This window comes from Clostridium chrysemydis, assembly GCF_015234215.1.
GTDB lineage: Bacteria > Bacillota > Clostridia > Clostridiales > Clostridiaceae > Clostridium > Clostridium chrysemydis.
In genome coordinates, this window is record NZ_JADEKP010000003.1 from 57672 (window position 1) to 115342 (window position 57671).

The 57671-nt window shown below is 27.8% G+C and carries 60 protein-coding genes and 1 riboswitch (1 of these 61 only partly in view); of the genes, 44 read left to right on the forward strand and 16 right to left on the reverse strand.

Annotated features, from left to right (window positions below):
• Window positions 1-52: 52 nt before the first annotated feature.
• The 6 genes from INR60_RS10360 (at window position 53) to INR60_RS10385 (ending at window position 5514) form a co-directional block, all read left to right on the forward strand.
• Window positions 53-1852, forward strand: a complete 1800-nt coding sequence (locus INR60_RS10360; RefSeq protein WP_194191457.1) for a heme NO-binding domain-containing protein — start codon at window positions 53-55, stop codon at window positions 1850-1852.
• Window positions 1853-2122: 270 nt separating this feature from the next.
• Window positions 2123-2803 (forward strand): hypothetical protein, encoded by a 681-nt coding sequence (locus tag INR60_RS10365; RefSeq protein WP_194191458.1) that lies wholly within the window; start codon window positions 2123-2125, stop codon window positions 2801-2803.
• 2 nt (window positions 2804-2805) lie between these two features.
• Complete coding sequence (locus INR60_RS10370; protein ID WP_194191459.1) at window positions 2806-3420, forward strand: hypothetical protein; 615 nt, start codon at window positions 2806-2808, stop codon at window positions 3418-3420.
• An 88-nt stretch (window positions 3421-3508) separates the two neighbouring features.
• Window positions 3509-4165 carry an SdpI family protein gene (locus INR60_RS10375; protein WP_194191460.1) on the forward strand — a complete coding sequence of 219 codons (657 nt, stop codon included), beginning with the start codon at window positions 3509-3511 and terminating at the stop codon, window positions 4163-4165.
• 165 nt (window positions 4166-4330) lie between these two features.
• Window positions 4331-4885, forward strand: coding sequence for a sigma-70 family RNA polymerase sigma factor (locus INR60_RS10380; RefSeq protein ID WP_194191461.1), 555 nt, complete (start codon window positions 4331-4333; stop codon window positions 4883-4885).
• Window positions 4882-5514, forward strand: a complete 633-nt coding sequence (locus INR60_RS10385) for a hypothetical protein (protein ID WP_194191462.1) — start codon at window positions 4882-4884, stop codon at window positions 5512-5514. The genes INR60_RS10380 and INR60_RS10385 overlap by 4 nt, the downstream gene beginning before the upstream one ends.
• Window positions 5515-5586: 72 nt before the next feature.
• On the opposite strand, the gene xdhC is transcribed toward INR60_RS10385, so the two are convergent.
• The 6 genes from xdhC to INR60_RS10410 all read right to left on the reverse strand — a co-directional run bounded on the left by xdhC (window position 5587) and on the right by INR60_RS10410 (window position 10875).
• The gene (gene xdhC, locus INR60_RS10390; RefSeq protein WP_194191463.1) at window positions 5587-6057 is read right to left on the reverse strand and encodes a xanthine dehydrogenase subunit XdhC; all 471 of its coding nucleotides are present in this window, start codon (window positions 6055-6057) and stop codon (window positions 5587-5589) included.
• Complete coding sequence (gene xdhB, locus INR60_RS10395; RefSeq protein ID WP_194191464.1) at window positions 6047-6931, reverse strand: xanthine dehydrogenase FAD-binding subunit XdhB; 885 nt, start codon at window positions 6929-6931, stop codon at window positions 6047-6049. Before xdhB ends, xdhC begins: the two co-directional genes overlap by 11 nt.
• The gene (gene xdhA / locus INR60_RS10400; protein ID WP_194191465.1) at window positions 6924-9245 is read right to left on the reverse strand and encodes a xanthine dehydrogenase molybdenum-binding subunit XdhA; all 2322 of its coding nucleotides are present in this window, start codon (window positions 9243-9245) and stop codon (window positions 6924-6926) included. Before xdhA ends, xdhB begins: the two co-directional genes overlap by 8 nt.
• 51 nt (window positions 9246-9296) lie before the next feature.
• On the reverse strand, window positions 9297-9581 hold the full coding sequence (locus INR60_RS10405) for a PQ-loop domain-containing transporter (RefSeq protein ID WP_194191466.1): 285 nt from the start codon (window positions 9579-9581) through the stop codon (window positions 9297-9299).
• A gap of 611 nt (window positions 9582-10192) precedes the next feature.
• Window positions 10193-10552, reverse strand: coding sequence for a DUF5658 family protein (locus INR60_RS17705; protein WP_420797487.1), 360 nt, complete (start codon window positions 10550-10552; stop codon window positions 10193-10195).
• A gap of 77 nt (window positions 10553-10629) precedes the next feature.
• Window positions 10630-10875 carry a CPF_0552 family protein gene (locus INR60_RS10410; RefSeq protein ID WP_194191467.1) on the reverse strand — a complete coding sequence of 82 codons (246 nt, stop codon included), beginning with the start codon at window positions 10873-10875 and terminating at the stop codon, window positions 10630-10632.
• 121 nt (window positions 10876-10996) lie between these two features.
• Between INR60_RS10410 and INR60_RS10415 the strand changes: the two genes are divergently transcribed.
• Window positions 10997-11620 carry an HAD family hydrolase gene (locus INR60_RS10415; RefSeq protein ID WP_194191468.1) on the forward strand — a complete coding sequence of 208 codons (624 nt, stop codon included), beginning with the start codon at window positions 10997-10999 and terminating at the stop codon, window positions 11618-11620.
• A 332-nt stretch (window positions 11621-11952) separates the two neighbouring features.
• On the opposite strand, the gene INR60_RS10420 is transcribed toward INR60_RS10415, so the two are convergent.
• Complete coding sequence (locus tag INR60_RS10420; RefSeq protein ID WP_194191469.1) at window positions 11953-12528, reverse strand: PH domain-containing protein; 576 nt, start codon at window positions 12526-12528, stop codon at window positions 11953-11955.
• 134 nt (window positions 12529-12662) lie between these two features.
• Between INR60_RS10420 and INR60_RS10425 the strand changes: the two genes are divergently transcribed.
• The 3 genes from INR60_RS10425 (at window position 12663) to INR60_RS10435 (ending at window position 15360) form a co-directional block, all read left to right on the forward strand.
• Window positions 12663-12962, forward strand: coding sequence for a rhodanese-like domain-containing protein (locus tag INR60_RS10425; protein WP_194191470.1), 300 nt, complete (start codon window positions 12663-12665; stop codon window positions 12960-12962).
• A gap of 104 nt (window positions 12963-13066) precedes the next feature.
• The gene (locus INR60_RS10430) at window positions 13067-13573 is read left to right on the forward strand and encodes a hypothetical protein (protein ID WP_194191471.1); all 507 of its coding nucleotides are present in this window, start codon (window positions 13067-13069) and stop codon (window positions 13571-13573) included.
• 254 nt (window positions 13574-13827) lie between these two features.
• Window positions 13828-15360 carry an AbgT family transporter gene (locus INR60_RS10435; RefSeq protein ID WP_194191472.1) on the forward strand — a complete coding sequence of 511 codons (1533 nt, stop codon included), beginning with the start codon at window positions 13828-13830 and terminating at the stop codon, window positions 15358-15360.
• Between the two features lie 52 nt (window positions 15361-15412).
• Here INR60_RS10435 and INR60_RS10440 read toward each other — a convergent pair whose 3' ends face one another.
• Window positions 15413-15958, reverse strand: coding sequence for a manganese efflux pump MntP (locus INR60_RS10440; RefSeq protein WP_194191473.1), 546 nt, complete (start codon window positions 15956-15958; stop codon window positions 15413-15415).
• Between the two features lie 166 nt (window positions 15959-16124).
• Window positions 16125-16210: riboswitch (cyclic di-GMP riboswitch) on the forward strand.
• Between the two features lie 70 nt (window positions 16211-16280).
• Between INR60_RS10440 and INR60_RS10445 the strand changes: the two genes are divergently transcribed.
• The 13 genes from INR60_RS10445 to INR60_RS17635 all read left to right on the forward strand — a co-directional run bounded on the left by INR60_RS10445 (window position 16281) and on the right by INR60_RS17635 (window position 27470).
• Window positions 16281-18008: a tetratricopeptide repeat-containing diguanylate cyclase gene (locus INR60_RS10445; RefSeq protein WP_194191474.1), complete on the forward strand. Its 1728-nt coding sequence runs from the start codon at window positions 16281-16283 to the stop codon at window positions 18006-18008.
• Between the two features lie 16 nt (window positions 18009-18024).
• Window positions 18025-18378, forward strand: a complete 354-nt coding sequence (locus INR60_RS10450) for a DUF1905 domain-containing protein (RefSeq protein WP_238480433.1) — start codon at window positions 18025-18027, stop codon at window positions 18376-18378.
• Complete coding sequence (locus tag INR60_RS17375; RefSeq protein ID WP_238480434.1) at window positions 18375-18482, forward strand: YdeI/OmpD-associated family protein; 108 nt, start codon at window positions 18375-18377, stop codon at window positions 18480-18482. The genes INR60_RS10450 and INR60_RS17375 overlap by 4 nt, the downstream gene beginning before the upstream one ends.
• 220 nt (window positions 18483-18702) lie before the next feature.
• On the forward strand, window positions 18703-18897 hold the full coding sequence (locus INR60_RS10455; protein WP_194191475.1) for a hypothetical protein: 195 nt from the start codon (window positions 18703-18705) through the stop codon (window positions 18895-18897).
• Between the two features lie 56 nt (window positions 18898-18953).
• The gene (locus INR60_RS10460) at window positions 18954-20372 is read left to right on the forward strand and encodes a radical SAM protein (RefSeq protein ID WP_194191476.1); all 1419 of its coding nucleotides are present in this window, start codon (window positions 18954-18956) and stop codon (window positions 20370-20372) included.
• Complete coding sequence (locus INR60_RS10465) at window positions 20356-21420, forward strand: SPASM domain-containing protein (protein ID WP_194191477.1); 1065 nt, start codon at window positions 20356-20358, stop codon at window positions 21418-21420. The genes INR60_RS10460 and INR60_RS10465 overlap by 17 nt, the downstream gene beginning before the upstream one ends.
• Before the next feature lie 9 nt (window positions 21421-21429).
• Window positions 21430-22338 (forward strand): ABC transporter ATP-binding protein, encoded by a 909-nt coding sequence (locus INR60_RS10470; RefSeq protein WP_194191478.1) that lies wholly within the window; start codon window positions 21430-21432, stop codon window positions 22336-22338.
• Between the two features lie 627 nt (window positions 22339-22965).
• Window positions 22966-23637 (forward strand): hypothetical protein, encoded by a 672-nt coding sequence (locus tag INR60_RS10475; RefSeq protein WP_194191479.1) that lies wholly within the window; start codon window positions 22966-22968, stop codon window positions 23635-23637.
• A 1-nt stretch (window position 23638) separates the two neighbouring features.
• Entirely contained in the window at window positions 23639-24445 is an 807-nt protein-coding gene (locus INR60_RS10480; protein ID WP_194191480.1) for a S41 family peptidase, read from the forward strand.
• A 210-nt stretch (window positions 24446-24655) separates the two neighbouring features.
• Window positions 24656-25378: a LytR/AlgR family response regulator transcription factor gene (locus INR60_RS10485; RefSeq protein ID WP_194191481.1), complete on the forward strand. Its 723-nt coding sequence runs from the start codon at window positions 24656-24658 to the stop codon at window positions 25376-25378.
• A gap of 21 nt (window positions 25379-25399) precedes the next feature.
• Window positions 25400-25987, forward strand: a complete 588-nt coding sequence (locus INR60_RS10490; protein WP_194191482.1) for an accessory gene regulator ArgB-like protein — start codon at window positions 25400-25402, stop codon at window positions 25985-25987.
• A gap of 54 nt (window positions 25988-26041) precedes the next feature.
• A complete protein-coding gene (locus INR60_RS10495) occupies window positions 26042-26179 on the forward strand; it encodes a hypothetical protein (RefSeq protein WP_194191483.1) in 138 nt (45 codons plus the stop codon).
• A gap of 202 nt (window positions 26180-26381) precedes the next feature.
• Window positions 26382-27470, forward strand: a complete 1089-nt coding sequence (locus INR60_RS17635; RefSeq protein WP_194191484.1) for a GHKL domain-containing protein — start codon at window positions 26382-26384, stop codon at window positions 27468-27470.
• 28 nt (window positions 27471-27498) lie between these two features.
• On the opposite strand, the gene INR60_RS10505 is transcribed toward INR60_RS17635, so the two are convergent.
• A complete protein-coding gene (locus tag INR60_RS10505) occupies window positions 27499-28038 on the reverse strand; it encodes a hypothetical protein (protein WP_194191485.1) in 540 nt (179 codons plus the stop codon).
• A gap of 71 nt (window positions 28039-28109) precedes the next feature.
• Window positions 28110-28541, reverse strand: a complete 432-nt coding sequence (locus INR60_RS10510; protein WP_194191486.1) for a hypothetical protein — start codon at window positions 28539-28541, stop codon at window positions 28110-28112.
• A gap of 345 nt (window positions 28542-28886) precedes the next feature.
• Between INR60_RS10510 and INR60_RS10515 the strand changes: the two genes are divergently transcribed.
• The 9 genes from INR60_RS10515 to INR60_RS10555 all read left to right on the forward strand — a co-directional run bounded on the left by INR60_RS10515 (window position 28887) and on the right by INR60_RS10555 (window position 39045).
• Window positions 28887-29930 (forward strand): ABC transporter ATP-binding protein, encoded by a 1044-nt coding sequence (locus tag INR60_RS10515; RefSeq protein WP_194191487.1) that lies wholly within the window; start codon window positions 28887-28889, stop codon window positions 29928-29930.
• Complete coding sequence (locus INR60_RS10520; RefSeq protein WP_194191488.1) at window positions 29924-30796, forward strand: carbohydrate ABC transporter permease; 873 nt, start codon at window positions 29924-29926, stop codon at window positions 30794-30796. Before INR60_RS10515 ends, INR60_RS10520 begins: the two co-directional genes overlap by 7 nt.
• A 16-nt stretch (window positions 30797-30812) precedes the next feature.
• Window positions 30813-31640: a carbohydrate ABC transporter permease gene (locus INR60_RS10525; protein WP_194191489.1), complete on the forward strand. Its 828-nt coding sequence runs from the start codon at window positions 30813-30815 to the stop codon at window positions 31638-31640.
• Window positions 31641-31702: 62 nt separating this feature from the next.
• The gene (locus tag INR60_RS10530; protein WP_194191490.1) at window positions 31703-33037 is read left to right on the forward strand and encodes an ABC transporter substrate-binding protein; all 1335 of its coding nucleotides are present in this window, start codon (window positions 31703-31705) and stop codon (window positions 33035-33037) included.
• A gap of 472 nt (window positions 33038-33509) precedes the next feature.
• A complete protein-coding gene (arcA, locus tag INR60_RS10535; protein ID WP_194191491.1) occupies window positions 33510-34748 on the forward strand; it encodes an arginine deiminase in 1239 nt (412 codons plus the stop codon).
• 112 nt (window positions 34749-34860) lie between these two features.
• Window positions 34861-35856, forward strand: a complete 996-nt coding sequence (gene argF, locus INR60_RS10540; protein ID WP_194191492.1) for an ornithine carbamoyltransferase — start codon at window positions 34861-34863, stop codon at window positions 35854-35856.
• Window positions 35857-36071: 215 nt separating this feature from the next.
• Window positions 36072-37514 (forward strand): arginine-ornithine antiporter, encoded by a 1443-nt coding sequence (gene arcD, locus INR60_RS10545; RefSeq protein WP_194191493.1) that lies wholly within the window; start codon window positions 36072-36074, stop codon window positions 37512-37514.
• A 48-nt stretch (window positions 37515-37562) separates the two neighbouring features.
• Window positions 37563-38507 (forward strand): carbamate kinase, encoded by a 945-nt coding sequence (arcC, locus tag INR60_RS10550; RefSeq protein WP_194191494.1) that lies wholly within the window; start codon window positions 37563-37565, stop codon window positions 38505-38507.
• A gap of 82 nt (window positions 38508-38589) precedes the next feature.
• Complete coding sequence (locus INR60_RS10555; RefSeq protein WP_194191495.1) at window positions 38590-39045, forward strand: arginine repressor; 456 nt, start codon at window positions 38590-38592, stop codon at window positions 39043-39045.
• A 68-nt stretch (window positions 39046-39113) separates the two neighbouring features.
• On the opposite strand, the gene INR60_RS10560 is transcribed toward INR60_RS10555, so the two are convergent.
• On the reverse strand, window positions 39114-40157 hold the full coding sequence (locus INR60_RS10560) for an HD-GYP domain-containing protein (RefSeq protein ID WP_194191496.1): 1044 nt from the start codon (window positions 40155-40157) through the stop codon (window positions 39114-39116).
• A 19-nt stretch (window positions 40158-40176) separates the two neighbouring features.
• Entirely contained in the window at window positions 40177-42726 is a 2550-nt protein-coding gene (locus tag INR60_RS10565; protein ID WP_194191497.1) for an ATP-binding protein, read from the reverse strand.
• Window positions 42727-43117: 391 nt separating this feature from the next.
• On the opposite strand from INR60_RS10565, the gene INR60_RS10570 reads away from it, so the two are divergent.
• From INR60_RS10570 to INR60_RS10590, 5 genes are all read left to right on the forward strand, one after another.
• Entirely contained in the window at window positions 43118-44503 is a 1386-nt protein-coding gene (locus INR60_RS10570) for a L,D-transpeptidase family protein (protein WP_194191498.1), read from the forward strand.
• 32 nt (window positions 44504-44535) lie between these two features.
• Entirely contained in the window at window positions 44536-45009 is a 474-nt protein-coding gene (locus tag INR60_RS10575; protein ID WP_194191499.1) for an LURP-one-related/scramblase family protein, read from the forward strand.
• 150 nt (window positions 45010-45159) lie between these two features.
• Window positions 45160-46287, forward strand: coding sequence for an efflux RND transporter periplasmic adaptor subunit (locus INR60_RS10580; RefSeq protein ID WP_194191500.1), 1128 nt, complete (start codon window positions 45160-45162; stop codon window positions 46285-46287).
• Window positions 46284-46967 carry an ABC transporter ATP-binding protein gene (locus INR60_RS10585; RefSeq protein WP_194191501.1) on the forward strand — a complete coding sequence of 228 codons (684 nt, stop codon included), beginning with the start codon at window positions 46284-46286 and terminating at the stop codon, window positions 46965-46967. The genes INR60_RS10580 and INR60_RS10585 overlap by 4 nt, the downstream gene beginning before the upstream one ends.
• A 1-nt stretch (window position 46968) precedes the next feature.
• Window positions 46969-48162 (forward strand): ABC transporter permease, encoded by a 1194-nt coding sequence (locus tag INR60_RS10590; protein WP_194191502.1) that lies wholly within the window; start codon window positions 46969-46971, stop codon window positions 48160-48162.
• Window positions 48163-48196: 34 nt separating this feature from the next.
• On the opposite strand, the gene INR60_RS10595 is transcribed toward INR60_RS10590, so the two are convergent.
• Together INR60_RS10595 and INR60_RS10600 are read right to left on the reverse strand one after the other, a co-directional pair.
• On the reverse strand, window positions 48197-48589 hold the full coding sequence (locus tag INR60_RS10595; protein WP_194191503.1) for a hypothetical protein: 393 nt from the start codon (window positions 48587-48589) through the stop codon (window positions 48197-48199).
• A gap of 123 nt (window positions 48590-48712) precedes the next feature.
• On the reverse strand, window positions 48713-49477 hold the full coding sequence (locus tag INR60_RS10600) for a DeoR/GlpR family DNA-binding transcription regulator (RefSeq protein ID WP_194191504.1): 765 nt from the start codon (window positions 49475-49477) through the stop codon (window positions 48713-48715).
• A gap of 146 nt (window positions 49478-49623) precedes the next feature.
• Here INR60_RS10600 and INR60_RS10605 point away from each other — a divergent pair, with 146 nt between their 5' ends.
• Complete coding sequence (locus INR60_RS10605) at window positions 49624-50127, forward strand: hypothetical protein (RefSeq protein ID WP_194191505.1); 504 nt, start codon at window positions 49624-49626, stop codon at window positions 50125-50127.
• A 31-nt stretch (window positions 50128-50158) separates the two neighbouring features.
• Here the strand turns inward: INR60_RS10605 and INR60_RS10610 are convergent, their stop codons facing one another.
• Both INR60_RS10610 and INR60_RS10615 read right to left on the reverse strand, forming a co-directional pair.
• Window positions 50159-50566: a hypothetical protein gene (locus INR60_RS10610; RefSeq protein WP_194191506.1), complete on the reverse strand. Its 408-nt coding sequence runs from the start codon at window positions 50564-50566 to the stop codon at window positions 50159-50161.
• 92 nt (window positions 50567-50658) lie between these two features.
• Window positions 50659-51051, reverse strand: a complete 393-nt coding sequence (locus tag INR60_RS10615) for a hypothetical protein (protein ID WP_194191507.1) — start codon at window positions 51049-51051, stop codon at window positions 50659-50661.
• A gap of 207 nt (window positions 51052-51258) precedes the next feature.
• Here INR60_RS10615 and INR60_RS10620 point away from each other — a divergent pair, with 207 nt between their 5' ends.
• From INR60_RS10620 to INR60_RS10645, 6 genes are all read left to right on the forward strand, one after another.
• Window positions 51259-52209, forward strand: coding sequence for a DHH family phosphoesterase (locus tag INR60_RS10620; protein WP_194191508.1), 951 nt, complete (start codon window positions 51259-51261; stop codon window positions 52207-52209).
• Between the two features lie 491 nt (window positions 52210-52700).
• A complete protein-coding gene (locus INR60_RS10625) occupies window positions 52701-53405 on the forward strand; it encodes an MIP/aquaporin family protein (RefSeq protein ID WP_194191509.1) in 705 nt (234 codons plus the stop codon).
• A gap of 216 nt (window positions 53406-53621) precedes the next feature.
• Entirely contained in the window at window positions 53622-54854 is a 1233-nt protein-coding gene (locus INR60_RS10630) for a sensor histidine kinase (RefSeq protein WP_194191510.1), read from the forward strand.
• 11 nt (window positions 54855-54865) lie between these two features.
• Window positions 54866-55600 (forward strand): response regulator, encoded by a 735-nt coding sequence (locus INR60_RS10635; RefSeq protein ID WP_194191511.1) that lies wholly within the window; start codon window positions 54866-54868, stop codon window positions 55598-55600.
• A 274-nt stretch (window positions 55601-55874) separates the two neighbouring features.
• Entirely contained in the window at window positions 55875-57539 is a 1665-nt protein-coding gene (locus INR60_RS10640; RefSeq protein ID WP_194191512.1) for a propanediol/glycerol family dehydratase large subunit, read from the forward strand.
• A gap of 13 nt (window positions 57540-57552) precedes the next feature.
• Window positions 57553-57671: the start of a propanediol/glycerol family dehydratase medium subunit gene (locus INR60_RS10645; RefSeq protein ID WP_194191513.1), read on the forward strand. 445 nt of this gene lie beyond the right edge of the window; 119 of the gene's 564 nt are visible here — the first part of the coding sequence; the start codon lies at window positions 57553-57555; the stop codon falls past the right edge of the window.

A 57671-nucleotide genomic window follows, 5' to 3' on the forward strand; every position in this document is an offset into this window, starting at 1 on the left:
AAAATTTACAGAAAATATTTATGTAGTAAAAATATTGAAATGGAGGATAGTTATGAAGGGGACAGTTGTGTCAACATGGATGAAGACAAACCGTAAGCTGTTTGATGATAATGTAGTTAATGAAGCTATGGATAGCGTAGGTTTTGGGAGAGATAAGATATTCTCGCCAATAGAAAATGTAGATGATGATAAGGTTCGTGCTTGTATAAAGTATATTGCAGACAAAAAGAATATAAAAGCAAATGAACTTTGGAGAAAGATAGGACAAGATAATGTTGTAACTTTTAGCAAGGATTATCCAGGGTTTTTTAAACATGATAATGTATATTCATTTTTAAAATCTATGTTTGATGTACACGTAGTTATGACTAAAAGGTTTAAAGGGGCTAAACCACCACTATTAAAGATAGAACCTACTTCAAAGAGAGAGGCTATATTTAGCTATAACTCTAATAGAGGGATGTTTGATTATTTTTTAGGAATGTTAGATGGAGTTTGTACGCATTTTAATGAGAAGGTGAAGATAGAAGAAATAAATAAAACTAATACTTCCCTAGATCTAAAGCTTACTTTTGATAAAGATATATACTTTAAGAAGTCATTTAAATTAAATAAGTTATTATCTTTTGGAATTTTTAATAGTTTAAGTGCTAAAACTTCAATGATAGCTTTCATATTTAGTTTGATACCTAACATATTGTTATTTGGGACAAGCGGAATTATAAAATCTCTTATATCATCAGTAATAGTAGCAGTGTTTACATTTATATCTACAAGATTATTGACTTCACCTATAAGTAGCATTAAAGATGAAATTAATAATTTACTAAATCATAAATATGATATTGATAGTGAGATAGTAACTAATGATGAGTTTGAAGATATTTACAAGCTTTTAGGAAAATATAAAGAAAGCATACAAACAGATTTTGTAGGATTTAAAGGTATTGTAGATGAGATGAATACCTTCACAAAAAACATAAATAATATTTCTAGTTCTATGGAGAATACTTCAAACGAAATAAGTGGAGTTGTAGAACAAGTAGCAACAGGTGCTATTACTCAAGCTGAAAATACAGATGAAGCAGTTGAATCTCTAAATGAAAATATAAATTCTTTAAAAGGTATAGTAAAGAAAGAGAACGGAAATAAAGTTCAACTTGAAGAAGCAATGAGTCAAATAAACAATAGTTATAAGCATGTTAATAAATCTAGTGAAAACATCCAAACTACTTTAAACAAATTTAATGAAGTAAAAAATAAAGGAGTAGATTTAGAAAATAAAGCATCAGATATAACTAAAATAGTTCAAATAGTTTCAGCTATAGCAGAGCAAACTAATCTTTTAGCACTGAATGCTTCTATAGAAGCTGCAAGAGCAGGAGAACAAGGAAAAGGATTTGCAGTAGTTGCAGATTCTATAAGATCACTTGCAGAACAATCTAAAGATGCAGTTTCTGAGATTAATACAAACCTTGAATTATTTAGACACGAAATAAATAATTTAGTTAAACAAATAGAAGATCAATATGATATTTTAGAATCAGAGACAGATAATTTAGGAAACGTAAGAGATATTAGCTTTGAAGCTAATGAGTCAGTAAAAGAAGTAGCAGGGGCTATGATTCATACTATAAATAGCCTAAATACAGAAGCTTCGTCAATATCTAGCGTATATTCAAGTATTGAATCTTTAGCAGCAATTGCAGAAGAAAACTCTGCTTCTTCAGAAGAAGTAAGTGCAAATGTTACATCATACACTAATGATATAAAAGATTTAATAGAAAGAATATCGCATTTTGAAGATATCACAAAGGAATTTAAAAAAGATTTAGATAAATATAAGATATAAATGGAAGAAGGCACTATTTTCTAGGGGAGAAAATAGTGCCTTTTTAAACTTCAAAAATCAATACTTTAAAGCTTTGAAATAGCGTAGGGGAACGCTATTTCTTTTTTTTGCATCACATTGATACATAGAAATTTAATGACCTCTATATTTTAAATTGTAAATATAAAAATATCAATATGAAATTGGAGGTAAATTATAGAAGAATATGTATGTAAATACATATAATATATAAAAAGAGTTTAATTGTAAAATTTTAAGGGAGGAGTTAGCTTGGATAAATTATCATGTTATAATAAAACTATAGAAGAAAATCTGAAATTAACTAAAGAAAAAGTTCTAAAACTCCTAAAAAAAGATGAAAAGATAGAAGTTTGTATAAAAGGTTTTAGTGAAAAAGCTTTAAAAACGCTTCCTTTAATATCTTTATTATCAGAAGAATCCTTACTTAAGTTCAATAAATCAGCATTTAATTATCTAATTTTTATAACAAACGAGAGAATTTTTATAAATGAGCATTTAAGTGATTCAAAAAGTCCAGAATTAAAGATTTATGATAAGTCCTTAATAGAATCATTTAGAGGAAAACCTAAAAATTTACACAAAAAGATAAGCTATTTTAACCATTACAAAGAGCATAAACGTTTAGCGGTTATAACAAGAATTTGTAAAAGTATATTATTTTTAGCTGGTATTTTACCTATAATAATAATATTTACACTTTTGTTTGATTATCTCTTAGAGTTTGGATTTAACGATTATAGAGGAATTATTTTTAGTGTTTTATTTACAGTTTTAATTGGAATATTTTTTATGAGAAAACTAGAAAAGAAGATGGAAGTAGAGATAATTTTTAAAGATAAAACAAAGATAGAATTCCTAATATTAAATCTTAGTTGTATAAATAATGTCAAAAGGTATTTAAAGAAAATAAAAGCTAAAAAGGAGAAATAAATATGGATGATAATATTTATAAAGGTTCTGAAGAACATGATGCTTCAGAGAGTGAAATTTTAGATAAAATTTTATTAAATGATAAGCTTTTAGATAAGGATTTTAAGAAGAAAAAATTTAATGAGGCATTAGATTCATTTAAGGCTACTTTAGAGAATGATGAATATATGATAAGTTACGCGCAGGGAAGCGCTGTAGATTCTAATTGTAAAAGGGCTATGACATCTGTTATGGGGCCTGGCTGTTATCTTTCTAATCCAATGTTTTTTGATTGGCCAATATACGTTACTTTAGCAAAAACTAATAAAGGTTTTTATGCAATCGAAAGAGGGATGTATGGAAAATATATTAGAAGTTTTAAATTAAAGGAAGATACTTTTAAATTTTTTATAGATGGTAGAATTCTTTTAGAATGCAAAAAAGAAGATTTAGGAGAGTATAACATTCACTTCGACCTTGAAAAAAGAGAAAGGTTAGAAAATGTAGTAGGAAGTATAGATAAAGCTATTAATGGTTCAGAAAAAAAGACTAGGTGGGAAAAAAACAGGAATAAAACTATTTTAGTAGAAGTTTTAATAATAATTCTAGCTATTATAATTGTATATTTTTTAGTTTAATGATTACGATTTATACTAAAAAATGAGTTTCTTTCTAAGGAAGCAGAGTTTGGTAACTTTAAGTTAAATTAAGAAGGAGAAGATTCTAATGAAAACTAGTTTTAAAAATGGAGTGTTAGTGTTTTTTATATTTTTACCACTAATTGTAACGATTATATCTTTAAACTTTTTACCAGACTTAATACCAGCACACTATGGATTTAATGGAGAAGTTACAAGGTGGGGAAGTAAGTATGAATCACTAATAATACCTATAAGTGGGTTTGTGTTTTGTATGATAAGTCTTATATATACTAAGAGTACTGAAAAGTCTTCAAAAAATGATAACAATATTAAAAGTTTAAATATTTGTAATATAGTTCTTGCAGTTACTTTTAATGTTTTGACTATAAGTTTTTTAATTACAAGCTTTAATAAGGTAACAAATATAAATGATGCATTTTCCTTTAAATTAATATATGTTGCTTTAGGTGTAGGATTTATGATTTTAGGAAGGTATTTACCAAAGCTTAAAAGAAATAAATTAATCGGAATAAGAACATCTAAAACTTTATCAAGCGATGAAATATGGGAAAAGACTCATAAATTCGGAGGCAAAGTTTTTATTGTCTTTGGTGCTTTATTTACTATAATATCTTTAATTATCAAAGGGGATATTGCTATGCCGTTATTAATAGTTTCATTACTGATTTTAACTGTAATATTATGTTTATATCCTAGAAGACTTACAAATAAAAAGAATTAATGATGAGTATAAAAGACTTGGATTCTATTTTGAATGCAAGTCTTTTTATATTTTAAAGTAAAGATGTTATTATTTGTAATAAAATAAAAATTTAAATAAAATAATTAGTAGATGGTCAGATATTATATAGATAATTCGTCTATATAGTATAAGGAGGGACGAAGGATGAAAGAAGATGAACTTATAAGAGGATTGATAAATAAAGAAGAAAAAGCTTTTAACTTTATAGTAAATAAATACGGCTTAACTATTTTGAAAATAATCAAAAGTATCTTAAAAGAACCACACGAAAAGGATTTTATAATTGAATGTTATGATGACACTTATATGAAAGCACTAGAAAATATAAGTAAACATAAAAAAGACTGTGAGTTTAGAGTTTGGATATACACAATAGCAAAGTATACTGCTTTAGATTATAAAAGAAAATTAAAAAGGTTATATAAAAATGATGAGTTAGATGATAAAGATGCAGTGTCTAAAGGGGTAGAAGACATTTATCTAGAAAGAGAAGATTTAAAAATAATAAATGAAATATATAAAAAATTAGATAGAGAAGATCAAATTTTATTTAAGGATAAATTTATTAAAAACTGTGATACAGAGTATTTAAAAGAGAAATATTTTATAAGTAGAGATACACTTTATAAAAGGATAAGTAGGCTTAGAAATAAGTGTAGAAAAATACGTGAAGAAATTAGAGAGGAGAGAGAAGCATGATAATAGAAGATTATATAACTGAGGAAGAGATTAAAAATTTCGAAGAAGAAGAAATACCTAAAGATTTAGCTAAAGAGGCATATGAAAGTGTAAATGAATCATTCGTTCAAATTAAGTTTAAAAAGGCGATGAATGAGTTTTCTAAAACTTTAGCTAAGGATGAATATATAATAGATCATATTTCAGGAAGCGCTGTAGATGCTAAGTGTGAAAGAGCTATTATGTCAGTTGCAGGGCCTGGATGTTATCTTTCAAATCCGATGTTTTTTGAGTGGCCTTTCTTTATAACTTTAGTAAAGACAAATAAAGGTTTTTATGGAGTAGAAAGGGCAATGTATGGTAACTTTATAAGAAGTTTTAAATTAAAAAAAGAAAATATGAAAATTTTTGTAGATAATAGAGTATTACTTCAAGCAGAAAAGGAAGATGGAAAAGTATATAACTTAGATTTTTACCTTGAAAAATTAGATAGATTAAAAGAGGTATTAAGGGATGAAAAAGATGAAAAGGTTGGTTTAAAGAAAAAAACTACATGGGAAAAAGATGTAGATAAAATTTTTATAATGCAGATGATATTTACGATTTTACTTACAATTTTTATAGTATATCAAAACCTTTCTATGCGTTAAATAAATTAAAAAGCTACCACTTTAAACAGTTTAAAGTGGTAGCTTCTTTATATAAATTATTAAAAGAAAGAACTATCTCATAGATAAAGCTTTTTTAGTTGCTTTAAATATTTTATTATATCCTGTACATCTACATAAGTGACCTGATAATTCACGTCTAAGTTCTTTATCAGTAAAGTTTTTACCGCTTTCAACTAACGCTGTAGATGTTAATACTAGTCCTGGGGTACAAAAACCACACTGAACGGCACCTTCATCTATAAAGGCTTGTTGAACATTACTTAGCTTGCCGTTTTTTTCTATTCCTTCAATTGTTCTTATACTTTTGCCGTCAGCCCAAACTGCAAGGTAAATGCAAGAGTCTGTAGGAACGCCATCTACAAGAACAGTGCAAGCACCGCATTCTCCGACTAAACACCCTTGTTTTACACCAGTTAGGTTTAATCTAAATCTTAAAATTTCAGATAAAGATTCTCTTATATCTATTTCCATCTCATACTTTTTATCATTAACTGTTAAATGAATCATTTTTTTAAAGCTCATAATCTTTCCCCCTTGCTCTGTCTACAGCCTTTTCGATGCATCTATAGGATAAAACTTCTATTAAATGTTCTTTATATTCTTTTGAGGCATTCCAAAAGTCTATTGCATGTGATGATTTTAAGGCAGTCTCGCCTAAAAGTTTCATATTTTCATCTGTGATTTCCATACCTCTTGCTAAATTTTCAGAAGTTTCGCACCTAAGTGGAGTAGGGCCCGAAACCCCTAAACCTATACGTAAATCCTTAAATTTATCATCCTCAATTTCGAGTACTACAGAAACTCCCATAAGTGCTATATCTAAAGCGTTTCTACTTGCAAACTTTTCGTATTTTCCAAACTTATTAAAGTAATCTTCTTTATTAATTATAATGCTAACTAAAATCTCATCTTTTGATATATTTACTATTCCAGGACCTCTATAAAAATCCCTTATAGGAACTATTCTTTCTGTATTTCTAGATTTTAATTTTAGATTCGCGTTATATGCAAAAAGTGTTGGAGCACTATCAGCAGACACTGCACCGTTACAAACATTCCCGCCTATAGTTGCAATATTTCTTATTTGAGGGCCTCCTAAAGAGACTGCAGCCTCAGCTAAAGTTGGAATATATTTATTTATAATATCGCTTCTAAAGATTTCAGTAAATGTAGTCATAGAACCTATCTCTATAGAACCGTCAGGATTTATATCTATTTTCTTTAGGGAATCTATGTCCCTTAAACTTAAAAGACAAAGACTTTTAAATCTCTCTTCACGAAGTTTAACAAGTACGTCAGTACCTCCTGCAATTATAGTTAAATCTTTTACGTTATTTAACAATTCAAGGGCTTGGTCTAAGCTGTTTGGTTCAAGAATTCCTGTAATATCATACATTTTGTTTCACCCCTTTTAAAATTATGCCGCTTTCCTTTAGCTTTTCAAATACTGATTGACAGTCCATAGGAAGTTTATTTATTTTAACACCTACAGCGTTTAATACAGCATTTCTTATAGCTGGTGCAGGAGAGATTGTTGTATTTTCACCTAAAGATTTTTGACCATAGCTTGATTCAGGGTCGTATTTTTCTACAAACTCGCATTTAACATCAGGCGTATCCATCATAGTTGGAAGTTTGTAATGTAAAAGATTATTATTTATAATTGCACCTGTATTTTTATCTATTATGAATTTTTCAGATAAAGCGAAACCTAATGCCATACTAACTCCACCATCAACTTGACCTTCTGCAAGTTTCTTATTTAAGATAGTACCTGAATCGTGTATATTATATAAATCTAATACTTTTATTTTTCCTGTTCTTGTATCTACTTGAACTTCTACGAAAGTAGCACCGTAGGCTACTGCATTATTTCTAACCTTAACAGTTAAATCAGAAGTTATAGGAGCGTATTTTTCTTTGTTATAGTATGCTTCAAGGCAGATATCTTCAAGAGAAAATAATATTCTTTTAGAACTTTTTGATATTATATTAGAATTTTTTAAATCTATCATATCAATATCTAATCCTGACTTATCAGAAGCTATATCTAAAACTTTTCTCTTAACTTCAAGTGCAGCTTTTTTTATCGCTTGTCCTGCAATAAACGATTGTCTTGAGGCGTAAGAACCTGTATCAAATGGAGTAACATCAGTATCTTGTTTTGATACTAAAGTTATAGTATCAAAAGGTATACTTAGAGTTTCTGAAACCATTTGAGAAAATACTGTATCGCTTCCTTGTCCTATTTCAGTTGCACCTACTTGAACTTGAACTGATCCATCTTGATTCATAACGATTCTACAGCCTGCTTCTTCAACTGATACAGGATAAGTTCCAGAGAAGTAACTAAAGCAAGCCATACCAACACCTTTTCTTATAGGACCAGTTTGGTTTTGATATTCTTTTCTTTTTTTATCCCAATCTATAAGCTTTCTTCCACGATTTAAGCAATCTGGAAGACCAAAGGTTCTTATAACTATTCCAGTTGGCTCGTCTACAAAGCCTTCTTTTATAAAGTTATTTAATCTAAAGTCAACTGGGTCAAGCTCTAAATCATAGCATATATCATCTATTAATGATTCAAGCATAAAACACATTTGAGGAATTCCATAAGCTCTCATAGCACCAGCTACGGGAAGGTTTGTATAAATTGTTTTAGGTCTATATTTTTCTGCTTTTATATTATATAAAGGACGTATTTTACTTCCAGCACTCATTGCAATTGAGTGACCGTGTGAAGCATAAGCCCCGTTATTTACGTAATTTTCTATATCAAATGCAAGAAGTTTATTATTTTTATCAAGTGCCATTTTTATATAGGCTCTCATAGCATGTCTTGTTCTTGTAGAAACTATAGCTTCTTCACGAGTTAAACAAAGCTTAACAGGTCTTCCTGAGACAGCCATACTCATAGCGCAAGTTAAAGGTTCTATAATTACATCTTGCTTTCCACCAAAGCCACCACCTACGTAAGGCTTTAAAACCCTAACTTTACCTATAGGCAAGTTACAAGCTTTAGCAACAATCCTACGAACTATATGAGGGATTTGGGTTGAAGATATTATAAGCATTCTTCCTTTTTCATCCCTTTTAGCGATAGTATTATGAGTTTCCATTTGGCAATGTTGAACTATTTGAGTTTCATATTTGCCACTAAACACTTTATCAGCATTTTTAAATATTTCATCTGGCTCTCCAACTGTAATTCCAAAATCACTTATTATATTATTAGGCCTTTCATCATGAATTACTGGTGCACCAGGCTTAATAGCTTCTTCTTGGTCTACTACAAAAGGTAAAACTTCGTAATCGACCTTTAAAGCCTTTATTCCTTGTATTGCAGTAACTTCATCTACAGCAACAACGCAAGCTACAGCATCCCCAACAAACCTTGCTTTGTCAGCTAGCATCATATAGTCATCAATATCTCTATGGCTTGGATCTAGAGAGTAAGGATGACCTGCGGTTGCATATTTTATATGAGGCAAATCCTCATGACTTAAAACTGCAAGAACGCCTGGGATATTTAAAGCTTTTTCTTTATGAACTTTTATAACTTTTGCGTGGGCATAAGGACTTCTTAAAACTTTCCCAATTAAGATATCTCTTTCTGTGTAATCGGAGCAGTACTTAGCTTTACCAGTAACTTTTGCATAGGCATCTACCCTAGTAATATCTTTTCCTACTATGTCAAATCTGTTTTCCATAAGCATATCCTCCTTAAAATTATGTCAAAGTATTTACGTAGTTTAGAATATTTAGTTTTGTGGTTGTTTTCTGTATTTAACTGACAAAACTAAAACTATTAAAGCTAGTACTATATTTAACCATTGAGTTCCTTGAATAAAATAATTAACATTATTAATAGCTAAGTTGATAGCTATGCATGTTAAACCAATAGTAAGGATAGACCAATATTGAAGATTCATACCATCGGAATTTTTATTTTTAAATAGCTTATATATTTGAGGCAGGAATGAGTACAATAAAGTACAACTACCTAAAAATTGAGCTATAACACCAAAAGACTTTAGAGATTCCATAAAAACTTCCTCCTAAAATATTCTTATAACTTTGCATCTTTCTTACTGTAGTAAACAATAAGTGAAGTACAAATTATACTTAATACTATATTTATTGATTGGATGATTAATTGTATTCTTGGAATTTGGCAAATAAATTGGTTTATTCCAATACAAGTTATGCCAAAGGTCATAATCACCCAAGATTGAGTACTATTATTTCCAGGACTTTTGGTTTTGATTAATGTAATGATTTGAGGTATAAAACAATAGACGAGTAATATACCACCTACAAAATTGATAATAGTTCCGATTGTTTTTAAAGTTTCCATAATAACTTTCTTATCTCTAAAATATTAAATCGTTTACAATTGGTTTTACATTAAGCTAAGGTAGAAATTTCAGAAACATTCTAGAAATAAGTTCCTCCTTTCAACCTAGTTAATATACTCTCTATTAAATTTTCTTTTGTATGTAAATCTATTTTAATAAAATTAGGAGATTAAATCAAATATTTAACATAATAGGAAAAATACAAAATGTTAAGTCTGTTAATCCACTGTTAAAAAAGTCATTAAACGTTAACAAAGGACTGTCTTAATTTAAGACAGTCCTTAGGGTTTTGCCAAAGTTTAAATAAATATTTTGATATAAAAAAATATAGCAAAATAAAAAATATGCGAAATTATAATAGCTATGTAGATAGCTAAGGTGAAATTAAGTATATAATTTGATATTTTAAGTTGCTTTAAATTTGCACCTTCTATTCTTATTAAAAGATATTTTATTAAAAAGAAAACTAATACTATTTTAATAAAGATACTCAAAATAGGAGACTCAACAATGTTTCTCATAAAGAGGTTAGCTTCTTTAAAGATACCAGTCTCAAGTAATAGAAGAGTAAAAATTATATCAAAAACATTTAAAATATAGAGTAACTTTAGCTTGAATTTAGTTATGTGAACTGAATTTGCTTTTAAAAAATTTAACATAATGAACTCCTTTATTTCTATCTTTGACAGAAAATAAAGAGTTTAGACAAAAATTAAAAAATTTTTTAAAAATAAATCTAAATTTCTATAAGTTTTGCTGAAACTCCCTCTAAAGAATTTAAATCTTCTTTAAGCGCAGATATTTCTTCTTGATTATCTAATAATTCTAAAAGTATTAAACCTTTTTGAGAGCAAGCGTCAGCTGTTGCTTCGTGAAGCCCAAGTCTAACTTTTATTGTACAACCGTATTTAGTTAAAATCTCTTGAACCTTTGGTGCAATCTTGTTTCTAGGTGTTATTTTGATAGCCATAATATAAAACATAGCAAATCCTCCTTACTTATTTTTTATTATTTTAACACAAACTAGAAAAAATATCCTAAAATACATAGAATTAAAAAATTAAATATTTTATACTTAAATAAAAGGAAGGGAAGTGAAATTAATGAGTAAAAAATGTGTTATTTATGATTTAGATGGAACAGTTTTAGATACAGAGGAGATGAATTTTATTCCGCTACAGAAGCTTATAAAAGAAGAATTAAACAAAGATATAGAATATGAAGATCTTTTAAAGTATAGGGCGAATGCTGGGCTTAAAACTATAGAAGAATTAGGGTTTAGTGATATAGAAGGGTCTTATAAAAAGTGGGTAAGATATGTAAATGAGTATGAAAAAGGAGCAAAACTTTATGAGAACTTCGATAAGGTTATAGAAGAAGTTTCAAAAATGGGAATTATTCAAGGAATAGCAAGTTCTAAGATGAGAAAGCAATACGAAATAGACTTTTATGATACAGGATTACATAAATATATGGAATGCGAAGTTTTAGCAGAAGATACAGAAAAACATAAACCAGACCCAGATCCAATACTTAAAGCTCTAGAATTATTAAATATAAACCCTAGTGAAGCTTTATATGTAGGGGATACTGAGTCAGATATGAGAGCTTCTAAAGAAGCAAAGGTTGAGTTTGCTCTAGCGAAGTGGGGATGTATTGATGTAGATAAAGTAAAGGCAGATTATTATTTAGATGAACCGGAAGATTTACTTAAAATATTAAAATAAATCTAAATAATTAATGCGGTGCAAAATATTATGCACCGCATTAATTATAAATTAACTAAGATTATAAAAAGAAGTTTGCGTATACAAGTCCAAAAAGAACAAGAAAAACAAAGATTCCAATTATACCTGACATAAATTTAAGTGCTTCAGTTTTTTCTTTCATAAATAAACCCCCTAAGGCATTAAATAAATTCAAGTTATATTTATATTATAATTCAAAAATTTAAAAATAAATATATAATTATGAATAAAATACAAATAAAGTAAATAATAGGTGTATAAATAATTAAAAATAAAAAATTCAATATTATAAATTAATAATGAATATCCTTTTAGAGCCTAAACTTATTAAATACCTCAGATAAATCATATAAAGTGTATTTATCTCTAGCATTTGTAATCCATTCCTCTGTAAATTTCGTTATTGCTCTAAAATCTTGAGATATCGTCATTTCCTTAGATGAAGACTTAGACAAAACTTCGCAGGCAGTTTCTAAACTCTTACTAGAGGTATTTAGTGAAAAATCACTTTGTATATACATTTCCTCAATACTTATTAACGCTTTATAAAGTTTGTTTATATTTGATAGTTCCTTTATATCTAGAGCTAAAAGAATAGTTGTATCTGAAATATCAAATTTTAATTCCAAAAACATATCTGCATCTTCTATTATCTGCAAGTTTACGTTTGAGATTTTATTTCTATAGAAATAGTATCTGAATATATTATTTATCTTAGGATTAAAGGTATCTTTAGTAATGTGAATTAAAGCTTTATTTGTAAAACAGAATTCTTCATTAGAATTTTTTAAAAGAAAAAATATTCTTTCATTTTCTTCTTTAAGAGTATAATAAATAGAATCAGCTCTATTGTAATCTTTCTTCCATAATATTTCACAAAGGTCCAAACTAATCACATCCTTTACATATATAAAATAAGTTTAAGTTATATAATAATATTTGTCAATTATTTCCAAAAAACTTTAAATTTAAAATTAAAGTTGTATAATTAAATAAATTATAATTATAAAAGGAGATAGAAATGGCAAACATTAAATCAATTGAAGTAAATAAATTAACCAATCTAAAGGATATTAATTTAATAGATATAAGAGAAGAATATGAATATTCATCAGGACATCTAAAAAATGCAAAAAATATTCCTATGGAAGAGTTATTAGAAGCACCAGATGAATTCTTAAAAGAAGAAGAGACATATTACATAATATGTAAAGCTGGAATGAGAAGCTTAAGAGCTTGCAGCGAATTAAAAGAAGAAGGATATAAGGTAATAAACGTTTCGGGTGGGACTTTGAGTTTTAACGGCGACTTAGAAAAATAGGAAAAACTTTTAACTTTGTTAAATATTAAACTAAATTGATAAATAAAATATATTTGTTATAATTATGTAGGTATTTAATAAAAAGGAAAAAGGAGAGAATTTATATGAAAGAAGCTAAGGCGCGGAAGCGGAATATTATATATTTAATATTAGTTTCAATAATAGTTATTTTGCTTGGAGTTAGTGTTTATAATTACAAAGAAAAAATAAAAGCTCAAAAAATTATTTTCCAAACAGGAATTGAATCTATTGAGGGACTTGAGGAAATTTATAAATTTTATGAATCATATCAAGGAAAGCTTTCTTTAAACGATAAAAAAAGGATCCAAACTTATATTGGATTTTTAGCAAGCAATATCGAAAGGGGAAGCTATGTATCTAAAATAAGTGAATTAGAAAACACTAATTTAAAGGATAGTTTAGAAAGTGTAATTGATATAAACGATAAAAATGTTACTTTTAAAGCTATAAAAACATTAACTAGTTTAGATTCTCTTTTAAAAGATATAGAATCAAGAGAAAAAAAGTGTACTAAAGTACTATGTAGTACAGAAGATGATGATAAAAAAATAATAGGATACATACAAGAATTATCTAGTTTTAATAAATAGACTTTCAAATATGAAAGTCTTTTTTTATTTAAGAAGTTATTAAATAAAAGAATCTATTATTAAAGTGTTAAAAAATTATGCTAATTAATGATTAAATGACAAAATAATACAAATAAACCCTAAATGTTAACTTAAATTCATAAAGTTCACAAAAAGTATATATTTATCTTTCAGATGTGTTATAATCAAGTACATAAAAGAACATAAGTGGACAAGTGTATTTTACACGTAAACAATGATGGGGTGATATAGATATGGAAAAAGTAAAAAAAGAATCGTTTATAGAGAAGTTTGGTAAGAAAATTCCAGATCCAGTAATTATATTTATGATACTTTACGCAGTAACTTTTGTATTTACTTTAGTTATGGGAGGAAAGGAATTTACAACTTTAGGAGCAGACGGAGCAGATATTACATATAGCGTAAAAAATATGCTTAATGCTGAAAACTTCAGATGGATATTTGATAATGCTCTACTAAACAACTGGCTTGCATACGGTGGAGGAGTACTTGGAACTATTCTTATAGTTATGCTTGGAGTAGGTTTATCAGAAGAATCAGGACTTTTAAGTACTTTAATTAAAAAGATTGGACTAAAGGTTTCAGATAAGTTTTTACCAGTAGTTTTAGTTTTCTTAGGAATAATGAGTAGTATAGCAACAGATGCAGGTTATATAATTTTAATACCACTTGCAGGATTATTATACGTAGGACTTAAAAAGAATCCTTTAATAGGTATGGCGGCAGCATTTGCAGGGGTATCAGCAGGATTTAGTGCAAACCTAATTCCAGGAACTCCTATAGATGTAATAGTTGGAAACAATGCAAAGATATTTGCAGAAGGACAAGGTGTACCTTTTGTATCAAGAGCTGGAGAAGCTTTAAATCCAGCTACAATGCACTATTTCTTTATAGTTGCATCAACTATACTTTTATCAATTATAGGTTACTTTGTAACAGCAAAGTTTGTAAAACCTAGACTTGAAAAAGAAACTTATGTTATACCAGAAGATATGAATTTAAATGATTTTACAGTAAAACCAGAAGAAAATAAAGCATTAAAGAGTGCATTAATTGGATTATTAATAGGACTAGCTATAGTTATATGTTTAGCACTAGGACCTCTTGCACCATTTATAGGTGAAGATGGAAGCAAGGTAAACCCAATAATGGATAATGTAATTTTAATAATAACATTCTTATTCTTTATGACTGGATTATTCTACGGTAAAAAGGTTGGAAAGTTTAAAAATGCAATGGATATAGTAAAAGCTATGTCAAAGCAAATGGGTGGAATGGGATATGTTTTAGTATTAACTTTCTTCTCATATAACTTCTTAGCATTATTAAGTTTCTCAAACCTTGGAACATATATAACATATTTAGGTGCATCATTCTTACAGAACTTAGGTATAGATAAGTATCCTGTATTACTTTTAATAGGATTTATATTAGTAACAGCTTTAATAAATCTATTTGTTGGAGGATTAACTTCAAAGTGGATGTTACTTGGACCTATATTTATTCCAATGTTATATAACGTAAATCAAAATTTAACACCAGACTTAGTTTCAGCTGCATATAGACTTGCAGATTCATCAACTAATGTTATCTCGCCACTTATGTCATACGCTGGAATAATACTAGTGTTTATGAGAAAGTATAAACCAGATTATACTTTAGGCGATATGATAAGATTAATGATGCCTTACTCAATAGCATTTTTAATCTTCTGGACAACTTTACTAGTTGGATTCTTCGTATTTGGATTACCACTAGGATTTTAATTATAAATCAATAGGGCTTAGTACTATATTTTGGTACTAAGCCCTAAATTTTTTAATTAAATATCTCTATTATTCCAAGCACTATAAGAAGAATTCCAGAAGTTATATCTCCGTACTTACCAAGAATCCTACCGAAAACTTTTCCTCCAAGAACTTGACCTAAAAATATAGTTAATAAACTTAAAATAAAGTTAAAAAAACATACTAGAGGTATATTTAAACCTGTTGCACTTGCAGCTATACCTACTCCTAAATTATTTAATGTAAGGCCAAATGCTAAAATCAAAGTAGTTTTTAAATTAAGATCTTTTAAAGTAGAGGTTTTCGAATTCTTTTTAATTACACTTTGAATAGTAAAATATACACCCATAATTACTATAGTAAAAGCTCCTAAAAAGTTTGAGAGGTAATTTGGGAAGATTGAAGAAATTAATTTTCCAACCTCCATAGAAAGAAATGTTCCGAAGGTTCCGATAAAAGCAATTATCAGATTATCAAAAAAAGTTATTTTCTTTTTGCCTATCTCATAAGAAATTCCAATAATAAAATTATCTAAATTAGATGAAAGTCCAAAAAGTATTGCACTTAAAAATTCCATAAAAGTCTCCTAAATTTTAAATATCAAATAAAACTATACACTTTAAATAAGATTAAAAAATAGAATTTAAGTTAATTTATAATTAATATTTTTGATAATATTTAAAACTAGTATATAATTAAAATAGAAAAAGAAATGAATATATATTAAAATAAGAACTAATATAATAATATTTAGGCAAAATAAGAGAAATCTTATTTACGCAAAACTATAGGGACTAAGGTTTAATTACTATGTCAGCCAGCTGCACTTTATTTAAAGGAGCTTTAGCCTTAACTTTTATAGTTAAGGCTTTTTATATTAAAATATTATGGAGATAAAGATGAATAAGAAAAAGATAATAATTAGTATATTAGTAATAATATGCACTGTAATTTTAGCTTTTACTTTAATGAGAAAAGAAGTAACTAAGAGATCTATTCAGTCACAGTATGATTATAAAATATTTTTGAGTAATGATGTTTTTAACGATTTAGAAGGAAGTGAAAAAAAATATAGTGAGCTAGTTAAAACTGAAAAGGACCCTTTTAAAAGGGGAGTATACTATTCTTCTCTTATGAAAATTTATTTAGCTAGAAATGATTACGAAAAGGTAATGGAAGCTTCAAAAAATTCTATTGAAGAATATAGTAAGGTAGAAAATGGAGATTATTTTAAAATTAAAGAGTTAGAGTATTTATCATGGGCGATGTTATCTATAGAAAAGTTTACAGATAGTTTTAACTTAGCTAATGACCTAATTAGCTTAATTAATAATTCAAAAGATAATATATTAAGTAAAGAGGATATTAAAGAAGCCCAAGGACTTGCATATTCTGTCTACTTATGTGTTTACTCTGAGTTCGATATAATAGATAAAGCAGATTTTTATTATAATAAATTAAATAATCTTAATATAACGGACAATTACAAAACGGAATATAGTAAAATGAAGTATTTCTATAAGAAAAAAGATTTTAAAGAAGCATATAAATACGCATTAGCTTATAATGAAATAAATGAAGAATTGGATAAAAAATTTAATACCAATATTTCAGATGCTTCACTTTTAGAAGTAGGACTTTGTGAACTTGAAATAGGAAAGCTTGAAGAAGGAAAAGATAATATAGAGAGAGCTAAATATTTAAATAGACAAATAGGAGATAATCAGGCAATTGCAGATTCAAATGTAGGGTTAGCTGTTTACTATAGAAAAAAAGGGGAAAAGAAAAAAGCTATAGAATACTATAAAAAAGCTATAGATATGCATAATAAAGGTAAGGATTATTATAATGAAAAAAAAGTATTGTATGAGCTTATTACATATTTAGAAGAAAATAATATAAATATAAATGGGATGAATATTTATAAGATATACTATGATGTTGCAAGTACTGAGGCTAACAGTGAGGTTAATAATATAATTTCAAAGATGGCAACTGTAAATGATGATTTAAATGAATCAACTTTAAAGCTCATGAATAGACAACTTAAAATTTTAGAACTTGCATTTGTTATAGGTATAGCAATTATATTAATTTTAATAATAGTAACTCAAAAGTTAAACAAAGTACTAAAAGAGAAGCAAAAAAGTGAAAATATTTTAAAGGAATTAGTAAATTATGATTACTTAACTAGAGTTTGTACTAGAGGTTATGGAGAGGAATTAATAAACGAGAAATTAAAAAATAATAAAGTAACTATAGCAATTTTAGATATAGATAATTTTAAAAAAATAAATGACAGTCTAGGTCATAGCTATGGAGATGATATTTTAAGAAAACTTGGAAAAGTACTAAAAGATTCAGTTTCAAAAGATGAAATTATCTATAGGTATGGAGGAGAGGAATTTGTAATTGCTTTTATCTCTAAAAGTAGAACTGAAGCAAAAGAAATATTAGATAATATTAGAACTAAATTAAAGCTTAACCCTGACGAGAGAGGATTTGTTTTTACATTTTCAGCTGGGGTAAAAGAACTTAAAAACATAGATTTAGAGACCGGAATTAAATTTGCAGACAAATTACTTTATAAGGCAAAAAGTGATGGAAAAGATAGGGTTGAAATTTAATTTAAGGAGACAGGAAATGAAAAAAGAATTTAAATCACAAATAAAAAAAGTAGAAGGTAAGAACGCTTCATACATTGAAATACCTTTTGATGTAGAGAAAGTTTATGGCAAAAGGCGAGTAAAGGTAAAAGCAAAGTTTGATGGGATAGATTATAGAGGATCTATTGTCAAAATGGGAATGCCTTGCTTTATGATAGGCATAACTAAAGAAATAAGAGAAAAGTTAAATAAAACTTTTGGTGATACAGTAAACGTAGAAATAGAAGAAGATTTAGAAGAGAGAGTTATTGAAATTCCAAAAGAATTTGAAGTAGAATTAAACAAAAATCATAAAGCAAAAGATTTTTTAATAGCCTATCATTTTCTATGAAAAAAAAGTACATAAATTCAATAACTAGTGCTAAAAAAGAAGAGACTAAACTTAAACGTATTAAAGATTATATAGAAAAGCTAGAAAATGAAATGAAAATATAAGTTTTAAAAATAATGAAAGGTATGATTTTGAAGTAATTTTAAATCATGCCTTTTTAATTGATTAAATAATATCCAGTCTTATCTAAAATTAATAATTTTCATTATAACTATCAATTTTTACTTTTAAGTATACGATTTTTATCAAAATCGGTAAATTATTAAGTTAAGCTGTTATATTGGTACTGAGGTATACTTCTAAAAAATAAATGGAGGGGTCAATATGGAGTTATTTAATGTTAAAGAGAGAGAAGAATCGGCAGTATGTTGGGGGTGTGCTGTATGTGCAGCATGTTTAGCATGTGCTGGGTGTCTAGCGTGTGTTGTTCCAATAGCAGGACAAGCAGTTACTGCAACTGCAGCAGTAAAAGCTGTTACAGCAGCTGTGGCTATTGCTAGTGGTGTAGGAAGAAGTTAATTTAATAGGTATATATAGTTTTAGGCTATATATACCTTGGAAAAAGGGTGAGGGATATGGGAATTAAAATATTAAGTAAAAATAATAATAACTATGTTTATGATGATAATACTGGATTAGTCTTTCTTGAAAGTGCTAATGATATATCAAAATATGACTATTATAATAATACAAGTAAAGAAATAAAATTTGAAGAAATAGAAAAATTAACGCAGGAAACAATCGAAGATTATATATACTCAAAAGGTAATGGCTTTAATCAAATATTATTAGAAATGACATCACAATGTAACTTAAGATGTAAATATTGTATATATTCAGAACATTATGAATTTACAGAGACGTATAGAGACTGTAAGTTAAGTTTTGAAACTGGAAGAAAAGCACTAGACTACTATTTTAAAAATTTTGATTTGATTTATAAAAGGCATCCAAATAAAAAAGCATCAATTGGGTTTTATGGTGGTGAGCCATTATTGAATTTTGAGGTTTTAAGACAATTAGTTAACTATACTAATGACAGGTATAGCGATAAATATGAAATTATATATAACATAACAACTAATGGATTATTATTAAATGATGAAATAATTGATTTTTTAGTAGAAAATAAATTTGCAATAACTTTAAGTATAGATGGAGATAAAGAGAATCATGACAGAAATAGAGTTAGACTAAACGGAGAAGGTAGTCATGATCAAATTATGAAGAATTATAAAAATCTTAAAGAGAAGTATCCTGATTATGATATGGTTGCAGTTAGTGCATGCTATGATATGAAAACTAATTTTCTTAAGTTAGAAAAGTTCTTTGATGAAAATCAATTATTTGTTTCTAAGCTTGCGCCTATAGAAACAAATAGTACTACTTATTATAAGCAATTTAACGAACAGGATATTTTATTATTTGAGAAAAATATGAATAAAATAATAGAAAAATATAAAAAAGAATTAAAAGAAGGTACATTAAAAAAGAATAGTTTTTTATATGCGTTTGTTGGCATAATGGTAGCAGAATTTTACTTGCATCCAATAATGGCAGAACAAAAACCTTGGTTTATACCTAAAACTGCTTGTTGCGTCCCAGGTGAAAAATTATATATTACAAATGATGGTAAAGTTCATATGTGTGAAAAAATTAATCCTAACTTTTCAATAGGTAATGTAGATAGTGGAATTGATTTTAAAAAAGTATCTGAAATTATAAAGAAGTATAATACGGAAATATGCAAGAAGAACTGTACAAGCTGCAATGTTTCAAGATTATGCAATATATGTTATGCACAAGTAGGTAAACAGGATGTGTTTGAGATTGAAAAATCTTATTGTAAAGATAAAATTTATGATGCCAAAGAGATGCTAAAACTGACGATAGACATATTAGAAGACTCACCAATGGCACTTGAAGATATCACTGTAAACTATTACAAGGAAATATATAAAAAGGCAGGTACTAGAAATGAAAATGTATTTTAGACTAAAACCAGAAGTATATTTAGAACTTGGAGACGAAAAATCAGTTGTCTACAACCTAATTGATACTAATTTTATACACCTAGATAAAGAAAATACAGAAAAGTTGTTAATGGCAGAGAATAACTTAGAAATTCAAAAATCTAAATTGTTTGATAATTTGGAAAAAATTGGCTGGGGTGATTATCATGATAAAAAGGTTTTTCATGATAAGTTAAGAAAATATAATATTTTTAATTTGAATAAATTTTGGAAAGAGGCACCAAATGTAACGCTAGCAACATTACAAATAACAAATGCTTGCGAAAATAATTGTAATCTTTGTAATGAAATATTTTGCCCTTTATGCGTTAAAAGCGAAGATAAAACTAACTGTTTAACATTAGAGCAATGTAAAAATATTATAAATAAAATAAGTTTTTATGGAGTTAAATCAATAATTTTAACAGGCGGGGATTTAAGGAAGGTTACTTTTATCAACGAATTAATTGAATTCATCACATTTAAAAATATAAATATAGAAACATGTATAGTCGGAGGAGAATCAATTAATATAAAAGATAGTTTAATAAGGCTAAACATATTTATATCTAATAAACATGAATTAGATAAAACAATTAAGAATTATAGGATGTTTAAAAATGTAAGAATATTTGCATCTAATAAATCATTACTTTCTGGAGTTAAAGATCTAAATCCTAACTGGATGATCCAAAAAGTAGATAGCGACAAAAATAGTTTTTCAACTAAAAATCTTATTCCTGTTAATCTAGATAGGTATTTTGATAAAAGAATGAGTGATATATGTTTAAATAATAAGATTACAATAGATGCTAATGGTAATGTTATACCTTGTATGGGTAATTATAAGAAGAAGTTATACAATGTATTTGAAAATAAAATGCATGATATTATAAAGGGCATTGAAAAAGATTATTGGAATATTAACATATTAAACAAAGAAGAATATCCGAAATGTAGTTCTTGTGAATTTAAATATGCATGTAATAAATGTAGATTTTCGAATCAAGAAGAAAATTGTCTTGTTTAGGAGGAAGGAATGAATATTTTAATTGAGGGAGTATGTAAGTCTTTTGATAACATAAATGTATTAAATAATATCAATTTAAAAATAGATGAAGGGGAAGTATTTGCCTTAGTGGGGCCTAATGGTTCGGGAAAGACTACTTTAATCAGAATATTATTAAACATATATAATAAGGATAGTGGGAAAGTATTTATTGATGATATAGATATAGGTGATAAAAAGAATGAATATATAAAAACAAAGATTGGCTTTTTACTTGATAATATAGGGTTATTTAAAGATTTAACAGCTATAGAAAATCTAGAATTTTTTCATAGAATTTATAATAAAAATTATAATCCAGAGAAAAGAAAAAAGGAGTTGGAAAAACTTATAGATTTAGTTTCGTTGAGTGAAAATAAGAATAAAAAAATCAATTTCTTTTCTAGAGGAATGAAACAAAGACTTTGCATAGCAAGAGCTTTAGTCAATAATCCAGAACTTATAATATTAGATGAACCACTTAGAGGATTAGATTTAGAAGGGAAATTTGCAGTAAGAGAGATAATAGAAAAATTATCGAAAGAAAACCGTACTATTTTTATTAATTCTCATAATCTAGATGAAGTAGAAAGGATAGCATCAAAAATAGCTTTTATTAAAGATGGATCTATATTAGAATTTGGAAGCACACAAAAAATAATAGAAAAATACTCAAAAAATAGATATAAATTAAAGTTAACTGCTCCTGAAAAATATGAAGAGATGACTAAGTATAAGAATGATATATCTGTATTAAAAAATGGTGATTTAATAGAAATAGAAATTAATAATAAAGAGTTAGACTTATATGAAATAATTGATAAAGAAGATATTGTATATTGTGATAAAATTAAGTCAAGTTTAGAGGATATTTATAAGGAAGTAATGAGCAATGTTTGATTTTGAATGTGCATTTATTTGGAGGGAGTTCTTAAATAAAAGGAAAAATATAAAATCAATATTATTAAATAGTTTAATAATATTGATTTTTATATATATCAACAAAGATATATTTGTTGATAAGTATATAGTTATATGCAATATATTATTTTTTTCTTCGATTTTATATATAGTGGATTCTATTTTGAATAAAGAAGATATTAGAAATTTAGAAATCATATTTGCTTTACCAATTTCAATAAATAAATATATTAAAAGTAAAAGTATATATATTTTAATAAAATCAAGTATAACTGCTTCTTTGATATTAATTGTAGAGGAGTTTTTTATTAATATAAATATATTACAAGAAGATAAATATATTTTTGGTGTTTTACTAATCATTATATTTTGTATAACTTTGATAAATTTATTAAGTAGTATTGCTATCAGGTTCTTAAATAAGTACTTAATTTTTGTAATAGAAATAATATATTTTTTCATTTTGAATATTACTTATGTAATTGATAGTACTATGAAGATGCAAATTTTGATATTAATTATAATGTCTGCAGTTAATATAAGTATAAATATATACTTATATAAGAATTTTAATAATGAAATTTTGTTTAAAAGGAGTTTGAAATAATGAATGCTATTTTATGGAAAAAAATTAAAGCTATGAAAAATCAAAAAATAAAATTGGTTATTAGTATATTATTACCAATACTATTACAGTTTATATATTATGTGAAAGGAATAGATATTAACTTGATAGTTGGATTTATGCCGTATATTTCTGTTTCAATAGGAGCAATATTACTTTTTAATATAGAAGATTTACTTTATTCAGAAGTGATTTTAGGAACTCCACTCACATTAAAAAGGATATGGACAATAAATGCAACAATAATTGTAACGATATCAGTAGTTTATTGTGAACTAATACTGGTAGGCTTATTAATATTAACATCAAGTTTCAGTATAATAACATTTAAGGCGATTATAATGAATCTTATCTCAATTTTATTATCACTAGGGTTGATATTAATGTCGACTATACATTGGAAGAATTATAGTAAGGGTAATCAATATTTAGCTTCTGTTTTTGCTTTAATTAATTTTGTAAGCCCGTTTGCATTTTTATTCTATGCAAACTACTTAATAAATATAAATTTAATAGGTTACTTTATAATATCTATTTTACTAATTATTCTTGGTACTTTATATTTTAAGGCAGGGAACGCAGAAGAATTGATTATAAACGCAGAAGAATTTATTACTTCTTATGATAATCAAAACACTGTAATTAGTGAATAGTATGTTTAGTAGGAAAATTAGAAATATAAAAGAAATAATAGGATTAATAGAAGATGAGGCTTTATTTTTTAATAGAGACTATTATGGATATGTTGAAGATAGAGATAATCTTATAAAAAATGCAAATTATGATAATTTAAAAAATTTCATTACAAAATTTTGTTATGATAAACATTCAACAATTATTAAAAAAACTAACTATATGAAGATATATAATATAAACAATAAAAGGGAATATTTGTATTATGATGTAAAATATAGTAACATATTATATATTTACTTCACTGAGTTCAACAACGAGATAGTTAATAAAATACGTCAAAAATTAAAAGAAACAAAATATACTAAATTAATATTAGATCTTAGAAATAATTGTGGGGGAAGTGTTGAAGCTTGTTCTAATTTATTAAGATTTTTTATAAATAAAAATGAGCTTTTTAAATTAAGATATAAAAATAAATATGTAATTTATAATGGGGGTTATGAAGCACAAGTTTTTGATGATATTTTTATATTTATTGGTGAAAATACAATAAGTAGTGCAGAAATATTTGCATATTCAATGAAAGAGAACCTGAAAGATAAGGTATTGCTAATTGGGAACAAAACAGCAGGAAAAGGAATCGGTCAAAGCATAATTAAATACAGAAAAGAAAAAATGATATTATATATGACAACTTTTGAATGGTACGTAAATGGAAAGAATATTAAAGAAATTAATAAATCTAGAGAGGAAAGTGAATCGCTAAAATCTATAGATGATTATTATAAATATGTTCAATGTTATTTAGGAGGAGAAGTACTATAAAAAAATTTGTAGAAGTTATAATAAAAGTAATAGTAGTAGTATGTTTGCTTGATGTATTTATATTTAATTTTTTTTCAGAGGTTTCTGAAAAAATTTTGATATTAATATCAATTGCTTATTTTGCAAAATTATTTAAAAATATAATTTTAAATAATAGAAGCAGCTTTAAATAGAGTTGCTTCTATATAAGATTTATTAGATGGAGGAGATATGGATATTATAATTTGTGAGGATGACCATATTCAAAGAATCAAACTTGAGAAAATTATAGATAGAATAATTGTATCAAAGGACTTAGATATGAGAGTAAAGTTAAGCACAGATGATCCTGAATGTGTTCTGAAGGAACTTAATAAAAAAAATAATTGTTTATACTTATTAGACGTTGATTTAAATTCTCGAATTAATGGAATTGAATTAGCAGAAAAGATTAGAAAATATGATAAAGAGTGCTCAATTATTTTTATTACAACGCATTCAGAAATGGCACCATTGACTTTTGAATATAAATTAGAAGCTTTAGATTACATAATAAAGGATAATTACGGTGATATAGCTAATAAAATCGAATCTTGTTTGAAATATGCAAATGAAAAAATTCTAACAAAAGATGAATCAAGTGGAATATTTAAAGTTGATAGTAGAACTAGCGGCTTAAACATTAAACTAAATGAAATACTATATTTTGAGACATCTAATAGTATTCATAAGGTGATAATACACCTAGATAATAGAAATATTGAATTTTATGGTAAAATGAAAGAAATTGATGAAAAACTTAGAAATTCTAATTTTTGTAGATGTCATACCTCTTTTATTGTAAATAAGGATAAAATTAAGGAAATTAATAAAAAGAAGCGAGTGCTAAGTATTATAAATGGAGATGAATGTTTGATATCGTACAGGGGACTGAAAAAATTATTAAATAAATAATGTTTAAGTGGTGATGGATAAATGATTTCTTTAAATTCAAAAGAAATATCATATAAGATTTATGAAGTTTTGATAAGTAATACAGATAATACAGATAAATATTCTAAAGATAAAATTTTAATTGGAATTCAGGTAATGGTTATAAATATAAGCAAATTAATTCAATTATTAATAATATCTATATTGTTCGGTACATTGAAAGAAACACTTTGTGTATTTTTTTCTTTCGCATTAGTTAGAAAAAGTGCTGGTGGAATTCATGCCAAGACAAGTTTAAAATGTTCTATTTACACTATTTTTTTAATGCAGATTGTAGTAATGATATCTAAGGTTATAATTTTAGAAAAAATAACTTATTTTACGATTTATATTATTATAAATTACTTTGTTTTTAAATATGCACCTAGGGATACAAATATAAATCCTATAAATACCGGTTTAGAAAGGAGGAAATTGAAAATAGCAACATTAAGGAATGTTAATTTAATATTTGTATGTATTGCAATACTGGATATAAATATATATAAAACATTTATAGTAGGAGGGGTTTGTTTAGCTGTTTTATCAATAATCCCAATATGTGAAAAAATTAATTTGAAAATTTTGTAAAATATGATAAAATATAATAGAATAAAATAATAATAAATTATAAGGGGGATAATTATGAAGAACTTATTAGTAAAAAGAATTTCTAATAAAATTTTAGAGATAGCTGAAAATAAATCAAATATAACAGGAACTGCATACTCGCCATTTTGGTTTGGATATGAAATCGAATTAAATAAGAAAGAAAAAAAATAATTTGGGGTTAACTGAAATAACTCTTTCAGGCTTTTTTTCAACTATATATATATATATATCAATATACTTTACCAAGGCATTTACCTTCAAAACTAAGCAAATTTCAATATTTTTCTGTATAACATTTTTTTTGAGTGCTATAGGATATATATTAAATCCTTTTTTAGGCGTGTTAATTATTTTCTTTACATCATTTCTATTTGTGAAAAAAAATGTAAATATGTACAAGAAAAGCTTTTTTATTTGCTTGATAAGCATAGCAATACAAATAATAGCATCTTATATAACTACAAGTTTATTTGATTATTTAGAAATTACAGATTCTTTATTTTCCAATTATATAGGAATAGTTTTATCGTATATAATACTAGGAACTATTGTGATTTTCATTAGTATTCTAGTATTTAGAGGTTTTGAATTAAGTGAAATTAATTATGAAAAAAACAATATTTATAGTAATATAATTATAGTAATATTTTCAATATTCTGCTGTTTAGTAATTTATAATTTATATTTTACTAAAGACATCGATGAGATATTAAAAAGATATCCTGTAATGATAATTACTTTTGCTAGTATAGTATTTTTAATATTAATTGTGTGTGTAAAAGCTACATATAGTAATAAAATTTTGGATGAGAGAGATGGAGAGTTAGAAAACTTAAAAAGATATATATATGATGTTGAATTAGCATACACTGAATTTAGAAAATTCAAGCATGATCACTTAAACATAATTTCATCCATTGGAGGATATATAGATGAAAAAGACCTTACTGGATTGGAAAATTATTTTAATACGTCAATTTTAAAAGCAAGCAAAGTTCTAGAAGTGAATAGTTTAAAGTTGGCAACTATAAATAATATAGAAAATACTGAAATTAAAGGTATTATAAATATAAAGTTATTGCAAGCATTAGAAAGAGGTATAGATGTAAATCTAGAGGTTGTTGAAAAAATAAATAATATAAATATGCAGACTTTAGAACTTTGTAGAATAATTGGTATACTTTTGGATAATGCGATAGAAGCTGCTGAGTTAAGTAATGACAAAATAATAAATGTTGCTTTAGTTAGTAATAACAATGTCAAAGTTATTATTGTAAAAAATTCATATAATGGAGAAAAACCGAATATAAATCTGATTTTTAAAGAAGGATACTCTACTAAAAATAACAACAGTGGATTAGGATTAAAAATTTTAAAGGATATAGCAAATAAACAAAGAAATATAATTTTAGATACTAGAATAGATGAAAATTATTTTACACAAATAATAAATATATATTAAAAAGACGCTAGAAATTTCTAGCGTCTTTTTAATAAACCCAATTTACTGAGGATTTTATTACAACCCATTTTTCTTTAACCTTTATAGCTTCAAAGGTAAAACCTATTGCCCCGAGATTAGAACGCCTCTTTCTTCCTCTAAAGGAAACAGAATTTTTAGAGTATTCCTTATAGCTTGAAACATCATAAACTATGCCATTTACAAATTCACCGTTCTTTACGTATCCAGCTTCTTCAAGTTCGTCCATATTCATATCAAGTGGAGTAACATTATACTTTTTACTAATATAGTTAAAAAGTTCAGCAGTGTCATCTTTTGAAAAATCCATAAATGTGTCAGTATCTACACTTACATACTGTAGATTTTTATTTAGGTCTTTATCAAGGTCCCAAGCTGCATCTATAGCTAGTGCGGCAAGATAAGCATTACTGCTTTTAAACTTGTATTCATCAGTTTCAAGAGTCTCATTAGAGCTTTTATCGTTATTACTAGCTGGAGAGACTAAAGAGCAACTGACTAAAAATAATACTCCAAATACCATAGAGATTGTAGTTAGAATTTTCTTCAAATCCCGATACACCTCCTTATTATTTAAGTGTATACTCCTTTTTATCTTAAGAAATTACAAAATAAAGACAATTAGTTCATTAATATAACCATATTTGCAATTTGGTGCATAGGGTCATCATTTAAAATATCATTTGCAATTTTTAAAGCTAATTTAGATTCTAAAAGTTTCTTTTCTATAGTAGTAAAAAATAACATCCACTCTTTATATTTGAAATCTTCAGATAGAGTATAAGCTCTATACGCATATTTATATGATAACTCCTCGTATAAAAAAGGGGTATAAATTAAAAACAAATAATAACTCATTAAATAGTAACTATAAGAAATTTTTTCTGTATCTTTAGAATTTTCTGCTTCTATAATTCTATCTAATAAATAAAAGTAAAATTTATCCTTTGTAATTTTATCTTTTTCTTTAAGTTTTATTAAAAGTTCTTCATCTATATCTAAGATGTTTATGTTTATTAAATCAATCTCTAAATCGCTAATTAAATTGTTCATTTAGCAAACACCACCTTCGTTTATAGAATAATGTATAAGTTCAAAAAGGTCTACATAAAATCAAAAAATAACTAATTATTTAGATAAAATGGTATTAAATTGATGTTTAATTTAAATAAAATGAGAAATATTGATTAATTTCCATAAATATGCCTTAAATATTGACAGATTAATGGAATTAAGGATAAATTTACGATAATTTATGAACAATTCAGAAAAAACCTCATAATAACCTATAAATTGATTGACAGTGTATATTTTGTTACATTAAAATGTATATTGAATGTTTAAAAGACTACATAAAGACACAATATGTTGTTTAAAAAAACCAAGGAGGCGTTATATATGGGAATAAGACTAGAAAATTTAGTAGTACAGTTCGGTGACTTTAAAGCTATCGATAATGTAACTGTTGATATCCCAAAGGGAAAGTTAGTTTCTTTACTAGGACCATCGGGTTCAGGGAAATCGACTACACTTTTCACTATTTCAGGAATCCACAAGCCTAAGAGTGGGAAAATTATTTTTGGAGATAGAGACGTTACGGGCTTAGAACCACAAGAACTAGGTATTGGCTTAGTTTTCCAAAACTATGCTCTATATCCACACATGACAGTTAGAGAAAACATAAAATTCCCTTTAGATAATTTAAAGTGGGACAAGAAGAAGGCTGAAGAGAGAGTTGTAGAGGTTGCTAAAATAGTAAAAATCGATCAACTACTAGACAGAAAACCAGCACAATTATCAGGAGGGCAACAACAAAGGGTTGCAATAGCTAGAGCGTTAGCTAAAAAACCAGAAATTCTTTTATTAGATGAGCCACTTTCAAACTTAGATACAAAGTTAAGAGTTGAAACTAGACAAGAGATAAGAAGAATACAAAAAGAAACTGGAGTTACTGCTATCTTCGTTACACATGACCAAGAAGAAGCTTTAAGTATTTCAGATGAAGTTATTCTTATGAACTACGGAAGAATAGAACAAATCTCAGGACCAAAGGAAATGTACATGAACCCAAAAACTAAGTTTGCTGCATCATTTATAGGAAGTCCAGAAATGAACTTTATAAGTGTTGAAGTTAAAAATGGTAAAGGTATGATAGGTTCAGTAGAAATAGATGGATTACCAGAAGATAAAACTGTTATAGATTTAGGGGTTAGAGCTGAGGACTTAGAACCTTCAGAAAACGGACTAGAAACAACAGTAAAAGCGGTAGAGATATTAGGAAGAGAAATACTATTAACATTAGAACATGGCGATAAGACTTATAAGATGTTAGTTCAAAAAGACTTCGAGGCAGAAGAAGGTCAAAAACTTTCAATCATGCCGAAAAAAGGTAAGAGCTATGTATTTGATTCTGAAAGTGAGGCGTTCATTAAGAAATGTTAAAGAAGCTTAAGAATGTTAAAGGATATGTATACTTACTACCAGCTATAATTATTCTTGGGATTTTCGTTTTATATCCGATAATAAACACTTTAATATTTAGTTTCGATGAAACTAAATCACAAGGGTTTGTATTTGGATTTGGAACATACGAAGCGTTATTCAAGGATACAAGATTTTTAAGAGCATTATTAAATACTGTAGTATATGCTGCTATAGTGCCACTTATATCAGTAACGCTTTCATTAGTATTAGCTAATTCATTAGTAAATATTAAAAACGAAAGAGTTAGAGGAATATTCCAAAGTGTTTATTTCTTACCTTATGTAACTTCATTAGTTGCAATAGGTGTAGTTTGGTCATGGTTATTTAACGGTGAGTACGGTATTGTAAACCACTTACTAGGATTTTTTGGAGTAGAACCTATACAGTGGTTAAGTGATCCAAAATGGGCGATGCCAGCACTTATTATATTTGCTGTCTGGAAATCACTTGCCTTTAACACGCTAATATTAACAACTGGTATAGCTACTATAAATCCACAATACTATCAAGCAGCTAAAATAGACCAAGCTTCTGATAGTACTATATTTAGAAAAATTACAGTTAAATTAGTATCACCTATGATACTTTATACGTACATCATCAGCTTAATTGCAGCCTTCAAGGTTTATACAGAAGTATATGTTCTTTTTGGTGGAAGAGATTTAAACGGAGCAGTTTCAACAGTTGTTCAGTACATAATCGATAGATTCTACGGAGACCAAGACTTCCCGCTTGCGTTTGCTGCATCAGTAGTATTACTAATAATCATACTTACAGTTACATTAGTTCAAAGAACTATTGCACGTAACAAAGTACACTATTAGGAAGGGGAAGCTTAAGATGATAAAGAAAAATAATTATAAAGCTGCATTTAAGTATATATTTTTAACTATATTTGCAGTAGTAACATTATTCCCATTTTATTGGATGATAGCATCAGCATTAAAATCAGGATTTGAGGTTATTCAAACACCTCCAACAATGGTTCCACATAAAGCAATGTGGAGTAACTTTGAAACAGCATTTAGTATGGCGCCATTTGGTAGATATTTTATAAATACAATTATAGTAACTGCACTTAGTATAGTAAGTACTGTAATAGTTGCAATATTATCTGCATTTGCATTTTCACATCTTGAATTTAAGGGAAGAGATTTAATATTCTCACTTTTCTTAGCTTCAATGATGATACCTGGAGAAGTTTTAATAGTAACAAACTTTAGAACTATTTCAGAACTTGGTTGGATAGATTCTTATCAAGCGTTATTTGTGCCTTATATGGCTAACGTTTTATATATTTATATGCTAAGAGAATTCTTCTTAAAGATACCTCATCAACTTTACTATTCAGCAAAGATAGATGGAGCATCAGATTGGAAATTCTTATGGAAAATCGCAGTTCCAATAGCAAAACCAGCTATAATTACAATTTGTATATTAGTTGGTATAAACTCATGGAATGCATTCCTATGGCCTCTACTTGTTACTAATAACGAAAATATGAGAGTTCTTGCAAATGGACTTACAGCGTTCCAATCAGAAGCAGGAAGTCAATATGAGTTATTAATGGCAGCATCAACAATAATAACAATGCCTATAGTAATAATTTATGTATTCTTACACAAGAAGATAATAAATGGTATTTCAGTAGGTGGAGTTAAGGGTTAAGATTATAAATTTTTTATAATAAAAAAACACAAATACAATAAAAGTTCAGGGGGAACAAGAAGATGAAAAAGAAGTTTCTAGCATTAGCAGTTTTAACTGCGATGACAGCATCTATTTTTGTTGGATGTGGGAGCAAAGATGCAAATGACAAGCCTAAAGAAGCTCTTGTAACTGAGATTAATAAGCCAGTTACAATAGAAATGTGGCACTACATGACAGGAAAGCAACAAGAAGTATTTGATGGGCTTGTAGATGAGTTCAACAAAACTAATGGTAAACAAATTACTGTTAAAGCTGTAGGCCAAGGAGGAATCCAAGACTTAAATAAGAAAGTTGTTACAGCATCACAATCAAATTCATTACCAGCTATAATAAACGTGTATCCAGATTTAGCTACAGGTTTAATAGACCAAGGTAAATTATTTGATTTATCAGACTACATTAACGATCCTAAAGTTGGAATGAAAGAAGAAATCGAAAAAGATTTTATACCTTCATTTATTGACGAAGTTAAACAATGGGATGGAAAACAATATGGTATGCCTTTAAGTAAGTCTACAGAGGTTGTTTATGTAAACAAAACTCTTTTAGAAAAGCTTGGATACTCAATGAAAGATCTAGAAAACTTAACATTCGATAAATTAGCTGAAATAGCTAAAAAAGCACACGATAAATTAGGAATCGCAGGATTTGGATTTGATAGTAGTTCAAATGCATTTATTTCATCATTAAAGATGGATGGTAAAGATTTTGTTGAGTTAAATGGTACTATAAACGTTGATAACGATTGGGTTAAAACATTTATGGATTACTTCAAAAAAGAGAATGAATCTGGTGCATTTAGAATACCAGGTGAAGACAAATTCTTATCTCCATCATTCTCAAACCAAAAGATTTTAATGTATCAAGGATCTACAGCAGGTGCATCACACATTAAAACTAATGGTAAGTTTGATATTGGTGTAGTTCAAGTTCCTGTATTTGAAGGAAAGAAAAAATCTGTTATACAACAGGGAGCATCTGTGTTTGTAACAAATAACACAACTCCAGAACAAAAGTATGCAGCATATGAATTTATAAAATTCATAACAAACAAAGAAAACAGTGCGAAATTTGCTGTAGAAACTGGATACTTACCAGTTAGAAGATCTTCAGCAGAAACTAAGATTGTTAAAGATGCTAGAGCTAATAAAAAATCTTTATACGGAACATTATATCCAGTTGCAGAAGAATCACTAGAGTATTCATACTATACTCCAGCTGTTAATAATGCTCAATCAGCAAGAAAAGCAGTACAAGAGAAATATGATGCCTTCGTAACAGGTGGAATAAAGACTGTAGATGATTTTATATCACAACTACAATCAGCTGTTCAAACATCAATCGGTAGAAAATAATTTATAATTATAATATAAAAACTGAGTTATTTATAAAAATAACTCAGTTTTTTTTTATGTTTAAATTATGTATTTTTAAATAATTGGGTAATATAAAGATGTAAATACTTAAATTATTAAGAAAATGAAACTAAAAAAGGCTGTAATTTAAACTTTGTTAATACAATCTAAAAAAGTAAAATGAATAAAAGATTTTTAAAAAATAATTATAAAAACTTTATTCTAGTTTTATACAATATATATTCAATTTATACAAAATATAGGTATTCCTAGTTATATCCATATATGAAAGCAAATATCAATAAGCGCTTTTCTCATAATATAATACTATTATGAATAAAAGTGAAAAATCCTATTCATAAATTTACAAATATTGGTTTGTAATCGTTTTTTAGAGGGTGTATAACATAGTTGTAGGGAGGACAAACCACCTACAACAAACAAAGCTAGGATAAAAGTGGAGGGAAGAATTATGAAAGAAAACAGAGCTTTAAACGTAACTTCTGAAATAGGAAGATTAAGAACAGTTCTATTACACAGACCTGGTGAAGAGATAGAAAACCTTACACCAGACTTATTAGACAGATTATTATTTGATGATATTCCATACTTAAAGGTAGCAAGAGAAGAACATGATGCTTTTGCACAAACTTTAAGAGATGCTGGAGTAGAAGTACTTTACTTAGAAGTATTAGCAGCTGAAGCTGTTGCTACTGATCCTAAAGTAAAACAACAATTCATAAGTGAATTCATAGATGAAGCTGGAGTAGAAAGTGAAAGTTTAAAGGGTGCACTTACTAAATACTTCAACAGCTTCGAAGATAAAGAAATGATCGACAAAATGATGGCAGGGGTAAGAAAAGAAGAAATCAAAGATTACCAAAGAGAATCATTATACGATCAAGTAAATAATACATACCCATTCGTATGTGATCCAATGCCAAATCTTTATTTTACAAGAGATCCATTTGCAACAATTGGACACGGTATTACATTAAACCATATGAGAACAGAAACTAGAAATAGAGAAACAATCTTTGCTAAATACATCTTCGGACATCATCCAAGATTCAAAGATAAAGAAGTTCCATTCTGGTTTAACAGAGATGAAAGTACTTCAATAGAAGGTGGAGATGAATTAATACTTTCTAAAGAAACTTTAGCAGTTGGTATTTCACAAAGAACTGACTCAGCTTCAGTTGAAAAGTTAGCTAAGAGATTATTAAATAATCCAGATACTACATTTAAAACAGTATTAGCTTTCCAAATACCATCAACAAGAGCATTTATGCACTTAGATACAGTATTTACTCAAGTTGACTTTGATAAGTTCACTGTTCACCCAGGAATCGTAGGACCTTTAAATGTATTTGCATTAACTAAAGATCCTAAAAACGAAGGTGAAATAATAACTACTAAAGAAGTAGATACTTTAGAAAACATCTTAACTAAATACCTTGGAAGAGAAATCACATTAATCAAATGTGGTGGCGGAGATGAAATCATCGCAGCTAGAGAACAATGGAACGATGGTTCAAACACTCTTGCAATAGCACCAGGGGAAGTTGTAGTTTACTCAAGAAACTACGTAACTAACGGAATATTAGAAAAACAAGGAATCAAACTTCACGTAATTCCATCATCAGAATTATCAAGAGGTAGAGGGGGCCCAAGATGTATGTCTATGCCTCTAGTAAGAGAAGAATTATAATTTTAAATTAAATAACATAAATATAAGAAAACCATAAGTAATATGTAAATTAACTTTCAAAAAATAGCAAAAATGTATCGTAAAATTATTTAACCAGTAGGAGGAATTAAAAATGGCAGTAAATTTAAAAGGAAGAAGTTTCTTAACATTAAAGGATTTCACACCAGAGGAGATAAGATATTTATTAGATCTTTCACACGATTTAAAATCTAAAAAAAGAGCAGGTATCTTAGGTGATAGCTTAAAAGGTAAAAATGTAGTTTTATTATTTGAAAAAACTTCAACTAGAACAAGATGTGCTTTTGAATGTGGAGCAGCTGAAGAAGGAGCTCACGTAACATTCTTAACTAACTCACAAATGGGTAAAAAAGAATCAATAGAAGATACTGCAAAAGTTCTAGGAAGAATGTATGACGGTATTGAATTTAGAGGATATGCTCAATCAACAGTTGAAGAGCTTGCAAAATATGCAGGGGTTCCAGTATGGAATGGATTAACAGATGCAGACCATCCAACTCAAATATTAGCTGACTTCTTAACAATAGAAGAACATGCGCACAAACCACTTAGTGATATCAAATTAGTATTCACAGGTGATACAAGAAATAATATGAGCTATGCATTAATGTATGGTGCAGCTAAAATGGGAATGCACTTCGTAGCACTTGGACCTAAAAGCTTAGAGCCAGACGAAGAAATCATGAAAGAAATGCAAGAATACTCAAAAAGAACAGGAGCAATAATTGAATTTACTGATAACGTTGATGAAGCAGTTAAAGGTGCAGACGTAATCTACACTGATATCTGGGTATCAATGGGAGAAGATGAAAGCTTATATCCTGAAAGAGTTAAATTATTAACTCCATACAAAGTAACTAAAGAAATGATGAATAAAACTGGAAACAGTAAAACTTTATTCATGCACTGCTTACCATCATACCATGATGAAGATACTGAAGTATGCAAAGATATGATGAATAGATTAGGACTTGATATAAGAGAAGTTGAAGATGAAGTTTTCAGAAGCAAAAACTCAGTAGTATTTGATGAAGCTGAAAATAGAATGCACACAATCAAAGCTGTAATGGTTGCTACTGCTGGTAAATAATAGATTTTTAAAATAGTAAAAATCATTTAAGGGGAAGGCTCAAGGTTAAACTCTCTAAATTTAATATGAGTTTTCCCCTTATTTAACTTTAACTATGTATACATTTACCAAAAATAAAGAGTATAAATTAAATTTATCATTAGTTATTACTAAAAAAATGAAAAAATTATTGATAAAAAACCATTTTTTAACTAAGATAAAAGGGAGTGATTGAGATGTCAGAACACAGCGGAGAAGAAAGAAATTTAGGTTTTGCTCAATTAGCAGCTTTAATAGTTGGGTCAATGATTGGTGGAGGAGCATTTAACTTACCATCAGATATGGCTAGAGGAGCAGGTACAGGAGCAGTAATCATTGGGTGGATTATAACAGGTATTGGTATGATTGCATTAGCATTTGTATATCAATCATTAGCAAATAGAAAACCGGAACTTACAGGTGGTGTATATAGTTATGCTAAAGCAGGTTTTGGTGAATACATAGGTTTTAACTCAGCATGGGGTTATTGGTTAAGTGCTTGGATAGGAAACGTTTCGTATTCAGTATTATTATTTGGTGCAATAGGATATTTCGCTCCAGTATTTGGAGAAGGTAACAACACAGCCGCAATTATAGGTGCATCAATTTTAGTATGGTTATTTACATTATTAATTTTAAATGGTGTAAGCGGAGCAGCTCTTGTAAACCTTATAACTACTGTAGCTAAATTAGTTCCTATTTTAGTATTTATAGTAGTTGCATTATTTGCTTTTAACTTTGATAAATTTACATTTGATTTCTGGGGAACTCCAGACTTAGGAAGTATTTTAGAACAAGCTAAGAGTACAATGCTAGTAACATTATGGTGCTTTATAGGTATTGAAGGTGCTGTAGTTGTTTCAGGAAGAGCTAAAAAACAAAGTGATGTTGGTAAAGCAACAGTTGTAGGACTTATAGGAACATTATTAATTTATATGTTAATATCTCTTATGGCACTTGGAGTAATGGATAGAGTAAAGCTTGCTGGATTAGATAATCCATCAATGGCATACGTATTAGAATTTGCAGTTGGTAAATGGGGAGCAGTTTTAATAAATGCAGGATTAATAATTTCATTATTCGGATCATTACTAGGATGGTCACTACTTGCAGCAGAAATTCCATATGTTGCAGCAAAAGATGGTGTTTTACCTAAAGTATTTGCAAAAGTAAATAAAAAAGGAACACCAAGCGGTTCATTAATCATAACTAACCTTTTAGTACAGGTATTCTTAATACTTACATTAGTAGCTAGTAGTACTTATCAAGCACTATACTCAGTTGCAAGTACAGCAATACTAGTTCCATATTTATTAAGTGCTATGTATGGATTAAAGCTTGCTTTATCAGGTGAGACTTATGATAAAAATCCACAAGGAAGAACTAGAGACAAAATATGCGGAGGAATCGCAACAGTATATGCAATTTGGTTATGCTACGCAGCAGGATTAAAATACTTACTACTTTGTTTCATATTATATGCAGTAGGTATCATATTCTTCTACATTGGTAAAAAACAAAATGCAAAAGATCCAAACGCAAAAGTTTTTGTTGGAAAAGAAAAAGGTATAGCTATTGTAATTGTAGTAGTTGCAATTATTGCTATAGTATTATTAGCAAATGGTACAATAACAATTTAAAATAAGAAATTAATATAAAAGGTGAGAAATATAAAGGAGGAAACGCTAATGAAAATAGTATTAGCTTTAGGCGGAAACGCATTACAAAGAGATTCAAAAGATAAAAGTGCAGAGGGACAATTACAAACTTGTAAGGAAACTGCTATATCAGTAGTTGATTTAATAGAAGCAGGTCATCAAGTTTCTATAGTTCATGGAAATGGACCACAAGTTGGACAAATCTTAGCTAGCGTAGAGTTAGCACACCAAACAGATAAAAGTAATCCATTATTCCCATTTGATGTAGTTGGTGCATTTTCACAAGGGTATATAGGATATCATCTTCAAAACTCAATTAGAGAAGAGCTTATAAAAAGAGGAATTAAAAAATCAGCAGATACTATAGTGACTCAAGTAGTTGTTGATAAAAATGATGCAGGATTTAAAAATCCTACAAAACCAATAGGTTCATTCTATTCTAAAGAAGAAGCAGAAAATCTAGAAAAAGAAAAACATTATGTAATGAAAGAAGATGCAGGTAGAGGATATAGAAGAGTGGTAGCTTCACCAAAACCTGTTGATATAATAGAAAAAGATGCTATAAAAACTATGGTCGATAATGGATTCGTTGTAATCGCTTGCGGAGGCGGTGGAATCCCTGTAATAGAAGAAGGAGATAGTTTAATTGGAGTTCCAGCTGTTATAGATAAAGATTTCGCAGCTGAAAAGCTTGCAGAAATTTTAGATGCAGATGCATTACTTGTATTAACAGCAGTAGATAGAGTTTGCGTTAACTTCAATAAACCAGATCAAAAAGCTTTAGAAGTTATAAACATAGAAGAAGTTGATAAATATATAGAAGAAGGACAATTTGCTCCTGGAAGCATGCTACCTAAAGTAGAAGCTTGTAAAAAGTTTGTTTTAAGTGGAGATAATAAGATGGCTATTATAGCATCACTAAGTAAAGCAAAAGGCGCTTTAACTGGTGAATCAGGAACTAAAATAGTTAGATAAATTATTTAGTGCTAGCTCACGATATGGGTTTTTAGTGAGCTAGCACATATAAAGCAAAGCTATGGGATAAAGGAGAGAATTTATGGGAAATTCAAATAAATCTTTAAGAAGAGAAGCGATATTAGATATAATAGAAAACAAATGTATAGGTAAACAAGAAGAATTAGTAATAGAATTAAGGTCTCGTGGCATAAATATTACACAAGCCACTTTATCAAGAGATTTACGCGAAATGAACATAGTTAGAAAGAGCCTTGAAAATAAAGAACATAAATACATAATTGTAACAGATGAAGATGTGACTAAGAGATGTCAAAAAATCTTTAAAGATGCTGTTGTGAGCATATTTGTTCAAGAGTACTTTATATCAGTTAATACTTTAAGTGGTATGGCTGATGTAGTTGGAGAACTTATAGATAGACTAGGGGATAGAAGGATTGCAGGAACAGTTGCAAGTAATAATAACATCCTAGTATTATGTAGAGGAGTAAGCGCCGCCAAACAAATATTTAAAGAGTTAAATTCTTTAAGATTATGATATATTAAGAACAACCAAAAAGAAAAGCAAGTGATTTTTATCACTTGCTTTTCTTTTTTTAATAGTAGTTAATCTGCAAATTTAATTGATATTTCTTTAAAATTGAGATGTATTTTATCTAGCACTGCTAAAATACTAGGATCAAATTGATTATTTTCATTTTTAAAAATATATTTCATAACTTCATCATGGGATAATGAATCCTTGTAGCAGCGTTTACTAACTAAAGCATCATATACATCTACTACAGCCATTAGCCTTGCAACTAACGGGATTTCTTCACCTATTAATCCTTCAGGATAACCAAAACCACCCCATTTTTCGTGGTGGTAATAAGCTATATCTCTTGCATATTTAAATGTGTCTAGTATGAATATATCATTACTAAAATTAAGTATCTCGTTACCAACAGTTGTATGTTTTTTCATAGTTTCAAACTCAGACTCTGTAAGTTTTCCAGGCTTTTGAAGTATTGAATCTGGGATTGCTATTTTGCCTATATCATGAAGTATAGAGGCCTTAGATATTTTATTTTCGTCTAAGTAATTAGCACCATAATATTTTTTATATGCTTTTATTAAAGTATGCATGTATTTTTCAGTTCTAACTAAATGATTTGCAGTTTCTTTATCTCGAAAGAAAATTAGGCTTATAAAATTATCAAAAAGCTGCTCATATATTTCAACCATATTATTGTTTTGAGTGCTTATCTTTCTTTTAATCTTAGAAATATAAGAAAAATCTTTTAAGTGTTTTTCAACTCTAAGTTTTATTTCTCTAAGGTTATAAGGTTTAGTTAAGTAATCACTTGCACCCATTTCAAAAGCTTTAACCTTATCTTCTATATCCTCAGAGCTACTTAGAAATATAGTTGGTATGGTCTTTGATTTATTAGATTCTTTGATTTTTAAAAAAAGATCGAAACCATTTATTTTTGGCATAACTATATCAAGTAAAATTAAATCAGGCGTAAACTCTTCTAAAAGAAGTATGGCTTCGTTAGATGAGTTTGAAACAATAATATTATAGTCCTCTTTTAAGCCTTCATATAACAATTCAGAATCTATAATGCTATCATCAATTATTAATATTGTTTTATCTAGGTTGTTCATAAAATACCTCCAGTTATAACTAGCTTAATATTTCTTTTAATAAATAGTTGAATTTATCTAAATTTCGTTTGTTTATGGTAGAATTTTTAAAATCTATTTCAAGTTTGCTGCAAATATCTTTAATATCGTTCATCCCTAAATTAAGTGCGACCCCTTTTAAGGTGTGCACAAGTATAAGGGCATTTTCAAAATCTGCTTTTTCAAGATATGAGGTAAGTTCATTGAAAGAGTTTGCATATTTATTTTTCATTTTTAAAACTAACTTTTTATATAATTCTAAGTTACCATCAAATCTATTCATTATGTTTTCGTAATCGATGTTTTTATTAAGCGTTGTTTTAGGTTTGCCCACACTAGTTTTAGATACTTTTAAAATGACTTTTTTTAGTTTATCTAAATCAAGGGGTTTTATTAAAAAGTCATCTATATATTTAGAGTTTGAGTTTTTTATTTCATTAGTTACGATTGTTGCCGTTAGCGCAACTATCTTTGTGTTTTTATAACAGTCAGTTTTTATAATTTTAGATGCTTCATACCCGTTTAATTTAGGCATTTGTATATCCATAAGTATTAAGTCAAAATACTCATTTTTACAAAGACTAATTGCATCTATACCATTATAGGCATACTTATAATTACAATTAATTTTACTAAGGAGTATTTCTAAAATCTCTACATTTATTTCATTATCATCAACTATTAAAACCTTGAAATTTGTTAAATCTATCTGTTCTAAGTCTAAAGTTCCTAAATTTTTTAGTTTACTAAAAGATTTAGGAAAGTTTATTGAAAATGAGAATTTACTTCCATATCCATAATTACTTTCTACTGATATATTTCCACCCATAGAGGAAACTATTTCTTTACTTATAGGCAGCCCTAATCCTGTTCCAAAAACTTTCCATTCTTTATCAAACTGTTCAAAAGGCAGGAATAACTTATTTAGATTTTCTTTTTTAATTCCCTTACCTGAATCTTCAACTAAAAATTTAATTTTTATATTATCAAAAGATTCTTCCTCTTTTAAAATGGTAAGATAAACAAAGCCTTTACTTGTAAACTTAAGGGAATTACCAATTAAGTTTATTAATACTTGTGCTAAACGTATGTTATCGCCTATAACAAATACGGAGTGGTCAATATCGTTTTGAACTCCAAAAGAAATTCCTTTAAGAGCCATTTGATCTTTGAACATACTATTTATATTAGAAACTAGTGTATTAAAATTAAAAGTATCTTTTATAAGTTCAATACCTTTGTTATTAATTTTTGAAAAGTCTAGAATGTTATTTATTATTCCAAGAAGTATTTTAGATGATCCTTCAATTTTTTTTATGTAATCCTCTTGTGTTTTTGATAGTTCTGTATCTTCCATATATGAAATTAAAGATATAATAGCATTAAGGGGAGTTCTTATTTCGTGAGAAACGCTAGCTATTAAGTCATCTTTAATTTTACGTTCTATTTCAGACTTTTTCAGTTTGATCTTTAATGAATTTTCTTTTTTTAATAAATCTATTTCAGATGTAGCATCTTTTACAATATATATCTTTTTAGATTTGCCTATTGCATCTTCTATTTCAAATTTATTTACTCGGAGAAATTTTTTATCACTATTTATAACTAAATTTATGTTTTGACTTATGTTTTTTGTTGATTCTAAATTATATAAAGTATCAAAGACTTCTGAATTAGATAAAACTATCTCATTTATAAAGTCTTTATCTTTAGATAAATTACCTGAAAAATCTTCATAAGTTAGTAGGTTTAGAAAAGAGTTATTTATAAATTCATAATCGTTTTTGTCATTTTCAATTATTAATCCTATAATCATATTTTTGAAGATAGTATCGTAAAGTCTCTTATAATATTTATCACTCTTATCATAAGTTAATATTCTAGTTATTAAATTTTTAAATACAAAAAATAATATTATCAAAAGAGCTAATGAGACAATAATTAAAAGAATAAAATCTAAAAATGCTTTAAAAGTTAAAGCATCTTCATCAGTAGATAAGCGTTTTAAGTATTTATAGCTAAGTAAATTTATCTCATCGTTTATTTCTTTTGATAAAACACTTAAATTTTTCGTGTAACTTGTTTTTTTATTTTTGTCTTGTTCATGTAAAATATTTTTGCAATATTTTATAAAGTCATTTGTTTCTGAAATTATAATATTCCACTGTTGCTTTTCTTCATCAGTTAGATTTAAAGCATCTATATCTACTTTTTTAAATTCTTTAATTTTTAGATATTCATTTTCACTATAAAGACCATATTTAGAAAATAAATTATAGTCAAAAGGATTTTCTAGCCAACAAGAAAATAGATTTAAGGCATCTATATATTCATCTTTATGTTGTTTATTTTTTTCAAACATGTAGTTATCAAAGTTTTTGAAAGTTATATTTTTAAAATAATAGTATTCTTTGAAAAATGTATTCATAATATTTCTTCTATCTTTAATTGTTTCTAATTGGTTTTTAGTATAAAGATAAGATATAAAACTAAAAGAAAAAATTATAATAAGTAAAGATGAAAAAATTATAAGTTTATTTTTACTTTTCATTAACTCTCCTTTAATTAAATTAAAAATTTCATTAAATAAAATATAGCATATATCGAATTGGTTCGCAAATCAGTATTAATTAATAGTTATTATAATTTAATTTAATAAAATTAAATATATTCACATATTATATCCATAAGATTGAATTAAATACTAATTATATAATTAAAGAAAATATTTAAAACTTAAGTTTTCATTAAGTAAGGATTATGTTTAACTTAAAAAGCTCTAAAATGGGATTAAACCTATTGAATTGCCAGTTTAATAAATATATAATTTAGTCAATCGATTGTAAGTAGCTGCTAAAATTATTAAATTATCAATTAAAACAGTTCTATTAAAGGTATTTATTTTAATAGTAGAATCTGATTTTATATTGGGGGATACAAGGATGGATAGAAGAAAGAAAAAAAGAAAAAAGCCAAAAGCGGTAGTTATAATTATAGGTGTGATTTTAGTAATCTACTTAGGCGTGAGTATATTTTTTATTAATAGATTTTACTTTGGAACAAAGATAAATGGCATTGATATAGGTGGACAAACTATACAAGGTGCTATCGATAAAGTAGAAGAAAAAATAGGTTCATATAATCTAGAAATAGAAGGTAGAGATGGATTTAAGGAAAATATATCAGGAAATGAAATAGATTTAAAATTTAAAGACACAAAGGAAATAAAAAATCTTGAAGAAAATCAAAAGGCTTTTTTGTGGCCTGGCGGTATTTTAAGTAAAAAGGAATCTAATTTAGATGACTATATAACTTATGATGAGGAGAAACTTAATAAAGTAATAGAAAACTTAGATTGCTTTAAAGAAGAAAAAATTACAAATCCTAAGAATCCAGGGTTTACATATAAAGATGGGGGTTATGAAATAACAGATGAAGTAATGGGTAACAAGTTAAATAAAGAGGATACAATAAAAGATATTAAAGATTCAATAGCTAATCATAAATTATCTTTAAATTTAGAAGAAGCTAAGTTATATATAAACCCTAAATATACCAAGGACTCACCTAAAGTAAAGGAAACAAAAGATATTTTAAATAAATATGTAAAAGCAAAAATTACTTATACTTTCGGAGATGCTAATGAAGTAATTGATGGTTCTAAAATAAATAAATGGCTTTCTGTAAGTGAAAACTTAGACCCTAAAATTGATTATAAGGAAGTTAACTCATTTATAGAAGAGCTTGAAAAGAGTCATAATACAGTCGGGCAAGGAACTATGTTTAAAGCAAATGATGGAAGGTTAATAAGCGTTCCTGGTGGTAATTTTGGTTGGAAGATAAATAGTTTAGGAGAAAAAGAACAGTTTCTTTCCGATATAAAAGAAGGTACGACGGTAACTAGAGAACCTGTATATGCATTTAAGGGAGTTGTTCAGGGAACTAACGAGACTGGAAGTACTTATGTAGAAATTGATTTAGGAAAGCAACATCTTTGGTACTACAAAGATGGATCATTAGTTGTAGATAGTGATATAGTTACAGGAAATGAATCTAAGAAATTATCAACACCACCTGGTTTATTTAGACTTGATTATAGGGAGAAAGATGCAACTTTAAAGGGAGAAAATTATTCACAACCAGTTAAGTATTGGATGCCTTTTAATGGAGGAATAGGACTTCACGATGCAAGTTGGAGAGAAAAGTTTGGTGGGGAGATTTATAAAACTAATGGTTCTCACGGTTGTGCTAATTTACCACCTAAAGTTGCAGAGACAATATTTAACACTATTTCATCTGGTACGCCAGTAATATGTTATAACACTTAAATTATAGATTTAAATAAAAGGAGTTTTCAAAAATGAAAAACTATTATATTAATGAAAAATTATTCGCTATAGGCTCAAAGTTTAATGTTTTAGAAGATGGTGACATTCCTGCATTTGTAGTAGAGTCAGATAAGTTTGATTTAGGAAAAAATATTTCAATATATAATTTATCTGGAGAAAAATTATTATATTTTAAACAAAAAATACCATCTTTAAAGGCAAGTTATAGAGTTTTAGATAATAAAAAAGAACTAGCTTTTATTAAAAAGAATTTTATTGGAAATACATATAAGGTTACAGGTGCTTTGGGTGAAATGTTAATTAAGCCTGATAATATCTTAGGCAGAAAATATAACATAATATTAAATGATAATATTATTGGGAGAATTGAAAAAGAGCTTACCTTTGGAAGAGATAGATACACTTTGAGTGTAATAGATGAAAACTATACTAACTTTTTGATTGGTGTTTTAGTAATGGTAGATATGGTTAAATTCAGTAATTAGTAAATATAAAAAGGCCTACAAAAGTTAAATATTTTGTAGGTTTTTTATCTAAAATAAACAAAAGTTGAAAAATATAGTCAATTAATGGTATTATCAAAGTATGTCTTTTGTGGAAAAAAGATGTAATCATTTATAAATAGGGGGAGAAAAATGAAAAAGAAATACATAGGGATTATAGTGTGTGCAGTAGTTATTATTGCAGCTACTATAGGGATGGTATTATTAAAAAATTCAAGTTCTAAAAAAGATGCAAAAATAGAAACTATAACTATTCCGTCTGTAGAGAAGGTATTTATAAACGGAAAAGTAGTTCCAAATGAATCTAAAAAGATATATTTAGATATAGCATCAGGTGAAGTATCGAGTGTTTCTGTTAAAAATGGTGAAACTGTTAAAAAAGGGGACGTGCTTTTTACTTATAAAAATGATAAGTTAGATACTCAAATAAAAGATTTAGAGCTTCAACTTAAAAGTGCAAAAGAGCAAAAGTCAGACCTTTTAAAAAAGAAAGATGAATTAGATAAAAAAGCAAAAGAAGATAAAGAAAAGTTAGAAAAATTAAAAAATGAATCTCTAAATAGCGGAAAAGTTCCTGAAGCTCTAGAAGGTGTAAATCCTATTGCAGGTAATATTAGTGGAGATAGTATTGATACAAATGCTATAGATAAGCAAATAAACCTTTTAGAGAATCAAATAAAAAATTTAAAATCTTCAAAATATAAAGAAGTAACAGCACCTATAAATGGAATAGTTACTATAAATAAAGATAACCAAAACGTTCAAGAGCCATATATGATTATAGGGTCGAGTGATCTATATGTAGATGGAGTTGTAAATGAAAAGGATCAACAAAAGGTTAAAAAGGATCAAAAGGTAGATGTTAGTATACTTGCAAATAATAAAAATATTAAAGGTAAAATCATAAGCGTATCTGATATACCAGAAAATTCAGCGGCGTCACTAGACCCTAAGAGCAGTCAAAATATGTCTTTCTATAAGGTAGATATAGATTTAGATTCTCAAAAAGGAATTGTTGATGGTTTTCACGTACAAGCTACTGTAAATTTAGATGAAAAAGATATAACTATACCTAAATCAGCAGTTCTAGATGATAATGGTAAAAAATATGTATATATAGTTTCTGATAACAAGCTAAAGAAAGCCTTTGTTACAGTTGCAGAAGATAAGGATAACTATATAGTTAAAGAAGGCTTAAACTCAGGTGACAAGGTAGTTAAAACTCCAGACACTACTATGAAAGAGGGTATGGAGGCTTGAGTAATATAGTTAAAATTACTAATTTAAATAAATATTATATTACTGGAGACGAAAAGCTTCATGTTTTAAAAAACATAGACCTTAAAATAAATAAAGGGGATTTTGTTATGATAATGGGTAAGTCAGGAAGTGGTAAGACTACCCTTATGAATATACTAGGTCTTTTAGATAGGTTTGATGATGGAGAATATTTATTTAATGATATAGATGTAAGAGGAATAAGTGAAGGTGAAAAGTCTAAGATAAGAAATCAGAATATGGGATTTATATTTCAACAGTTTCATCTTATAGATTCATTATCTATAGGAAAAAACGTTGAACTCCCTCTTTTATATAAAGGTAAGGTATCTAAAAAAGAGAGAGATGAACTTATATTAAAATATCTAGAAATGGTTGGACTTAAAGAAAAGAAAAATAAACTTCCATCAGAGCTTTCAGGGGGACAGCAGCAGAGAGTTGCTATAGCGAGAGCACTTATAAATAATCCATATGTAATATTTGCAGACGAGCCTACAGGAGCCTTAGATAGTCACACAGGTACTGAAATAATGGAAATACTTAAAGGGCTTAATGAAGAAGGCAAAACAATTATTATGGTTACACATGATGAGGATTTAATAAAATATGCAAATAAAGTTATTAGGGTTAAAGATGGAGATATAATTGGAGGGGAAGCTTAAGATGAATGCAAAAGAGTTATTTTTAACAGCTATTTCAAGCTTGAGGTTTCATAAACTAAGGACATTCTTAACTATGATTGGAATAATTATTGGGATAAGTTCTGTAGTTGTAATACTTTCTGTTGGTGATGGGTTTAAAGAGTACGTTCACACACTTTCAGAAGAAGCGAGTGCAAACACTATAACTATTGAGTTTAAACCTAAAAATGAAAATATTAATTATTCACTTTTAGAGCCCTTTACAAAAAATGATTTAAATACTATAGAGGGGTTAAGTGGAGTTTCAGAAGTTAAGCCTTCAGCTGGGCTTATGGGATTTGGAAATATGTCTGTAGATGAAGGAAGTTTTTATAATAAGAAAAATACCTTATTTATAGATAAATACGGAAAAGATGCTCCAAAGCTTGACTGTGGCAGATGGTTTAGTAGCGACGATTCAAATAGAGATTATATGGTTTTAAATTATGATGCAGCTAAAGATTTATTTTCAGAACCTAAGGATGCTTTAGGAAAAGCTATAACTTTAAAAGGACAAAACTTTGAAGTTATTGGTGTAGTAAATAAAGAAGGTGAAGGTGCTTTCGCCCTTATGGGTTTAAATAAAAGTTACGTAAGTGAGGAAAATTTAAAAGAAATAAGGGGAGACGATCCTATTTTTTCTATAGACGTTAGCGTTAAAGAAGGAGCAGATAAGAATCAAGTTTTTGATGAGATACAAAGAAATTTAAAATCAGTTCACGGCTCTGAAGAAGGAGATTATATTTTAAAAGATCCTCAAGAGAGCGCTAAAGCTATAGATAGTATAATTGGAGCTTTAACTAAATTCGTAGCATTTATAACAGGAATATCTTTAATAGTTGGAGGTATTGGAGTTATGAATATTATGTATGTATCAGTTTCTGAAAGAAAAAGAGAAATTGGTATAAGAAGAGCAATAGGTGCAAGCCCTAAGAGTATATTATTGCAATTCTTAATTGAAGCTGTAATAGTTACCTTAATCGGAGGAATAATTGGTATAATAGTAGGCTTCTTAATATCAACTGGAGCTGGAATGCTAATGCCATTTAAGCCTGTCTTAACGTTTAAAACTGTGATAGGTGCAACCTTAATATCTATCTTAGAAGGGGTTATCTTTGGAGTTATTCCTGCAAGAAACGCATGTAAGATGGATCCTATAAAAGCAATATATAAGTAAAACTAAAGGGATGCACCTATGCATCCCTTTGATTTTATTCAAAATATAAGTATTTTTTCTTGTAGATAAAAATTGCAGTTAAAACTGGTAATATTAAACTTAATAATATATTAGTTATAGAAAAACCATAAAAAATTGTTGTAGATACTATGCTTAAAACTATTATAGTAAAGTATATATAAATACCAATTTTATTTTTAAGTAATATTAAAACTAAACCTATTATTGTTATAATAACAAAGACTAAATCGATTATTAATGAACTAGCTGGTGGTACAGTTATACCTAAACTTTTGTAAAACTCATCTCCAAACATCATCATAAGTAATCCTATAATACCAAATCCATTTGTTACAAACTGAATAACAGCTAAAGTTATAATACCTCCTCCAAGTTTGTTTCTTTTTTCATTTTCGTAATTTTCCATAAGTCCCCCTTAAAATAGTTATAAAATATTTCCTATTAATACCTTATAATACATAAAGAAGAAAAACAATGGATTATTAACAATTTTAAAAGGTTATTTACGTTATTTATTAAATATACAAAATTATAATACTTCTATTTTGATTTTTTGAAGGGATTCTAATATTTTAGGGCTAGGGGTAGATTCTGTTATTATAAAATCTACTTTATCTAAAGAAGCGAATTTATAAGCCCCATCTAAGTTGAATTTTTCGTTTTGTAGCAATAAATATACTTCTTTAGAAGATGAGATTATAGCGCTCTTTGTATTACCTTCTTCTAAATCAAAGTTATAGATACTTCTATTTAATATGTTTACTCCGCCAACCCCTATAAATGATTTGTTATACTTGTATTTAGATATAGAATTAATAGCCTCAGAGCCTGTAACGCCACCTAATTTTTTATTATAAAGTCCACCTATACAAATTAACTGGATATCGCTGTTTGGATTAGTAAATAGCGAAGAAATTTCAATCATATTACTTATAATAGTTATCTTCTTATCACTTTTTGATAATAGCTTAGCTAGTATATAATTTGTACTAGATATATCTAAAAAGATAGTATCAAAATCATTTATAACATCAAAAGCTTTTTTAGCTATAATTTCTTTAATCGAAGTATCTTTTTCTAGCCTTTTAGTTATAGTAGAATTTTCGGCAATTCCTCTTGGAAGTATTGCGCCACCGTAGGTTCTTTCTACTAAACCTTCTTTTTGAAGGTTATTTAAATCTTTTCTTATCATACTTTCTGTTACGTTGAATTGTTTGCTTAAATCTTTTACGAAGACTTTATTATTTTCTTTAACAAGGTCTAATATTTTTTCTAATCTTTCTTCCATAAACATATAGTATACCTCTTAGTTAGTTTTGTTTATTCTCATTATAATACAAATAGCAACAAATGATAACAGAAATATTGACATTATCATAAAAAATTTATAAAATAAAATTAAATAGTAAAAAATGATAATAAACAGTAATGAGGTGTGTAATGGTAGCTGAAAAATTATCTTTAGATTTAGAAGATGAAATTAAATATATAAAAATAGATATTAAGGGTAATATGCTTTTTTTAGAGGAAGAAAATATATTTCTATCTAAAAAAAATCCTATCTACATTCATTACGATTATTTTCTAGATATATATAAAGAAATAAAGAGTTCAAATAAGAAAACCTTAAATTTAATTAGGGTTTTAGCTGGTAGATTTTGTGATTTAGCTATAGAAAAAGCAGCCTTTGAAGACGATCATTTATTAAAACACGAACTTATAAAAACGGCTACTAGGTGTAATTCAGCTTTTAAATCTAAACCTGAAACATTAATTGAAGCAATTTATGAAGTGTGGTTTTTATATATTATTAATAATATGTATAGTGGCAATTTAAAATTTAAATATGATGATTTAAAAAGAGTAATAGAAGAATTTTATGGGTTTAAGTTAGATTTTGAAAAGTCAGACTTGAATTTTAAATATATGTTTAATTTAAAATAGTGAAATAGGCCAAATAAATTGACCTACTTCACTATTTTTTTATGTTTTTAAAGAATATATCTCTTTTCATATATAATAATATAAAAGTTAATATTGGGAATAAAAGCTGTTGTAAAAATGCTACTATGTGGAATCCATTAAATACTTGAGATGAAACTATATTAATTAAAACTCCAGTAAAGTATATGTATATTCCAATATTTTTCTTAAGAAGCATAAGGGTAATGCCAAGTATCATAAGGCAAGTTAAAAAAGCACCTATAGCCATAAAAGAAACAGGAACTTCAGGAAGACCTTTTTCTCTAAAGATTTTATTAAAAGCTTCTGGGTTATATAAAAAGTTAAACGTCCCAGGTAGGCTAAATAAAAACATAACTAATTGAATTATCAGGACAACTAAAAGCCCTGCACCTAATTTTTGATTTTTTAAATCTCTCATAATAAAAATAAATCCTCCTTAAATAATGTCTATTTTAAATTACCACAATTAGTTAAAAAATAAAATAAGTATCTTAAAAGTAAGATACTTATTTAGTAGATAAATGCATTTTTATGCTTATATAATAGTAGAATCATAATAGTTGGAAGTATTAAAGAAAGCATAGTTTCTGATATATTTTCATCTAGTAATATATCTGTAGCTATATGCATTGCAATTAAGAATCCAAAGAAATATACTCCTATTTTCTTTTTTAATAAAATTAAAGTCACTGATATTAGAAGGACTAGTGAAGATAAAAATAATAGTTTTATATCTAATATCAAAAATCCTTTTGAAAGTAGAAAAAGTTCTAATTTTAATCTATCAGGTTTTAATATTACTAAATAGATTAAAGATATAAGAGCTATTAGAGAATAAGCTAAAAAAAGGCTTGAAATGATCTTTATTCCAAGACCTAATTCGTCATCTTTAGTAGTTTTCATATGTGATTTACTCCTTATAATAAATTCCCCTAAAATAATTTAGCATAAATTAATGTTTTAGTCTCTATTTTAAAGTAGATTTAAAATAGTTTTTAGAATGTTAAAATTAATGGAATACTTATCCTTATGTTAAAGGAATAACTTACTGTACTATGGGAAAAAGTTGGTATATAATTTATGTAAAAAACACTTAAAGGAGTAAAGATAATGGATAAAAAACTAATCGACGAAATAGTAAAAAAGATTGAAGAATATAAAGAAATAGCAATATATAGACACGTTATGCCAGACCCAGATTCATACGGTTCATCAAATGGGTTAAAAGATATAATTTTAAATAGCTTTAAAGACAAAAATGTGTATCTAATGGGGGAACACTCAGATAGACTTAGCTATATCGGTGAAACAGATAACGTAAAACTAAAAGACCCTAAAAATACATTAGCTATAGTTTTAGATGTATCTAACGCAGAAAGAGTTGATGATCAAAGCTTTTTAGATTGTGATTACATAATAAAAATAGATCATCACAAACCTTTCACAGAGCCTTTTGAAAACTTAATTTTTGTTGATACAAACTACTCATCATGTAGTGAAATGATACTTGATATATTATTAAATAGCACGAAAGAACTTAAGATAAGTAAAAAAGGAAGAGAAGCTTTATACGCTGGCATTATAGGGGATACAGGAAGATTCTTATATTTAGATAATCCCACTTCACTTTTAGAAAAGTTACCTAAAATAACATTTGATATAGAAGCAAAACCTATCTATAGAGAAATGTATAAGAAAAAGAAAGAAGAGCTTCAAGTTTTAGGATATATCTATGGAAACTTCAAAATAACTCAAAACGGAGTAGCTTATTTAAAGGTTCCTTACGAGACTGTAAAAGAGTTTAACTTAGAGCCAATTCAAGTAGCTAGAATGGTAAATTCACTAGCAGATTTAGAAAATATTAAAAACTGGGTATTTTTCGCAGAGAAAGAAAACGGAGAAATATTTGGTGAGTTTAGATCAAACGGACCTGTAGTAAATGATATAGCATTTAAATATGGTGGCGGTGGACACGCTTTAGCAGCCGGCGCTACTATAAAGGATTGGGATACAGTTTCAAAAATGCTTGAAGATTTCGATACTAATTGTAAAAATAATTAATTAATATACTAAAGATACTAAGCCTATTTTAGGTTTAGTATTTTTTTTACACACTTTTAAAAAGGAGATTATAATCTTATTGTTAAATTACTAAAAAGGACATCTATTATATTGTTTTTAACTTCTTTAGTTATAAATACTTATTTATATTTTAGAGGTGGAGAAATAAAATTATTTAACTATATTTTTTGGATAAGTATTTCTTTTTACTTTATATTAACTATTTTTTATGATTTTTATTTGAAGAAACATAGTTAAAAATTTAGCTAATGGATAAGGATTATCCCAAGAAAGTTATTGATAATATGGAATTATTAAGTAGTAATTCCTAAAAAATTAATACTAATTCCAAGGTTTTTTATGAAAATGTTAGATAAATAACAAAAATTCCTTGACTATATTTTAACGTTTATATTATATTATAATTGTTGTTATGTTAAATTAATGTTTAAAATCTATATACGTGCTATAAATTTTAAGGAGTATAATTTATGGCAGTATATTTAGCAGAAGTTATAGGAACAATGCTTTTAATCATCTTAGGTGATGGTGTTGTTGCGAACGTAGTTTTAAAGAAAACTAAAGGAAATAATTCAGGATGGATTGTTATCACAACAGGATGGGCTTTAGCAGTTGCAATTCCAGCGGCTATTTTCACAAGTGTTAGTGGAGCTTTATTTAATCCTGCGTTAACGATTGGACTAGCTTGCGTTGGTCAATTTGCTTGGGGAGAAGTTCTTCCCTTTATTATTGCACAACTTGTAGGAGCATTCCTTGGTGCAATCGTTGTTTATATAGTATATTACAACCATTTTAACGAAACTGAAGACCAAACTTCAAAACTTGGTGTTTTTTGTACAATTCCAGAAATAAGAGATTTAAAAATAAACTTCTTAACTGAGTTTATAGGAACTTTTGTTTTAACTTTCTCTATACTTGGAATCGGAGCTCAAGACTTAGGGTATGGAGTTAAGGTTGTTATAGTTGCATTTTTAATTTGGGCTATAGGTATAAGTCTTGGTGGACCTACTGGTTATGCTATAAACCCAGCTAGAGATTTCGGTCCAAGACTAGCTCACGCTATATTACCAATCAAAGGTAAAGGTGATTCACAGTGGAGTTATGCATGGATTCCTATAGTTGCACCAATACTTGGTTCAATCTGTGGTGCTATAGTTTATACAAATATTTTTTAATAATTAAATTAGAAAAATGGTGTATTTTAAAGTTTTCTTTAAAATACACTTTTTTAACATATATAAGAGTATAAACTTAAATCTACTACAAATTTAAGAGTGCAATTTATCTTAAATCCTTTCAAGTAAGAAAGAGATTAAATAGAACTAGAGGCTAAAAAGCCCCTTTTAAAATACATAAAATAAAATCAAAAGATGAGAATTATAGGAGGATATATGGCTAGTTTACTTGATATTAGAGAAATAATTAATGTTGATACGTTTCAAAAGATTCAAGACGATATTGCAAAAGCTACTGAAAGTTCTATAATCACAGTTGATTATAAAGGTATTCCTGTAACTAAACACAGCAGATGTAGTGAGTATTGTACTCTTATTCGTGAAAAAAAAGAGTTTTCTAAGCTTTGCGAAAAGTGCGACTCAAGAGGTGGTCTTGAAGCTGCAAGAGAAGGAAAGTTTTATATTTATAAATGCCATAGAGGTCTTATAGATGTTGCAGTGCCTATTATAATAGACGGACAATACTTAGGCGCAGTTATGGTAGGGCAAGTACTACTTAAAGATGCTGAAGAACACGACATAGAAAGAGTATTAGTTAAAGACCTTAAGTACGACGAAGATGAAAAAGATAGAATAATAAAAGCTTACGAGAATATCCCTATGTTAAGCTATGAAAAAATCAAATCGATTTCAGAGATGATGTCTCATATAAGTAATTATATAGTTGAAGAAGCTATGCTTAAAAGAACTCAAAACGAGATTTATAAAAAGAATATTGAAATAGCTATAGCAGAGAGAGCTAAACTTGAACTTGAAGAAGAATATAGAGCAATCCAATTAAAAGCACTTCAATCTCAAATAAATCCTCATTTTTTATTTAATGTTTTAAATAGCATATCTTCACTTGCAATAATTGAAGATGCACCTAAAACATCAGATGTAATTTATAATTTATCACATATTTTAAGATATACTCTTAAAAAAGCGAACAAGATAGTAAAAATACAAGAAGAAGTAGATAATATTAAAGCTTATCTTGAGATCCAAAAGGTCAGATTTGAAGATAGGATTAGATATAAGTTAGAAGTAGAAGAAAGCGTAAAAAACTTTCAAATACCTTTTTTAGCTCTTCAAGTATTTGTTGAAAATGCAGTTCTTCACGGTATTGAAGAAAAGGAACAAGGCGGGTATGTTAACGTATTAATTTCTTCATTAGGTGATAATATAAATATAAAAATTGAAGATGATGGGATAGGGATTTTAGAAGATAGACTACTTCAAATAAGAGAAGAAATAAAAAATAGAGATAAGATTGGCTTAGAAAAGATAGGGATTAATAACGTAAATAAAAGAATGTATTATTGCTTTGGAGACGATTATGAAATAAAAATAGATAGTCAAATAAGCAAAGGGACAGAAGTAAACATAATTATTCCGAAAAAAATATAAGGAGATAAGTTATGGTTAATGTAATGGTTGTAGATGATGAAAAGCTTGAAAGAGAAGTTCTAAAAGCTATTTTAGAAAAAAATGAAAGAATTTCTAATGTTTACGAAGCAAAAAACGGTAAAGAAGCTTTAGAAATTAATAGAGAGTTTAATCCTGATATTATATTTATGGATATAAAGATGCCAGGGATAGATGGAGTTAAAGCTTTAGAACTTATAAAAAACGAATATCCAAATAAAAAAGTAGTAATGATCACAGCATATGATGATTTTGAGTTTATACATAAAGTTTTAGTACTTGGAGGAACTGATTATATACTAAAACCTATTAAGCCATCAAACATTATAGATATAGTAAACAATATCATTGACAAAATAAATACTAAATCAGTAGAAGTTTTAAGTGAAGAAGTAATAGTGAAAGAAGACAAAGAAGATCTAATTAAAAAGGGGAAAAAATTTATAAAAGATAATGTTTCAAAGCCTATAAAGCTAGAAGATATCGCATCTTTTTGCAATTTAAGCCCTAGTTATTTTAGTAGATTATTTAAAAAAGAAACTGGAAAAACTGTTATATCATACATAAACGAAGAAAAAATAGAAAAAGCAAAAGAGCTTTTAAAAAATACATATTTACCTATAATAAATATATCTTTAGATTTAGGTTTTGACGATTGCGGGTACTTTATAAGGGTATTTAAGAAAGCAACAGGGGTCACGCCTAAGGTCTTTAGAGAAGAAAAATAACTAAATTTGATAGAGATAAAACAAAAGCGATATGAAAATATCGCTTTTGTCATATAAAAATACAATTAAATAGTACAAATCTGTATAAAAAATAGGATTATTTTAACCTTTTCTAAAAATGGGATAAAATAATCCTATTTTTATCTTTTGCATTAGTCAAAAATTTAACATAACTGTGCGTTATTATTCAATGGCAAAAATGTGACTATGGTTTACAATCTAGACATAGATAAAAAATTAACAAATTAAATTTTTGAAAGCGAGGCTGATTTAAGTGAAATCTAAAAGATTCCAAGTATTATCAGAGCGTCCTGTAAATCAAGACGGACTTATCGGAGAATGGGCAGAAGAAGGATTAATAGCCTTAGATAACCCAAATGATCCTAAATCATCAATAAAAATAGAAAACGGACTAGTTGTAGAATTAGACGGTAAAAAAAGAGAAGACTTTGATATGATAGACAAGTTTATAGCTGATTATGCAATAAACTTAGAGGAAGCTGAAGATGCTATGAAGCTTTCAGCTACAGAAATAGCAAAGAAATTAGTTGATATAAATGTAAGCAGAGATGAGATCGTTAAATTAACAACTGCAATCACTCCAAAGAAAGCTGTTGAAGTAATCGAAGAGATGAACGTAGTTGAGATGATGATGGCTCTTCAAAAAATGAGAGCAAGAAGAACTCCTGCAAACCAATGTCACGTTACAAACGTAAAAGACAACCCAGTACAAATCGCAGCAGATGCAGCTGAAGCAGCACTTAGAGGCTTCGCAGAGCAAGAAACTACAGTAGGTATCGTAAGATATGCACCATTTAATGCACTTGCTATTTTAGTAGGTTCACAAGTTGGTAGAGGTGGAGTTTTAACTCAATGTGCTGTTGAGGAAGCAACTGAACTTGACCTTGGAATGAGAGGACTTACAAGTTATGCAGAAACAGTTTCAGTATACGGAACAGAAGCTGTATTTACAGATGGAGATGATACTCCTTGGTCAAAAGCATTCTTAGCATCAGCTTATGCTTCAAGAGGACTTAAAATGAGATTTACATCAGGAACAGGTTCAGAAGCATTAATGGGATACTCAGAAGGTAAATCAATGCTTTACTTAGAATCAAGATGTATCTACATAACTAAAGGTGCTGGAGTTCAAGGACTTCAAAACGGAGCTGTAAGTTGTATCGGAATGACAGGGGCTGTTCCTTCAGGAATAAGAGCTGTACTTGGAGAAAACTTAATAGCTGCAATGCTTGATATAGAAGTAGCATCAGCAAACGATCAAACTTTCTCACACTCAGATATAAGAAGAACAGCAAGAATGCTTATGCAAATGCTTCCAGGAACAGACTTCATATTCTCAGGATATAGTGCAGTTCCAAACTACGATAATATGTTTGCTGGATCAAACTTTGATGCAGAAGACTTTGATGATTACAACATACTTCAAAGAGACTTAAAAGTTGATGGTGGAGTTAAGCCTGTAACAGAAGAAGAAACTATTAAAGTTAGAAATAAAGCAGCTAGATGTATCCAAGTTATATTTAGAGAATTAGGATTCCCAGATGTAACTGACGAAGAAGTAGAAGCAGCTACTTACTGTCACGGAAGTAAAGAAATGCCAGACAGAAACATAGTAGAAGACTTAAAAGCAGCAGAAGAAATGCTTGAAAGAAGAATCACAGGATTAGATATAATAAAAGCTTTAAGCAAAAATAATCTTGAAGATGTAGCTAACAACTTACTTAACATGCTTAAGCAAAGAGTTACAGGAGATTATCTTCAAACTTCAGCAATACTTGATAAAGACTTTAACGTTATAAGTGCTGTAAATGACATAAATGATTATATGGGACCTGGAACAGGTTACAGATTAGATGGCGAAAGATGGGAAGAAATTAAAAACGTTCCAACTGTAATGCAGCCAGAAGATATTAAGTAGGAGGAGAAGACGGATGGAAAAGACTTTTATACCAGAACTTACTGTAAAGGAAGTTGGAGAAGCTAAGTCAAACGTTAGACCTGACGAAGTTGTTATAGCTTTAGGACCAGCTTTCCACAAACACCAAAACAA

What these genes read in the sequence shown, in the direction of transcription:
- INR60_RS10380 (WP_194191461.1), top strand. Translation starts at nt 4,331, where the DNA reads ATGAAAGAAGATGAACTTATAAGAGGATTGATAAATAAAGAAGAAAAA.
- argF (WP_194191492.1), top strand. Translation starts at nt 34,861, where the DNA reads ATGGCAGTAAATTTAAAAGGAAGAAGTTTCTTAACATTAAAGGATTTC.
- xdhB (WP_194191464.1), bottom strand. Translation starts at nt 6,931, where the DNA reads ATGTATGATATTACAGGAATTCTTGAACCAAACAGCTTAGACCAAGCC.
- INR60_RS10620 (WP_194191508.1), top strand. Translation starts at nt 51,259, where the DNA reads ATGGATAAAAAACTAATCGACGAAATAGTAAAAAAGATTGAAGAATAT.
- INR60_RS10610 (WP_194191506.1), bottom strand. Translation starts at nt 50,566, where the DNA reads ATGAGAGATTTAAAAAATCAAAAATTAGGTGCAGGGCTTTTAGTTGTC.
- xdhA (WP_194191465.1), bottom strand. Translation starts at nt 9,245, where the DNA reads ATGGAAAACAGATTTGACATAGTAGGAAAAGATATTACTAGGGTAGAT.
- INR60_RS10530 (WP_194191490.1), top strand. Translation starts at nt 31,703, where the DNA reads ATGAAAAAGAAGTTTCTAGCATTAGCAGTTTTAACTGCGATGACAGCA.
- INR60_RS10615 (WP_194191507.1), bottom strand. Translation starts at nt 51,051, where the DNA reads ATGAAAACTACTAAAGATGACGAATTAGGTCTTGGAATAAAGATCATT.
- INR60_RS17705 (WP_420797487.1), bottom strand. Translation starts at nt 10,552, where the DNA reads ATGTTAAATTTTTTAAAAGCAAATTCAGTTCACATAACTAAATTCAAG.
- INR60_RS10510 (WP_194191486.1), bottom strand. Translation starts at nt 28,541, where the DNA reads ATGAACAATTTAATTAGCGATTTAGAGATTGATTTAATAAACATAAAC.
- INR60_RS10635 (WP_194191511.1), top strand. Translation starts at nt 54,866, where the DNA reads ATGGTTAATGTAATGGTTGTAGATGATGAAAAGCTTGAAAGAGAAGTT.
- INR60_RS10525 (WP_194191489.1), top strand. Translation starts at nt 30,813, where the DNA reads ATGATAAAGAAAAATAATTATAAAGCTGCATTTAAGTATATATTTTTA.
- INR60_RS10490 (WP_194191482.1), top strand. Translation starts at nt 25,400, where the DNA reads ATGATTTCTTTAAATTCAAAAGAAATATCATATAAGATTTATGAAGTT.
- INR60_RS10425 (WP_194191470.1), top strand. Translation starts at nt 12,663, where the DNA reads ATGGCAAACATTAAATCAATTGAAGTAAATAAATTAACCAATCTAAAG.
- INR60_RS10385 (WP_194191462.1), top strand. Translation starts at nt 4,882, where the DNA reads ATGATAATAGAAGATTATATAACTGAGGAAGAGATTAAAAATTTCGAA.
- INR60_RS10600 (WP_194191504.1), bottom strand. Translation starts at nt 49,477, where the DNA reads ATGTTTATGGAAGAAAGATTAGAAAAAATATTAGACCTTGTTAAAGAA.
- INR60_RS10450 (WP_238480433.1), top strand. Translation starts at nt 18,025, where the DNA reads ATGAAAAAAGAATTTAAATCACAAATAAAAAAAGTAGAAGGTAAGAAC.
- INR60_RS10475 (WP_194191479.1), top strand. Translation starts at nt 22,966, where the DNA reads ATGAATGCTATTTTATGGAAAAAAATTAAAGCTATGAAAAATCAAAAA.
- INR60_RS10370 (WP_194191459.1), top strand. Translation starts at nt 2,806, where the DNA reads ATGGATGATAATATTTATAAAGGTTCTGAAGAACATGATGCTTCAGAG.
- INR60_RS10570 (WP_194191498.1), top strand. Translation starts at nt 43,118, where the DNA reads ATGGATAGAAGAAAGAAAAAAAGAAAAAAGCCAAAAGCGGTAGTTATA.
- INR60_RS17375 (WP_238480434.1), top strand. Translation starts at nt 18,375, where the DNA reads ATGAAAAAAAAGTACATAAATTCAATAACTAGTGCTAAAAAAGAAGAG.
- INR60_RS10565 (WP_194191497.1), bottom strand. Translation starts at nt 42,726, where the DNA reads ATGAAAAGTAAAAATAAACTTATAATTTTTTCATCTTTACTTATTATA.
- INR60_RS10590 (WP_194191502.1), top strand. Translation starts at nt 46,969, where the DNA reads ATGAATGCAAAAGAGTTATTTTTAACAGCTATTTCAAGCTTGAGGTTT.
- arcD (WP_194191493.1), top strand. Translation starts at nt 36,072, where the DNA reads ATGTCAGAACACAGCGGAGAAGAAAGAAATTTAGGTTTTGCTCAATTA.
- INR60_RS10360 (WP_194191457.1), top strand. Translation starts at nt 53, where the DNA reads ATGAAGGGGACAGTTGTGTCAACATGGATGAAGACAAACCGTAAGCTG.
- INR60_RS10445 (WP_194191474.1), top strand. Translation starts at nt 16,281, where the DNA reads ATGAATAAGAAAAAGATAATAATTAGTATATTAGTAATAATATGCACT.
- INR60_RS10440 (WP_194191473.1), bottom strand. Translation starts at nt 15,958, where the DNA reads ATGGAATTTTTAAGTGCAATACTTTTTGGACTTTCATCTAATTTAGAT.
- INR60_RS10575 (WP_194191499.1), top strand. Translation starts at nt 44,536, where the DNA reads ATGAAAAACTATTATATTAATGAAAAATTATTCGCTATAGGCTCAAAG.
- INR60_RS10435 (WP_194191472.1), top strand. Translation starts at nt 13,828, where the DNA reads ATGGAAAAAGTAAAAAAAGAATCGTTTATAGAGAAGTTTGGTAAGAAA.
- INR60_RS10595 (WP_194191503.1), bottom strand. Translation starts at nt 48,589, where the DNA reads ATGGAAAATTACGAAAATGAAAAAAGAAACAAACTTGGAGGAGGTATT.
- INR60_RS10520 (WP_194191488.1), top strand. Translation starts at nt 29,924, where the DNA reads ATGTTAAAGAAGCTTAAGAATGTTAAAGGATATGTATACTTACTACCA.
- INR60_RS10410 (WP_194191467.1), bottom strand. Translation starts at nt 10,875, where the DNA reads ATGTTTTATATTATGGCTATCAAAATAACACCTAGAAACAAGATTGCA.
- INR60_RS10580 (WP_194191500.1), top strand. Translation starts at nt 45,160, where the DNA reads ATGAAAAAGAAATACATAGGGATTATAGTGTGTGCAGTAGTTATTATT.
- xdhC (WP_194191463.1), bottom strand. Translation starts at nt 6,057, where the DNA reads ATGAGCTTTAAAAAAATGATTCATTTAACAGTTAATGATAAAAAGTAT.
- INR60_RS10555 (WP_194191495.1), top strand. Translation starts at nt 38,590, where the DNA reads ATGGGAAATTCAAATAAATCTTTAAGAAGAGAAGCGATATTAGATATA.
- INR60_RS10375 (WP_194191460.1), top strand. Translation starts at nt 3,509, where the DNA reads ATGAAAACTAGTTTTAAAAATGGAGTGTTAGTGTTTTTTATATTTTTA.
- INR60_RS10495 (WP_194191483.1), top strand. Translation starts at nt 26,042, where the DNA reads ATGAAGAACTTATTAGTAAAAAGAATTTCTAATAAAATTTTAGAGATA.
- INR60_RS10470 (WP_194191478.1), top strand. Translation starts at nt 21,430, where the DNA reads ATGAATATTTTAATTGAGGGAGTATGTAAGTCTTTTGATAACATAAAT.
- INR60_RS10560 (WP_194191496.1), bottom strand. Translation starts at nt 40,157, where the DNA reads ATGAACAACCTAGATAAAACAATATTAATAATTGATGATAGCATTATA.
- INR60_RS10485 (WP_194191481.1), top strand. Translation starts at nt 24,656, where the DNA reads ATGGATATTATAATTTGTGAGGATGACCATATTCAAAGAATCAAACTT.
- INR60_RS10515 (WP_194191487.1), top strand. Translation starts at nt 28,887, where the DNA reads ATGGGAATAAGACTAGAAAATTTAGTAGTACAGTTCGGTGACTTTAAA.
- INR60_RS10415 (WP_194191468.1), top strand. Translation starts at nt 10,997, where the DNA reads ATGAGTAAAAAATGTGTTATTTATGATTTAGATGGAACAGTTTTAGAT.
- INR60_RS10405 (WP_194191466.1), bottom strand. Translation starts at nt 9,581, where the DNA reads ATGGAATCTCTAAAGTCTTTTGGTGTTATAGCTCAATTTTTAGGTAGT.
- INR60_RS10465 (WP_194191477.1), top strand. Translation starts at nt 20,356, where the DNA reads ATGAAAATGTATTTTAGACTAAAACCAGAAGTATATTTAGAACTTGGA.
- INR60_RS10480 (WP_194191480.1), top strand. Translation starts at nt 23,639, where the DNA reads ATGTTTAGTAGGAAAATTAGAAATATAAAAGAAATAATAGGATTAATA.
- INR60_RS10630 (WP_194191510.1), top strand. Translation starts at nt 53,622, where the DNA reads ATGGCTAGTTTACTTGATATTAGAGAAATAATTAATGTTGATACGTTT.
- INR60_RS10460 (WP_194191476.1), top strand. Translation starts at nt 18,954, where the DNA reads ATGGGAATTAAAATATTAAGTAAAAATAATAATAACTATGTTTATGAT.
- arcC (WP_194191494.1), top strand. Translation starts at nt 37,563, where the DNA reads ATGAAAATAGTATTAGCTTTAGGCGGAAACGCATTACAAAGAGATTCA.
- INR60_RS10625 (WP_194191509.1), top strand. Translation starts at nt 52,701, where the DNA reads ATGGCAGTATATTTAGCAGAAGTTATAGGAACAATGCTTTTAATCATC.
- INR60_RS10605 (WP_194191505.1), top strand. Translation starts at nt 49,624, where the DNA reads ATGGTAGCTGAAAAATTATCTTTAGATTTAGAAGATGAAATTAAATAT.
- INR60_RS10455 (WP_194191475.1), top strand. Translation starts at nt 18,703, where the DNA reads ATGGAGTTATTTAATGTTAAAGAGAGAGAAGAATCGGCAGTATGTTGG.
- arcA (WP_194191491.1), top strand. Translation starts at nt 33,510, where the DNA reads ATGAAAGAAAACAGAGCTTTAAACGTAACTTCTGAAATAGGAAGATTA.
- INR60_RS10430 (WP_194191471.1), top strand. Translation starts at nt 13,067, where the DNA reads ATGAAAGAAGCTAAGGCGCGGAAGCGGAATATTATATATTTAATATTA.